The following is a 55253-nucleotide window of genomic DNA, read 5'->3' on the forward strand; positions in this document are numbered from 1 at the left end:
CCTTCGTTCAGGAAGTCTGACGAAGTCAGACCCAAGCCAGGAGCAGGACACCTTGGTTACTTGGGTGTCTTTTCCAAGTAACTCGACGAAGTCGAAACAGATCTGACGTTAGGAAGAGCGCTCTTGATCTTGATCTTGAGACCGATCATTTCTTCTTCTGCGCATCAAACGCCTGACCATTGATCCCCGCGCTGTCGGGCCCCATCAGATACAGATACACCGGCATGATCTCCTCGGGCGTCGGGTTGTTCAGCGGGTTTTCCGCCGGGTACGCCTGGGCGCGCATGTCGGTGCGGGTGGCGCCAGGGTTGATGCTGTTGGCGCGCACCGAGGCCACATCTTCCAGCTCGTCGGCCAACGTCTGCATCAGGCCTTCGGTGGCGAACTTCGAGACCCCGTAGGCACCCCAGTACGCGCGGCCCTTGCGACCCACGCTGCTGGACGTGAACACCACCGATGCATCGGCAGACAATTTCAGCAGCGGCAGCAGCGTGGCGGTGAGCATGAAGGTGGCGTTGACGTTGATGTGCATCACCCGCATGAAATGCTCGCCCGACAATTGTTCCAGCGGCGTGCGCGGGCCGATGATCGAGGCGTTGTGCAGCAAACCGTCGAGCCGCCCGAACTCGGCTTCGATCATCGCGGCCAGCTCATCGTATTGATGGGGCAGGGCGGTTTCCAGGTTGAACGGGATCACCACCGGCTGAGGATGGCCTGCGGCTTCGATCTCGTCATACAGCGCCGCGAGATTGGCCTCGGTCTTTCCCAGCAGCAGCACCGTCGCGCCGTGGGCGGCGTAGGTTCTGGCTGCGGCAGCACCAATCCCGCGACCTGCGCCGGTGACCAGAATGACGCGATCCTTGAGCAGCTCGGGGCGGGCGGAGTAGTTGAGCATGGGCAGATCCTTGCGTGTTTGATTTCTATCAGGCCGAGGCGGTCTTCCGTAGGAGCGAATTCATTCGCGAAAATGGGTCAGGCGACAGAGATGTATTGCCTGGCAAATCGTTCGCGAATGAATTCGCTCCTACAGAGGGATCGCGTTCATCTACACCGATTTCAGCAGCTACACAGCGCGTTATCCAGCACCCGGCGCAGTTCCAGCGGGTGATCCACCACCACGTCCGCGCCCCAGTGATCCGGGTTGTCGTGGGGATGAATATAGCCGTAACGCACGGCCGCGGTTTTGGTGCCGGCGTCGCGGCCGGACTCGATATCGCGCAAGTCATCGCCCACGAACAGCACGCTGGCCGGGTCCAGGTCCAGCAGCTTGCAGGCCAACAGCATCGGCTCGGGGTCGGGCTTGGTGCGGGTCACGTGGTCGGGGCAGATCAGCACCGCCGAACGGGTGTCCAGCCCCAACTGCTCCATGATCGGCTGGGCAAAACGCACCGGCTTGTTGGTCACCACGCCCCAGATCAGCTTGGACTTCTCGATATCGGCCAAAAGCTCTGCCATGCCGTCGAACAGCTTGCTGTGTACGGCGCAGTCTTTCTGGTAACGCTCCAGGAACTCCAGGCGCAGCGCCTCGAATTCCGGCTCGTTTGGCGACATGGCGAACGCCGCCGAGACCATCGCCTTGGCGCCGCCGGAGATTTCATCGCGAATCAGTTTGTCATCGACCTGGGGAAAACCCCGTTCGGCCAGCATCGCCTGACAGATGGCGATGAAGTCCGGCGCGGTGTCCAGCAGCGTGCCGTCCATGTCGAAAAGAACCGCTCTCAAAGGCATGGCTCAGTCCCCCCGCAGCGTCTGGATCATGTAGTTGACGTCGACGTCCGCGGCCAGCTTGTAGTGCTTGGTCAGCGGGTTGTAGGTCAGGCCGATGATGTCTTTCACTTCAAGCCCGGCATTGCGGCTCCAGGCGCCCAGCTCGGATGGGCGGATGAATTTCTTGAAGTCGTGGGTGCCGCGCGGCAGCAGGTTCATGATGTACTCGGCGCCGATGATGGCGAACAGGTACGCCTTCGGGTTGCGGTTGATGGTGGAGAAGAACACCTGACCGCCCGGCTTGACCATCTTGTAGCAGGCGCGAATAACCGAAGACGGATCGGGCACGTGCTCGAGCATCTCAAGGCAAGTGACCACGTCGAACTGCTCGGGCATTTCCTCGGCCAGGGCCTCGGCGGTGATCTGCCGGTACTCGACGTTCACCCCGGATTCGAGCTGATGCAGCTGGGCCACGGCCAGTGGCGCTTCGCCCATGTCGATGCCGGTGACGGTCGCGCCGCGCAGGGCCATGGCTTCGCTCAAGATGCCGCCGCCGCAACCGACGTCCAGCACTTTCTTGCCGGCCAGGCTCACGCGCTCGTCGATCCAGTTCACCCGCAGCGGGTTGATGTCGTGCAGCGGCTTGAATTCGCTGTTGCGGTCCCACCAACGATGGGCCAGGGCTTCGAATTTGGCGATTTCGGCGTGGTCGACGTTGCTCATGTGTATCCCTCTAAGCTTGAATTTCGTAGGCCGATCACGGCGTCTGGCCATGATCGCGCGGCAATGTGACGATGCTGTCGGTTCAGATGCTCTCGATTCAGGAGCGAACGGCGATGCGGTTGCCCCAGGCCCTGGCGGTTCGGGTCAGAGCCTGTTCATCCATTCGCGTCAGACGCTTGTCCTGCACCAGTTGCTTGCCCGCGACCCAGACGTGACTGACACAGTCGCGGCCGCTGGCGTAGATAAGTTGTGACACCGGGTCGTAAATGGGTTGCTGTGCAAGCGACGACAGGTCGAAGGCCACCATGTCGGCCGCCTTGCCGAGCTGCAGTGAACCGGTGATGTCGTCGATGCCCAGCGCGCGGGCGCCGTTCAAGGTGGCCATGCGCAGTGCGCGGTGGGCGTCGAGCGCCGTGGCCGAGCCGGCGACGGCCTTGGCCAGCAGCGCGGCCGTGCGGGTTTCGCCGAGCAGGTCCAGGTCATTGTTGCTGGCGGCGCCGTCGGTGCCCACGGCGACGTTGACCCCGGCCTGCCACAGGCGCTCCACCGGGCAGAAGCCACTGGCCAGCTTGAGATTCGATTCGGGGCAGTGAATCACGCTGGAGTTGCTTTCCACCAGCATCGCCAGGTCGTCATCGCTGATTTGGGTCATGTGCACCGCCTGAAAACGCGGGCCCAGCAGACCCAGGCGTTGCAGGCGGGCGAGCGGGCGCTCCTGGCGCTGCTGCACGGCTTCGTGCACTTCAAAGGCGGTTTCGTGGACATGCATCTGAATCATCGCGTCCAGTTCGTCGGCGATCACCCGGATCTTTTCCAGGTTCTCATCGCTGACGGTGTAAGGCGCGTGCGGGCCCATGGCGATTCGGATGCGGTCGTGATGCGCCAGGTCGCTGAACAACTCGACGCCGATGTGCAGCGATTCGTCGGCGTTGCGCGCGCCGGGGATCGGAAAGTCCAGCACCGGGACGGTGATCTGCGCGCGCATGCCGCTGTTGTGCACGCGCTCGGCGGCGACCTTTGGGAAGAAATACATGTCAGAGAAACAGGTGATGCCGCCCTGGAGCTGTTCGGCGATGGCGATGTCGGTGCCGTCGCGGACGAAATCCTCGTCTACCCATTTGGCTTCGGCCGGCCAGATGTGCTCCTTGAGCCAGGTCATCAAGGGCAGGTCGTCCGCCAGGCCACGGAACAGCGTCATCGCGGCGTGGCCGTGGGCGTTGATCAGGCCGGGGGCGAGCAACATCCCGGGCAATTCGCGGACTTCTATGGCATTTTGCCGCAAGGCTTCGGCTTTCGGGCCGATGTAGGCAATGAGACCGTCACGAATACCGATGCCGTGCTGTTGCAGGACCACGCCAGCGGGTTCGACCGGTACCAGCCAGTCCGGCAGCAACAGCAGGTCGAGCGGTGCAGCGGAGTGGGGCATGGTGCGGCATCCAGTGGGTCATTACGGGGAGGGCGAAGTATACCCGAGCGTCCGGATGGACGGCTCGCTATAATCCGCGGCTTTTTTCAGTTGCTGGCTATTTGATTCCTTGGCTTGTGCTTTTCAAAATCATCATGTGGGGTGTGCAATGCGCGATCGACTACTGGCTGCGGAGAAAGTGAAGGCCATCGATTGGCAGGACGGCACGCTGTATCTGCTGGATCAACGGGCGCTGCCCCATGAGCAGCGCTGGCTGGCCTACGACACCGCCACCGGTGTTGCCGACGCGATCGCCAGCATGGTCGTGCGCGGGGCGCCGGCCATCGGCATCGCGGCCGCCTATGGCCTGGTGCTGGGGGTCATCGAACGCTATGCGGCGGGCAGCGACTGGCAGATGGCCCTTGAAGAAGACTTCGATCTGCTGGTCAACGCCCGGCCCACCGGCGTCAACCTGTTCTGGGCGCTGAACCGCATGCGCGAGCGCCTCTATCGCCTGAAGGATTCCGAGGACCCGCGCGCGGTGATGGAAGCCGAGGCGCTGGCAATTCATGAAAGCGACCGCGAAGCCAACCTGACCATGGCGCAACTGGGCGCCGAGTTGATGCGCAAACACCAGGGCAACCTGCAGACCGTGCTCACCCACTGCAACACCGGCGCGCTGGCCACCGGCGGTTTCGGGACGGCGCTCGGGGTGATTCGCGCTGCTTATATAGAAGGCATGATCGAGCGCGTCTACGCCGGCGAAACCCGGCCCTGGCTGCAGGGTTCGCGGCTGACGGCGTGGGAGCTGGCCAATGAGGACGTGCCGGTCACGGTGACGGCGGATTCTGCGGCGGCACACCTGATGAAAACCAAGGGCATCACCTGGGTCATCGTCGGCGCCGACCGGATCACCGCCAACGGCGACGTCGCCAACAAGATCGGCACCTATCACCTGGCGGTCGCCGCCATGCATCACGGCGTGCGTTTCATGGTGGTGGCGCCCAGTTCGACCATCGACATGAACCTGGCCAGCGGCGAGGACATCCTGCTCGAAGAGCGCGCCGCCAGTGAGTTGCTCGAACTGAACGGGCAGCGGGTCGGCGCCGATGTCGATGCGTTCAACCCGGTGTTCGATGTGACGCCCGCCGACCTGATCGATGCCATCGTGACCGAAAAAGGCATCGTCGAACGCCCCGACACGGCCAAAATGGCCCAGCTGATGTGCCGTAAGCGCCTGCATTGATCCCGTGGCAGGCACTAATACCGCCTGTCCGGGTGAGGTCTGTCGGGCCCTGTAAGCCCTTCTCAGGCCCCTAATGGCCAAATGGCTCACTTTCAAGGCCTTCAAACAGTTCGTGCCTGACGGCGATTGTGGTAATATCCGGCGGTTTCCAGGAGGGCGCAATGCGGCCCTCTTCATTGCGCAAATCCATGGCTTAACTCGCTGATTTGTCGTAAGTCGTCGCCAGGCACAGGCCGGCGGCGGCGAGCTTCGTTCATCCCGGATGGATGTGCGAGGTTTCACCAGAAAAAGGAATCAGGCTTCTCATGGGCGAACTGGCCAAAGAAATCCTCCCGGTCAATATCGAAGACGAGCTGAAACAGTCCTACCTCGACTACGCGATGAGCGTCATCGTCGGACGAGCTCTGCCCGATGCGCGCGATGGCTTGAAGCCCGTGCACCGGCGTGTCCTCTACGCGATGAGCGAACTGGGTAACGACTGGAACAAGCCGTACAAGAAATCCGCCCGTGTGGTCGGTGACGTCATCGGTAAGTACCACCCCCACGGCGACACCGCTGTCTACGACACCATCGTGCGCATGGCGCAACCTTTCTCCCTGCGCTACCTGCTGGTAGACGGCCAGGGCAACTTCGGTTCGGTGGACGGCGACAACGCCGCGGCCATGCGATACACCGAAGTGCGCATGACCAAGCTGGCCCACGAGCTGCTCTCGGACCTGCACAAGGAAACCGTCGACTGGGTGCCCAACTACGACGGCACCGAGCAGATCCCGGCGGTCATGCCGACCCGCATTCCCAACCTGCTGGTCAACGGCTCCAGCGGTATCGCCGTGGGCATGGCGACCAACATTCCGCCGCACAACCTGGGCGAGGTCATCGACGGCTGCCTGGCGCTGATCGACAACAGCGACCTGACCGTCGACGAGCTGATGCAGTACATCCCCGGCCCCGATTTCCCGACAGCGGGCATCATCAACGGCCGTGCCGGTATCGTCGAGGCCTACAAGACCGGTCGCGGTCGCATCTACATGCGTGCCCGCTCCACGGTGGAGGACATCGACAAGGTCGGTGGCCGCCAGCAGATCGTCATCACCGAGCTGCCGTACCAGCTGAACAAGGCGCGTCTGATCGAGAAGATCGCCGAGCTGGTCAAGGAGAAGAAGCTCGAAGGCATCACCGAGCTGCGCGACGAGTCCGACAAGGACGGCATGCGCGTGGTCATCGAGCTGCGCCGCGGCGAAGTGCCAGAAGTCATCCTCAACAACCTCTACGCCCAGACCCAGCTGCAGAGCGTGTTCGGCATCAACATCGTCGCGCTGATCGACGGTCGCCCGCGGATCCTCAACCTCAAGGACCTGCTGGAAGCGTTCATCCGTCACCGCCGCGAAGTGGTCACCCGCCGTACCGTCTTCGAACTTCGCAAGGCCCGCGAGCGTGCGCACATCCTCGAAGGCCAGGCCGTGGCCCTGTCGAACATCGACCCGGTCATCGAGCTGATCAAGGCGTCGCCGACCCCGGCCGAAGCGAAGGAAGGCCTGGTCAACACGCCGTGGGAATCGAGCGCCGTGGTGGAAATGATCGAGCGCGCAGGCGCCGAATCGTCCCGCCCGGAAAACCTCGACCCGCAATACGGCCTGCGTGACGGCAAGTACTTCCTGTCGCCGGAACAGGCTCAGGCCATTCTGGAACTGCGCCTGCACCGCCTGACTGGTCTGGAACACGAAAAACTGCTGACCGAGTATCAGGAAATCCTGACTCAGATCGGCGAGCTGATCCGCATCCTCAACAGCGCCACGCGCCTGATGGAAGTGATCCGCGAAGAGCTGGAACTGATCCGCGCCGAATACGGCGACGTGCGCCGCACCGAGATTCTCGACGCGCGCCTGGATCTGACCCTCGGCGACATGATTCCTGAAGAAGAGCGCGTGGTGACCATCTCCCACGGTGGCTACGCCAAGACCCAGCCGCTGGCCGTGTACCAGGCCCAGCGTCGTGGCGGCAAGGGCAAGTCGGCCACCGGCGTCAAGGATGAGGACTACATCGCTCACCTGCTGGTCGCCAACAGCCACACCACGCTGCTGATGTTCTCCAGCAAAGGCAAGGTGTACTGGCTCAAGACCTACGAGATTCCGGAAGCGTCCCGCGCTGCCCGTGGTCGTCCGCTGGTCAACCTGCTGCCGCTCAGCGAGGGTGAGTACATCACCACCATGCTGCCGGTTGACCTGGAAGCCATGCGCAAGCAGGCCGACGAAGAAGAAGCCGAAGGCGTCGAGACCGATGTCGAAGACATCGAGAACGCCAACGAGAGCGAAGAAGAGCGTCGCGCCCGCATCAAGGCAGCCGACAAGAAGAAGGCGCCGTTCATCTTCATGTCCACCGCCAACGGCACCGTCAAGAAGACCCCGCTGGTGGCGTTCAGCCGTCAGCGCAGCGTCGGCCTGATCGCCCTGGAGCTGGACGAAGGCGACATCCTGATTTCCGCGGCCATCACCGATGGCGAGCAGGAAATCATGCTGTTCTCCGACGGCGGCAAGGTCACCCGCTTCAAGGAATCCGATGTCCGTGCCATGGGTCGTACCGCCCGCGGTGTGCGCGGCATGCGCCTGCAGGAAGGTCAGAAACTGATCTCCATGCTGATTCCGGAAGAGGGCAGCCAGATCCTCACCGCTTCCGAGCGTGGCTACGGCAAGCGTACGGCGATCACCGAGTTCCCTGAGTACAAGCGTGGCGGCCAGGGCGTTATCGCCATGGTCAGCAACGAGCGCAACGGCCGTCTGGTCGGCGCGGTTCAGGTGCAGGATGGCGAAGAGATCATGCTGATCTCCGACCAGGGCACTCTGGTCCGTACCCGTGTCGACGAAGTCTCGAGCCTGGGCCGCAACACTCAGGGCGTGACCCTGATCAAGCTGGCCAAGGACGAGAAACTGGTGGGCCTGGAGCGTGTGCAGGAGCCGTCAGAAGTCGAAGGTGATGAGCTGGAAGGCGAAGCGTTCGACGGCGAGGTGCTGGACGGCGAGGTGGTCAACCTCTCCGAGGCAGACGAGGCAGGCGGTGATCTGCAAGCCGATGGCGCTGGCGACGAAGACGAGTCGCAGGACTGATAGACGTTGTATTTGAGGGCCCATTCGTGGGCCCTCTTGGCTTTGGCCAGAACTGTAGCGGTCGGCCTGCTACGGCGTGTTTGAATTCAACGATTTGATGAGAGTGGATATGAGCAAGCGAGCCTTTAACTTCTGCGCTGGTCCCGCCGCGCTTCCTGACGCAGTACTGCAGCGTGCCCAGGCCGAAATGCTGGACTGGCGCGGCAAGGGCTTGTCGGTGATGGAAATGAGCCATCGCAGCGACGATTACGTGGCCATTGCCGAAAAGGCCGAGCAGGACCTGCGCGACTTGCTGTCCGTCCCCTCCAACTACAAGGTGCTGTTCCTGCAGGGCGGCGCCAGCCAGCAGTTCGCCGAGATCCCGCTGAACCTGCTGCCGGAAAACGGCACGGCGGACTACATCGAGACCGGCATCTGGTCGAAGAAAGCCATCGAAGAAGGCCGTCACTTCGGCAACATCAACGTCGCGGCCAGCGCCAAGCCCTACGACTACCTGGCGATCCCGGGTCAGAACGAATGGAAGCTGAGCAAGAACGCCGCCTACGTGCACTACGCCTCCAACGAAACCATCGGCGGCCTGCAGTTTGACTGGGTCCCGGAAGCCGGTGACGTGCCACTGGTGGTCGACATGTCTTCAGACATTCTGTCGCGCCCGATCGACGTCTCGCAGTACGGCCTGATCTACGCCGGTGCGCAGAAGAACATCGGCCCGAGCGGCCTGGTGGTAGTGATCATTCGCGAAGACCTGCTCGGCCGCGCCCGCAGCAGCTGCCCGACCATGCTCAACTACAAGGTTTCGGCGGACAACGGCTCGATGTACAACACGCCGGCGACCTATTCCTGGTACCTCTCGGGTCTGGTCTTCGAGTGGCTCAAGGAACAGGGTGGCGTCGAGGCCATGGAGCAGCGCAACCGCGCCAAGAAGGACCGTCTGTACAGCTTCATCGACAGCAGCGACTTCTACACCAACCCGATCAGCCACAACGCCCGTTCGTGGATGAACGTGCCGTTCCGTCTGGCGGACGAGCGCCTGGACAAGGCCTTCCTCGCCGGCGCCGACGCACGCAATCTGCTCAACCTCAAGGGCCACCGTTCGGTCGGCGGCATGCGCGCCTCGATCTACAACGCTTTGGGCCTGGAAGCGGTCGACGCCCTGGTCGCCTACATGGCTGAATTCGAGAAGGAACACGGCTAATGTCTGAACAAGAGCTCAAGGCGCTGCGCGTTCGCATCGACAGCCTGGACGAGAAAGTCCTGGAGCTGATCAGCGAGCGGGCGCGCTGTGCGCAGGAAGTGGCGCGGGTCAAGATGGCGGGTCTGGCCGAAGGCGAAGCCCCGGTTTTCTATCGTCCCGAGCGTGAGGCCGCGGTGCTCAAGCGCGTCATGGAGCGTAACCGTGGCCCGCTGAGCAACGAGGAAATGGCGCGTCTGTTTCGCGAAATCATGTCCTCGTGCCTGGCGCTGGAGCAGCCGCTCAAGGTCGCCTATCTGGGCCCTGAAGGCACCTTCACCCAGGCGGCGGCGCTCAAGCATTTCGGCCATGCGGTGATCAGCAAGCCGATGGCGGCCATCGACGAAGTGTTCCGTGAAGTGGCCGCCGGTGCGGTCAACTTCGGCGTGGTGCCGGTGGAAAACTCCACCGAAGGCGCGGTCAACCACACGCTGGACAGCTTCCTCGAACACGACATGGTCATCTGTGGCGAAGTCGAGCTACGCATTCACCACCACCTGTTGGTGGGCGAAAACACCAAGACCGACAGCATCAGCCGCATCTACTCCCACGCCCAGTCGCTGGCCCAGTGCCGCAAATGGCTGGACGCCCATTACCCGAATGTCGAGCGCGTGGCGGTGTCCAGCAACGCCGAGGCGGCCAAGCGGGTCAAGGGCGAGTGGAACTCTGCGGCGATCGCCGGTGATATGTCGGCGAACCTGTACGGTTTGACGCGCATCGCCGAGAAAATCGAAGACCGTCCGGACAACTCGACGCGCTTCTTGATGATCGGCAACCAGGAAGTGCCACCGACGGGCGACGACAAGACGTCGATCATCGTCTCGATGAGCAACAAGCCTGGCGCGCTGCACGAGCTGCTGGTGCCTTTCCACGAGAACGGCATTGACCTGACGCGCATCGAGACCCGGCCTTCGCGCAGCGGTAAATGGACCTACGTGTTCTTCATCGATTTCGTCGGCCACCACCGCGATCCGCTGATCAAGGCCGTGTTGGAGCGGATCAGCCAGGAAGCGGTAGCCCTCAAGGTGCTGGGTTCCTATCCCAAGGCTGTTCTCTGACAAGAGAAGGTCTGGACGGCCACGATCCGTAGCAGCACGGCTTGCCGGCGGGGGCGTCCGTAAGATCGATCCCGCCGGCAAGCCGTGCTGCTACGGCGGGCAATCGGCAATCCTTGATTCATGTTTCACACGAGGTAATGCGGTAAATGAGCGGCGACTTCCTCGCGCTGGCACAGCCCGGCGTGCAAAAACTCTCGCCTTACGTTCCCGGCAAGCCGGTGGACGAATTGGCCCGTGAGCTGGACATCGATCCGGCGCGCATCATCAAGCTGGCCAGCAACGAAAACCCCATGGGCGCCAGTCCCAAGGCGCTGCAGGCCATTGCCCAGGCGCTGGCCGAGCTGACCCGTTATCCGGACGGCAACGGTTTCGACCTCAAGCAGCAGTTATCCGAGCGTTGTGGCGTCACGCCCGCCCAGGTAACGCTGGGCAACGGCTCCAACGACATTCTCGAAATCGTCGCCCGTGCCTATCTGGCGCCGGGCTTGAATGCCGTGTTCAGCGAACATGCATTCGCCATCTACCCGATCGTCACACAGGCCGTGGGCGCCAGTGCGCGCGTCGCCAAGGCTCGCGACTGGGGTCATGATCTGCCGGCGATGCTGGCGGCCATCGACAGCAACACCCGCGTGGTCTTCATCGCCAACCCGAACAACCCCACCGGCACCTGGTTCGGTCCTGCCGCACTGGCGGATTTTCTCGCCAAGGTGCCAAAGGACGTTCTGGTGGTGCTGGACGAGGCCTACATCGAATACGCCGAAGGCGCCGAGCTGCCGGACGGCCTGAATTACCTCGCCGACTACCCGAACCTGCTGGTGTCGCGCACCTTCTCCAAGGCCTACGGCCTGGCGTCGCTGCGGGTAGGTTACGCGCTGTCCTCGCCTGTGGTCGCCGACGTGCTCAACCGCGTGCGTCAGCCATTCAACGTCAACAGCCTCGCGCTGGCCGCAGCCTGCGCCGCGCTGGACGATACCGCCTACGTCGCTGAAAGCCGCCGCTTGAACGAGGCCGGCATGCAGCAGATGGAAGAGGGCCTGCGTCAGCTGGGCCTGAGCTGGATTGCCTCGAAAGCCAACTTCATCGCCGTCGACCTGGGCCGTGAAGCGGCGTCGGTCTACGACGGCTTGCTGCGCGAAGGCGTGATCGTGCGCCCGATTGCCGGGTACGGCATGCCCAATCACCTGCGCGTCAGCATTGGCCTGCCGGGCGAAAACACTCGCTTCCTCGAAGCACTGAGCAAGGTCCTGGCGCGTGGTTGATGTCATTGCAGTGCAATCCGCTGCACCTATGATCGGCCGCCTGGTGGTGGTCGGCCTCGGTCTGATCGGGGGCTCGTTCGCCAAGGGCTTGAAGGAAAGCGGCCTGTGTCGCGAAGTCGTCGGCGTCGATCTGGACCCGCAATCGCGCAAGCTGGCCGTCGAACTGGGTGTCGTCGATCGTTGTGAAGACAATCTTGCTGCAGCCTGCGTCGGTGCCGATGTCATTCAGTTGGCCGTGCCGATCCTGGCCATGGAAAAACTCTTGGGCGTGCTGGCCAGGCTCGACCTGGGCAATGCCGTGCTGACCGACGTGGGCAGCGCCAAGGGCAATGTCGTGCGCGCTGCGCGCGAGGTTTTCGGCACTGTGCCTGCGCGTTTCGTCCCGGGCCATCCGATCGCTGGTTCCGAGCAGAGCGGGGTGGAAGCTTCCAACGCCAAGTTGTTCAACCGCCACAAGGTGATTCTCACGCCGCTGGAGCAGACCGATCCCGACGCGCTGGCGCTGGTCGATCGCATGTGGTCGGCGCTGGGTGCCGATGTCGAGCACATGCAGGTCGAGCGCCACGACGAAGTGCTGGCCGCGACCAGCCATTTGCCGCACCTGCTGGCGTTCGGCCTTGTGGATTCGCTGGCCAAGCGCAACGAGAATCTCGACATCTTCCGTTACGCAGCAGGCGGTTTCCGCGACTTCACCCGCATTGCCGGCAGCGATCCGGTGATGTGGCACGACATCTTCCTGGCCAACCGCGAGGCGGTGCTGCGCACGCTGGACACTTTCCGCAGTGACCTCGACGCCCTGCGCGATGCCGTGGACGCTGGCGACGGCCATCAACTGCTGGGCGTGTTCACCCGCGCCCGGGTGGCCCGCGAGCATTTTGGCAAGATTCTCGCTCGCCGGGCCTACGTCGAGAAAACCTCGGCGCAGGAGCAGGTGTTCGTCGCCCAGCCGGGCGGCAGCGTCAGCGGGCAGGTTCGCGTGCCCGGCGACAAGTCGATCTCCCATCGCTCGATCATGCTCGGCTCGCTGGCCGAAGGCACGACCGAGGTCGAAGGCTTCCTTGAAGGCGAAGATGCGCTGGCGACCCTGCAGGCGTTCCGCGACATGGGCGTGGTCATCGAGGGCCCGCACCACGGGCGCCTGACGATTCATGGTGTCGGGCTAAAAGGCCTGAAACCTGCGCCGGGGCCGATCTATCTGGGTAACTCCGGCACTTCAATGCGGTTGCTGTCCGGCCTGCTGGCCGCGCAGTCGTTCGACAGCGTGCTGACTGGCGATGCCTCTTTGTCCAAGCGTCCGATGGAGCGCGTGGCCGAGCCGCTGCGGCAGATGGGCGCGGTGATCGAGACCTCTGCAGACGGCCGTCCGCCACTGACCATCCGCGGTGGCAAGCCACTCAAGGGCATCAGTTACGTCATGCCGGTGGCCAGCGCCCAGGTCAAATCCTGCCTGCTGCTGGCCGGGCTTTACGCAGAAGGCGCAACCACCATCACCGAGCTTGCGCCGACACGCGACCACACCGAGCGCATGTTGCGCGGCTTTGGTTATCCTGTGGCGGGTAACGGCGCGACCGCTTCGGTGGCAGCGGGTGGCAAGCTTGTGGCGACCCGCATCGAAGTGCCGGCCGACATTTCGTCGGCGGCGTTCTTCCTGGTGGCGGCTTCCATCGCCGAGGGTTCGGATCTCTTGCTGGAGCATGTCGGCGTCAACCCGACCCGTACCGGCGTGATTGATATCCTGCGCCTGATGGGCGCCGATATCGCCGTGCTGAACCTGCGAGAAGTGGGCGGCGAGCCGGTGGCAGACCTGCGGGTTCGTCATGCGAAGCTCAAGGGCATCGAGATCCCCGAGGCCTTGGTGCCGCTGGCGATTGACGAGTTCCCGGTGTTGTTCATTGCCGCAGCCTGCGCGCAAGGGCGTACCGTATTGCGCGGCGCTCAGGAGTTGCGCGTCAAGGAGTCGGACCGGATCCAGGCCATGGCCGACGGTCTGACCGTGCTCGGCATCAAGGTTGAACCCACCGCCGATGGCCTCATTATTGAAGGAGGCCAGATCGGCGGGGGCGAAGTCGACGGTCATGGCGATCATCGCATCGCGATGGCATTCAGTATCGCGTCGTTGCGCGCAGCGGCCCCGATCCGCATTCGGGACTGCGCCAACGTGGCGACTTCATTCCCCAATTTCCTGGCCTTGTGCGGTCAGGTGGGTATTCGTGTAGCGCAAGAGGGGCAATCGTGAAAGTTCAAGCTCCGGTCATTACGATCGACGGACCAAGCGGTTCCGGGAAAGGGACGGTAGCGGGCCTTCTGGCCAAGCGCCTGGGATGGTGCCTGCTGGATTCGGGCGCGCTGTATCGCCTGCTGGCATTCGCTGCCCGCAACCATGGCGTGGACCTGACCAACGAGGAAGCGCTCAAGGTGCTGGCAGCGCATCTGGATGTGCAGTTCGAGGCGGCGACCGACGATCACGGTCAGCGCATCATCTTGGAAGGCGAGGACGTGACCCTAGCGATCCGCAACGAGCAGATCGGCAGCGGCGCGTCGCAGGTGGCATCGTTGCCGGCGGTGCGTGAAGCGCTGCTGCAGCGCCAGCGTGCGTTTCAGGAGTTTCCCGGCCTGATCGCCGATGGCCGCGACATGGGTACGGTGGTATTTCCCGCCGCGCCGTTGAAGATTTTCCTCACCGCCAGCGCCGAGGAACGTGCCCGTCGCCGATATTTGCAGTTGAAGGCCAAGGGCGACGATGTTAGTCTGTCGAGTCTGCTAGATGAGATACGTGTCCGTGACGAACGCGACACCCAGCGAGCGGTAGCCCCGCTCAAGCCGGCGCAAGACGCCATTCAGCTGGATTCCACCGAATTGTCCATCGAGCAGGTGCTGGAACGCATCTTGAGTGAAGTCGCCCTTCGCGATCTCGCTGGATGACCAGGAAGCCATACGGGAAGACCAGTCATAGTCCCGTAGGCTTTCTTTCATATGAACGAAACCCACGTGGTCTGGAACGTGGCAGATGGGCGGTTACTTCGCCCTTATCCAACAGGAATTAAAATGAGCGAAAGCTTTGCAGAACTTTTTGAAGAAAGCCTGAAGACCCTCAACCTTCAGCCGGGTGCAATCATCACCGGTCTGGTTGTCGACATCGACGGCGACTGGGTTACCGTACACGCTGGCCTGAAGTCCGAGGGCGTCATCCCGCTCGAGCAGTTCTACAACGAAGCTGGCGAGCTGACCATCAAGGTCGGTGACGAAGTTCACGTTGCGCTGGACGCAGTGGAAGACGGCTTTGGCGAAACCAAGCTGTCCCGCGAAAAAGCCAAGCGCGCCGAGTGCTGGATCGTTCTGGAAGCGGCTTTCGCAGCTGAAGAAGTGGTCAAGGGCGTTATCAACGGTAAGGTTAAAGGCGGCTTCACCGTCGACGTTAACGGCATCCGTGCGTTCCTGCCAGGTTCTCTGGTTGACGTCCGTCCAGTGCGCGACACCACGCACCTGGAAGGCAAAGAGCTGGAATTCAAGGTCATCAAGCTGGACCAGAAGCGCAACAACGTTGTCGTTTCCCGTCGCAGCGTCCTGGAAGCCGAGAACAGCGCCGAGCGCGAAGCTCTGCTGGAAACCCTGCAGGAAGGCCTGCACATCAAGGGTATCGTCAAGAACCTCACCGACTACGGCGCATTCGTCGATCTGGGTGGCGTCGATGGCCTGCTGCACATCACCGACATGGCGTGGAAGCGCATCAAGCACCCATCGGAAATCGTCAATGTTGGCGATGAGATCGATGTCAAGGTCCTGAAATACGATCGCGAGAAAAACCGCGTATCGCTGGGTCTGAAGCAACTGGGCGAAGACCCATGGGTTGCTATCAAGGCTCGCTACCCGGAAAACACCCGCGTGACCGCGCGTGTGACCAACCTGACCGACTACGGCTGCTTCGCAGAGCTGGAAGAAGGCGTGGAAGGCCTGGTACACGTTTCCGAAATGGACTGGACCAACAAGAACATCCACCCATCGAAAGTCGTTCAGGTTGGCGATGAAGTGGAAGTCATGGTTCTGGACATCGACGAAGAGCGTCGTCGTATCTCCTTGGGCATCAAACAGTGCAAGTCCAACCCATGGGAAGACTTCTCTGGCCAGTTCAACAAGGGCGACAAGATCTCCGGCACCATCAAGTCGATCACCGATTTCGGTATCTTCATTGGTCTGGACGGCGGCATCGACGGTCTGGTTCACCTGTCCGACATCTCCTGGAACGAAGTGGGCGAAGAAGCCGTACGTCGCTTCAAGAAGGGCGACGAGCTCGACACCGTGATCCTGTCTGTTGACCCAGAGCGTGAGCGCATCTCGCTGGGTATCAAGCAGCTGGAAAGCGATCCGTTCTCCGAGTACGTCACTGTCAATGACAAGGGCGCTATCGTTCGCGGTACCGTTAAAGAAGTTGACGCCAAAGGCGCCATCATCACCCTGGCCGACGACATCGAAGCTACTCTGAAAGCCTCCGAAATCAGCCGTGACCGCGTTGAAGACGCGCGTAACGTCCTGAAAGAAGGCGAAGAGATCGAAGCCAAGATCATCAGCGTTGACCGTAAGAGCCGTGTGATTTCTCTGTCCATCAAGTCGAAAGACGTTGAAGACGAGAAAGAAGCGATTCAGAGCCTGCGTAGCAAGCCTGAAACCGCAGAAAACACCGGTCCTACCACTCTGGGTGACCTGCTGCGTGCTCAAATGGAAAAGCAGAACTGAGTTCTGTCTGACCATTGAAAAAGGGCGACTTCGGTCGCCCTTTTTTGTGGGCGATGGTTTTTCCCGGAGCCTGCCAGGTTCACGCGCCTGGATTTAAGTCTGGCAATGGGCTGTTCAAAAGCTTGCGGTCATGCTAAAACCTTTGAAGCGCTTACCTAGCTGCTTGAAAAAGAAGGGAAAAATATGACGAAGTCGGAGTTGATCGAACGAATTGTCACCCATCAAGGACTGCTCTCATCCAAGGATGTGGAGCTGGCCATCAAGACCATGCTTGAACAGATGTCGCAATGCCTCGCTACGGGAGATCGTATTGAAATCCGTGGCTTTGGCAGCTTTTCCCTGCATTACCGCGCGCCTCGGGTGGGCCGCAATCCCAAGACCGGACAATCCGTCAGCCTTGACGGCAAATTCGTCCCGCATTTCAAACCCGGCAAGGAATTGCGTGATCGGGTGAACGAAGAAGAGGAGCACGGGCTCCAATGATCTTCTGAAGGAGCGCTGAATGCGAAATCTGAAACGCCTGGTTTTCTTCGTCGTTGTCGTGCTGATCGTCGCGGCGACGGTGGTGTTCATGCTGGAAAATCAGCAGCCGGTGGCATTGGTGTTCTTTGGCTGGTCGGCGCCCGAGCTGTCAATGGCAGTGCCTGTGATCGTGGCGTTGCTGGTCGGCATGATGATCGGCCCGGTGCTGGCCTGGTTCGCCGGTCTTCGTCGCAAGGGGCGTGCTTCACGGCTGGGTTGATCATCGCCCGACAGGATCGGTCAGCATGGGCGTGGCCATGAAAAGTAGTAATGCCAGGCGTTGCTGAAAAATCTGGAAAACTTGCTGAACTGTACAGCGTGCTCATCGAGGGTATGCTCTGCCTCCTTCGGCGCGGGACTCAGGCCTTTGTCGCCGTGAGTGCGTCCCGTCTGATGCGCGTTTGTGACCCGATGGCCACCTGCGGCATCAAGGTATGCAAGATAATTACAGCCCCATCGATAACTAATCTTCATTTTCAGTGCCTAATCCTCGCCTCGGCATGATGCACGAGGATTGCGTGCAGCCTGCCGGTCAGGCTGCTTCATACTGAACAAAGAAACCTCAGGGTTTTTTGTCGCATAGGTTTTTACCCATGAATTCCGTCTATCCCGCTATTCAGACACGCTGCTTCAAAGCCTACGATATCCGTGGTCAGGTCCCCAATGACCTGGACGCCGACATTGCCTACCGCATTGGTCGTTCGATGGTCGTGGAACTGGGCGCCAAAAATATCGTGGTTGGCAGAGACATGCGTCTCGAAAGCCCGACGCTTGCGCAGGCGCTGACCCAGGGCATTCAGGATGCCGGAGCGGATGTGATCGACATCGGCCTGTGCGGTACCGAAGAAGTGTATTTCGCCACCAGCCACTACGCCGCCGACGGCGGTGTAATGGTCACCGCCAGCCATAACCCCAAGGGTTACAACGGCATGAAGCTGGTGCAGCGCGAGTCGCGGCCGATCAGTGGCGACACGGGGTTGGACGCCATTCGCCAGCGAGTGGATGCCGGTGACTTCGGCCAGGTCGCGGCGCAAAAGGGCAGTGTGCAACCCGCCCCCGACAAGACTGCCTACATTCAGCATCTGCTGGGCTATGTCGAAGGCGCCGAGTTGCGCCCGCTGAAGGTCCTCGCCGATCCGGGCAACGGCGCTGTTGGCCCGGCCCTGTTGGCGATCAAGGACAAGCTGCCCTTCGAGTGGGTGATCATCAACGCCGAGCCTGACGGTAATTTCCCCAATGGCGTGCCCAACCCGCTGTTGCCGGAAAACCGCAGCATCACCCAGAAAGCGCTGCTTGAGCACGGTTGCGACCTGGGCCTGGCCTGGGACGGTGACTTCGATCGGTGCTTCTTCTTCGACGAGAAAGGTCGCTTCGTCGAGGGCTATTACCTGGTCGGCCTGCTGGCCGAAATGCTGCTCAAGCAACAGCCGGGCTCGAAAATCATTCACGACCCGCGCCTGACCTGGAACACCATCGATCAGGTCAACCAGGCCGGCGGCACGCCTGTGCTGTGCAAGACCGGCCATGCGTTCATCAAGGAGCGCATGCGCAAGGAAGATGCGGTGTATGGCGGTGAGATGAGCGCTCACCACTACTTCCGCGATTTCGCCTACTGCGACAGTGGCATGATCCCGTGGCTGCTGGTCACCGCCTTGATGTCGGTCTCCGGTAAGACACTGTCCCAGCTGGTGGATGAGCGCATTGCCGCCTATCCATGCAGCGGCGAGATCAACTATAAGGTCGACGACGTCAAGGCCGAGCTGGCCAAGGTCTACGATCATTTCGCCCCGAGCTGCTCGAACATCGACAAGACCGACGGCATCAGCCTTGAGTTTGCCGAGTGGCGCTTCAACCTGCGCGGTTCCAATACCGAGCCGCTGTTGCGTCTGAACGTGGAAAGCCGCCGGGATCCACAGCTGGTGGCGGCCAAGGTCAAGGAAATCGAGGCGCTGCTGAGCGTTCGCTAAGGCGCCAGCTGTGTGCCAACCCTCGTCCTCGGGCGGGGGTTGTTGTTTTTATGGAATAGGCAAGGGCGTGTATCGCGCCCTTGTCTTACGTTGTACCGATTCGCTTCATTCGCACGGTTAAAGCATGGAAAGAAATGTCCTGGTCACAGGAAGTACCGGTTTTCTGGGAAGGGCGCTGATCGCTCATCTGCGCAGCCATCACCCTGCCCATGTGCTCGCGGCGAGCAGGCGCGTCACTTCGAATCATCCTGCCGATGTCAGGAGCGTTACCGTCGCGGATATCGACAGCAGCACCGACTGGGCCGACGCGCTGAGCGGCTGTGACACCGTCATTCACACCGCCGCCCGTGTCCACGTCATGAATGAAACCGCGGCCGATCCGCTGGCCTTGTTCCGTGAGGTCAACAAGGCCGGCACCTTGAACCTGGCTCGGCAAGCCGCTGCTGCCGGGGTGCGTCGGTTCATCTTCATCAGTTCGATCAAGGTCAACGGCGAATCCACTGCGCCCGGCCACTGTTTTCGCGCGGACGACACGCCTCGTCCTCTGGACCCCTATGGCGTGTCCAAGCATGAAGCGGAGCAGGGGCTGCTGGAGCTGTCTGGCCAGAGTGCCATGGAGGTAGTGATCATCCGCCCGGTGCTGGTCTATGGGCCCGGGGTCAAAGCCAATTTTCTGCAATTGATGCGCGTCTTGAGCCGAGGCATTCCCTTGCCCTTGGGGGCGATCGACAATCGCCGCAGTCTGGTGTCGCTGGGCAATCTGGTGGACTTGATCCGGGTGTGCATCGATCATCCCGCGGCGGCCAATCAGGTGTTTCTGGTCAGCGATGGCGATGATCTGTCGACGTCCGCTCTGGCGCGCAAGTTGACGACACAGTTGCGTGTAGCGAACCGTCTGATCCCTGTGCCGCCATCTGTTCTGTCTTTCGGCGCCAGCCTGCTGGGGCGCAAGGCTGCGGCGCAGCGGCTTCTGGGTTCGTTGTGCGTGGACATCAGCAAGAACCGTGAACGGCTCCAGTGGACGCCGCCAGTGTCTGTTGACGAAGGCCTGCGAGAAACGGTCGAGCACTTTTTAGCAACGGGGCAGAAATGAACTACGGGTGGTTGGCAATCGCGGTGGTCGCCGCTTCATTCGGCTTGACCTATTGGCTGCGGCGTTACGCGCTGCACAAGAGTCTGCTGGATATTCCCAATGGCAGAAGTTCTCACACGGTGCCGACGCCACGGGGCGGCGGGGTGGCGATCGTTGTCAGTTTTCTCGCTGCATTGGTCTGGCTGTTCGGCACAGGCGAACTGGGCGTGTCGATTTTCATGGCGCTGTCGGGGGCAGGGCTGCTGATCGCCGCGCTTGGCTTTCTCGACGATCACGGCCATGTCGCCGCACGTTGGCGCCTGTTGGGGCATTTTGCTGCGTCTGCCTGGGGGCTGTTCTGGCTCGGTGGCTTGCCGACTATCACCCTGTTCAACGTCCCGGTCGATCTGGGCTTGATCGGTGACGTACTGGCGGTGGTTTATCTGGTGTGGTTGCTCAATCTCTACAACTTCATGGATGGCATCGACGGCATCGCCAGCGTGGAGGCGGTGACTGTCTGTTTCGGGGCTGCGCTGATTTATGGTGTGAACGGGCTGTCCTCGCACATCGGCCTGCCAGTGCTGCTTGCCTTGGCAGTGGCGGGGTTTCTGTTCTGGAATTTTCCTCCGGCGCGCATCTTCATGGGCGACGCCGGGAGCGGCTTTCTGGGCATGGTATTGGGCATACTGTCCATTGAAGCTGCGACTATTTCCTCGCAGTTACTCTGGTCATGGCTTATTCTCCTCGGTGTTTTCATCGTTGACGCTACAGTTACCCTCATTCGTCGGCTCGTTCGAGGCGACAAGGTCTATGAGGCTCACCGAAGTCATGCTTATCAGTTCGCCTCGCGGCGGTTCGGCAAGCACCTTCCAGTGACGTCTGCAGTCGGTGTAATCAATCTTTGCTGGCTTCTGCCCATGGCGTTGTGGGTGGGATGTTTCGGTCTGGACGGTGTGACCGGCGTGATCATCGCTTACATTCCGTTGATCGTCCTGGCTATCCGTTTCCGGGCTGGCGAACTTGAGAAGAATTGACAGGGCGCTTGGTCGCCCTGATCGCCCATTCGATTTTCATGCGGCGAAGGGAATCAAAAACCGGCATATCGGTCGATTGGTAGGAGTTTGAACTCGTGTTCGAGGGAATCATGGACAAATTGCGCGTTTCGTTGCTGGCGTTGCCCCGTCGCAAGAAGCGGATCATTCAAGTGGCCACCGACGTCTGTCTCGTCTGGTTCGCGCTCTGGATGGCTTTTGTAGTTCGTCTCGGAATCGATGATCTGATCAACCCCCTGAATATTCACACCTGGCTGTTCATCAGTGCGCCAGTGGTAGCCATCCCGCTGTTCATTCGATTCGGCATGTATCGCGCGGTCATGCGCTATTTCGGCAACGATGCGCTGGTGGCGATCATCAAGGCGGTCAGCCTTTCGGCGCTGATCCTGGGGGTGGTGGTCTACCTCTACAGCAATCATCAGCACGTGGTGCCGCGCTCGGTGATGTTCAACTACTGGTGGCTGAGCCTGGTGATGATCGGTGGCCTGCGGCTGGCCATGCGTCAGTATTTTCTCGGCGACTGGTTTTCCGCTGCACAGCACGTGCCGTTCACCAGCCGCGATGACGGCTTGCCGAAAGTGGCGATCTACGGCGCGGGCGCGGCGGGCAATCAACTGGTCGCTGCGTTGCGGATGGGGCGCTCCATGCGTCCGGTGGCCTTCATCGACGATGACGATTCGATTTCCAACAGGGTGATTTCCGGGTTGCAGGTCTACAAGCCCAAACATATTCAGCAAATGATCGACGGCACGGGGGCGCAGGAAATCCTCCTGGCGATTCCTTCGTCGGCCAGAGCCCGTCGTCGCGAGATCCTGGGCTTTCTGGAAGGCTTCCCGCTGCATGTGCGCAGCGTGCCGAACTTTTCCGACCTGGCGGCTGGACGCGTCAAGGTCGATGACCTGCAGGAAGTGGACATCGCCGACCTGCTCGGTCGTGACGCCGTCCCGGCCCAGGAAGAGTTGCTGGAGCACTGCATCAAGAACCAGTGCGTGCTGGTGACCGGTGCCGGCGGTTCGATCGGCTCGGAGCTGTGCCGGCAGATCGTCATGCTCAAGCCCACCACGCTGTTGCTGCTCGATCACAGCGAGTTCAACCTCTACACCATCCTTTCGGAACTGGAGCGCCGCGTCGAGCGCGAGTCGCTGAAGGTCAAGGTGTTGCCGATTCTGGGCTCGGTGCGCAACCCGGCCAAACTGCTTGATGTGATGAAAACCTGGCGCGTCGACACGGTCTACCATGCCGCGGCGTACAAACATGTGCCGATGGTCGAGCACAACATCGCCGAAGGCGTGATCAACAATGTGCTTGGCACCGTGAACGCCGCGCAGGCCGCACTGCAGGCGGGTGTTGCCAACTTTGTGCTGATTTCCACGGACAAGGCCGTGCGCCCGACCAATATCATGGGCAGCACCAAGCGCCTGGCTGAGCTGACCTTGCAGGCGTTGAGTCGCGAAACCGCGCCGGTGATGTTTGGCGATCGCTCCAACGTTCATCACGTCAACAAGACCCGCTTCATCATGGTCCGCTTCGGTAACGTGCTGGGTTCATCAGGGTCGGTGATTCCGCTGTTTCACCAGCAGATCAAGTCCGGTGGGCCGCTGACGGTCACCCATCCGAAGATCACGCGTTACTTCATGACCATTCCGGAGGCCGCGCAGTTGGTGATTCAGGCCGGTTCCATGGGGCAGGGCGGGGATGTCTTTGTGCTCGACATGGGCGAGCCGGTGCGGATCATCGAGCTGGCAGAAAAGATGATTCACCTCTCAGGCCTGAGCATTTGCTCGGACAAGAACCCCCACGGTGACATCTCCATCGAGTTCACCGGCCTGCGCCCGGGGGAAAAACTCTATGAAGAGCTGTTGATCGGCGACAACGTCGCGGCCACCAGCCACCCGATGATCATGAGTGCTCAGGAAGATCACTTGCCCTGGGACACCTTCAAGCAGAGCCTGTCGCAATTGCTCAAGGCACTGGATCAGGATGACTACGCACGGGTGCGGCAGATTCTGGGAGATACCGTGGCCGGGTATGCGCCGGAAGGCGATATCGTCGACTGGATTCATCAGCAGCGTCGTCACGAGCCGTAACCTTTGCAGCGCTGAAAACTTTGCTTACCGGTCGAATCTGCCGGGCAAACAGCGCAACGCCCCGGTTTCAGCGGGCTGCAGCTCGGTACATATTCGGTCACTCATGCCTGCGTTGACGCTCCGTGAGCAGGGGCTAGGTTTGGAAGGCAGCTCAGGAAAGCTGCTCCCCAACCCACGCTGTCATGGAGTATCGCTCATGCGCATGTCCTATCTTTCCTCCCTCGTCTTCGCCCTGCTGGCCAGCACCTCGCTTGCCGTCAACGCACAAACCGGCGCGGCAACGACTTCCCCTTCGCCTGCCGCTTCGATTTCCGCATCCTCTGAGCAGTCGACCAAGGTCAACATCAACACGGCACCCGCCGAAGTCCTGCAAAAAGAGTTGTCGGGTATTGGCGCTGCAAAGGCGGAGGCGATCGTCGCCTATCGGGCCGAGAACGGAGCGTTTGCGTCGGTGGATGAGTTGATCGAAGTGAAGGGTATCGGCAAATCGCTGGTCGACCGCAATCGCGACAAACTTGCACTCGATTGACCCAAATCGCATCGAAAGACCGATCACTGATCGGTCTTTTTTTGCCCGGTATTTATGCGGAGTCAGCCAGCGCCGCTTGCACTCATCCTTGACACTTCAAATTATGCATAACATATAATTGCCTGAATTACAGTCGTAATATATCTCCATTGCTACGCTCAACGTCCATGGAGACGAGCCCGCCACCCATGGCGGGTACAACCCACTGCTGCTTGATTTGAACAGGTGAATCCATGAGCCAACGTCGCATCGTAGTCACGGGGATGGGGCTGGTCACGCCTCTGGGAACGGGAGTCGAAGCGGTCTGGCGTCGTTTGCTCGAAGGGCGCTCGGGCATCGTGCGCCTGCCCGAGGAAACCGTCGCTGATCTGCCGGCCAAGGTCGGTGGGCCGGTGCCGACCCTGGCTCAAGATCCTGAAGCCGGGTTCGACGCCGACGCGGCGGCGCCGCCCAAGGAGCAGAAGAAGATGGACCGTTTCATCCTGTTCGCCCTCGGTGCTGCCCAGCAGGCCGTGGCGCAGGCGGGGTGGGCGCCGTTCACCGACGAGGAGCGCGAACGCACGGCGACGATCATCGGCTCAGGCGTGGGCGGTTTCGTGTCGATTGCCGATGCCGTGCGTACCACCGACGCCCGTGGGCCACGGCGCTTGTCGCCGTTCACCATTCCATCGTTTCTGGTCAATCTGGCGGCCGGACACGTCTCTATACAGCACGGTTTCAAAGGGCCGCTCGGGGCGCCGGTGACCGCCTGTGCCGCCGGGGTGCAGGCGATTGGCGACGCGGCGCGGATGATTCTGGCCGGCGAAGCCGATGTTGCCATTTGCGGCGGCGCGGAAGCGTGCATCGATCGCGTGTCGCTCGGCGGTTTCGCTGCAGCCAGGGCGCTGTCCAGTGACTTCAATGAAACACCCGAGCGCGCTTCGCGGCCTTTCGATCAGGATCGCGATGGCTTCGTGATGGGTGAGGGCGCGGGCATCGTGGTCATCGAAACCCTGGAGCACGCGCTGGCGCGAGGCGCCACGCCGATCGTCGAGCTGGTGGGCTACGGCACCAGCGCCGACGCCTATCACCTCACGGCAGGTCCGGAGGATGGCAGCGGTGCGCGCCGTGCCATGCAGGCGGCGATTCGCCAGGCGGGGATTCAGCCGTCCGAGATTCAGCACCTGAACGCTCACGCCACGTCCACGCCCGTTGGCGACAAAGGCGAAATGGCGGCGATCAAGGCTGTGTTCGGCGATCAAGGCAGGGTTGCCGTGACCTCGACCAAATCCGCAACCGGCCATCTGCTGGGCGCAGCCGGTGGCATCGAGGCGATTTTCACAGCCTTGGCGATTCGCGATCAGATCGCGCCGATGACCCTCAATCTGGAAAAACCGGATGAGGCGGCGCAGGGTATCGATATCGTCCACGGCCAGGCGCGCCCGATGAGGATCGACTACGCGCTGTCGAACGGTTTCGGGTTTGGCGGCGTCAATGCGAGCGTGCTGTTCAAGCGCTACGAGGCTTGAAGCTGACGCGATGCCCCTGCTGCTGACGGCAGGGGCAGTTCGTATCAGATCAGTTGCTTGAGCTGATCGCGGGTGGTCTCAAGGATGCGCTCGGCCAGTTGCGGATCCTTGGCGCTGCGGGCCAGGGTCAGGGCGCCGACCAGGCTCGACATCATCATCACGCTTTTGCCGCTGTTGTCCTGCCCGGCAGGCATTCCGGCTTCCAGCGCCGCGAGCATGCTGGTGATCAGCTCATCGGTGATTTCGCTGGGCTGGCCGCGCTGGCCCAGCTCCGACGACATGGTCGGCAGCGGGCAGCCCTGGTCAGGGTGCTCGCGATGAACCGGCGCCAGGTACATGTCAATGAACGCTTCTGCCGAGGTGTCGTCGCCCAGCTTCTCGCTGCGTGAGGCCTGCAATTGATCCACTGCGCAACGCAGGGCCTTCTCGACCAGATCATCCTTGGATTTGAAATGGGCGTAAAAGCCGCCGTGGGTCAGCCCCAACGCCTTCATCAGCGGCTGCAAACCGGTCGCGCCGATACCGTCACGACGGAAGCGCGCGGCCGCCTCGTGCAGGATGCGCTGGTGGGTCTGGGCTTTATGATCTTCGGCGTAACGCATTGAGAGGAGCCTCCCGACTCTGGCTCTTGAAATGTTGATCGACATTCTTACATGGATGTGTAGCAGGCGCAGTATCCACGGTTCGGGGAGGGTCGACCATTGGTCAGAAGGTCACAGGGGGAATGCGTCTCGTAGCAGCACGGCTTGCCGGCGGGGCGGTGTGTCTGTGGCGAATGCGTCGCCTGACACACCGCAACCGCCGGCAAGCCGTGCTGCTACGTGAGAATAAGAGTTACTTGGGGCCCATCATCTTCGCCAGCACCTCAGGCCGCGGCGCGCCTTGCTGTTGCTGCAGGTGACCATTGGCGTCCTTGTAGAAGATCGACGGCGTGGCCGACAAGCCCATGTCGTCCATCAGCTTCATGTTGGCGTCGAGCTTGGCCTGGATGTCTGCCGGGATCTTGTCCATGGCCTTGAGCGTGCTGCTTTTGCCCGCTTGCTCGTGCTTTTGCAGGGCGACTTCCGGGTTGGCGTCGGCCAGCAGCGTGGCGGCCTTGGCGGCGCTGTCTTCGCGAATCACGCCGACCATGATGTGGCGCAACTGGACCTTGCCGGCCTTGACCCAGGGCCGTGCCTGCTCCCAGAACATATTGCAATAAGGGCAGTTGGCGTCGCTGAACAAGTAGATGACCTTGGGCGCGGTCTTGGCGCCGTCGGCGATCCAGGTGCTGTTTTCCATCTGGTTCCACAGCTCCTTGGTCATGGGCTCATAGACCAGTTTCTGCAACGGCGCATCGCTCAGGTCTTCACCTTTCTCGTTGAAGAGATTGCCGGCCAGCACATGTTTGCCATCAGGCGTCAGGTACAGGGCCATGCCTTGTTTCTGGTACTCGGCGGCGTAACCCTTGAGCCCGCCCGGTGCATCGAAGCTGCCTTTGATGGTCGCGCCCTTGGCCTCCAATGCCTTGACTGGCGCGGGCAGCTCTTCGGCCTGCACCAGTGCGGCCTGGACGGTAAGCAGGCTGGCGATGGCCAGGGTGGAAAGTCGCATGAAACTCATTGAGTACTCCTTGGTTGGGAGGAAGCCGGTGTCGCCGATTCGCCGAGCTGCTCGAGCGCGTGGGTCAGGCTGGCGGCGGACAGTTCGCCCAGGTGGCTGGCCAGCAGGCGGCCATCCGGACGGTAGAAGAGGGTGGTGGGCAGTGCCGCCGAGCCGACCTGGCGAGCCAGGTCGCCGGTGTCATCAAACAGCAGGTTGTTCAATTGCAGACCCTGGTTCGTCAGAAAAGTCGCGACCTCACGCGGGCTTTCGGCCTGATTGACGAATAGAAAAATCACATCAGGATTCGATTGCTGGGCCGCCTGCAACACCGGCATCTCGCGCCGACAAGGCGGGCACCAGGTGGCCCACAGATTGATCAGCAGTTTCTTGCCCTGCAAATCGCTGATTCGCACGGGCTCTCCCGCAGCGTTGTGCAAGGTGATGTCCGGCAGGCGGGCGTCCTGTTGCGTGACGCCGATGGCCAGGTTCGCCAGCCACCAGAACAACAGGCCACTGATCACGCCCAGGCCCATCGAATTGCGCAGGGGCGGTTTTCGCCAGCCTTGCACAAGCGCGCCGATCACCACTGCAACCACGCCGATCCACGGCAGAAAGCCGCCGTCGCGGATATCAATGATGCGCAGCCAGTCGCCTCGATACTGAGCCCAATACACGCCCACGAAACTCAACCGCGCAAACACCAGGCCCAGCAGGAAGAGGTTGAAGAGCGTGCGCTCAGGATTGATTCCCTGCCTTCGTCCGCTCAGCCAGCCGACGAAGGTCGCAAGGGCCACTGCCAGCAACAACAGCAAATGGCTGAGCGCCAGGGAAAACGGCCCCAGGGAAAAACTCAGCATCAACCCTGCTCCCGGGTGGCTTGCCACTGGGCGAGAAAGCCCTTGTCGTCGACCTCGCCGGTGATGCGGTGCGAGCGCCGCTCGCTGCCGTCAGGGCCCAGCCACAGTAGCGTCGGCGGGCCGGGCACCTTGTAGCGCTTGAGCAGTTCGCGGCTGGCGTCGTTGTCGGCGGTCACGTCCAGGCGCAACAGGCGCACGCCGTTCAGCGCCTCGATGACGTGGCTTTGGGCGAACACGGTCTTTTCCATGATTTTGCAGGACACGCACCAGTCGGCGTAGTAGTCCACCAGCACCCACTGGCCGTTGGCGTTGGCGGTGGCAAGTTCGCGATCAAGCGTCGCCGGGTCCTTGATTGTGGTGAACGCATCGTGATTGCTGACGTTCTCGCCGCTGGCTCTCGAGCCGCTGTAGACCTTCAGCGGCTGCCACGGATCACCCGCACCACCGGCGGCGCCAATCAGCATCATCGCGCCCCACAGCCCGAGAATCAGCCCGCCCGGCGCGCAGATCAGAGCGGCACGTTTGAGTGTGCGGGTCTGAACGATGGCGCTGAAGGCCACGATCAGCAGCAGCGCGCCGAACAGTGCCAGCCACAGCGATTCGGCCAGCAGCGGGCGAATCATCACCAGTGCCGTGCCCAGCAGCAGGAAGCCGAAGATGCCCTTGACCAGATCCATCCAGGCACCGGGCTTGGGCAGGAAGCGGTTGCCGACCGTCACCAGCAGCAACAGCGGCAGGCCGGTACCCAGCCCCAGCACGAACAGCACCAGGCCGCCGTGCACGGCATTGCCGCTTTGCGCGATATAGAGCAGTGCACCGGCCAGCGGCGCGGTCATGCAGGGGCCGACCATCAGCCCGGACAGCGCACCGAGAATCCCCGCGCCGACCAGGCTGCCGCCTTGACGCTGGCGCCCGGCGTTTTCCAGACGGTCACGCAGGAAACCTGGCAACTGCAGTTCGAAGAAGCCGAACATCGGCAGCGACAGCAGCACAAACAGCCCGGCGAAACTGCCCAGCAGCCAGGGCTGTTGCAGCGTGGATTGCAGGTTGCCGCCCAACAGCGCGGCGACCACGCCCAGGCCTGCATAGATCAGCGCCATGCTCAGCACATAGACCCCGGCCAGCGCAAAGCCGCGACGCGGGTGGGCGCCGCTGCCGACCACCACGCCCGCCAGAATCGGCAGCATCGGCAGCGAGCAGGGGGTGAAGGCCAGCAGCAGGCCCAGGCCGAAGAAAATCAGCAGGCTCCAGCCCAGCGAGCGCTCCTGCAGGGTGCTGGCCAGCGCCTGATCCTGGGCCTGGCTGTCGACGACCGTCGCGCCACCCTTGCCCAGATCCACCACTTGAGTCTGCGGCGGATAACACAGCCCGGCGTCGGCGCAGCCTTGCCATCCCACTTTCACCTGGCCGCTGGCCGAGGTGGGGATCGTCAGCTCAAGGCCCTGGCGATAGACCTGCTGCTGGCCGAAATACTCATCGTCATGGTCTTCGCCCGCCGGCAGGGCCGGTTGCTCGGCGGCGCTCAGGCCCTCGAACTTCAGGCGCTTCTGGTACAGGTAATAGCCGTCGGCAATCTGCCAGAACAGGCGAGTCTCGCCGGATTCGAGCTTTTCCGAGCTGAAAATGAACGCCTGTTCGACAGGCAGGAAATCGGGCTTCTTGAACAGGTCGCCACCAGGCAGCGCCTGTGCCAGCAGCGGAAACAACAGAAGCATCAGTATCAACAACTTGCGCATGCGTACACCTTGCCAATCATCACTTGCCCGAGGGTGAGGCGCTCTTGTTAAGGGCCGATTAACAGCCCGTCAAGCCGCGATTCAAGGCCCTGCGGATCCGGCATAATCCACCCTTAATCCGGCGTTGTTTCAATCGCCTTTTCTGTCGAGGCCTTTCATGCACGTACTGCTTTGTGAAGACGACGATCTGATTGCCAGCGGCATCGTCGCCGGCCTGGACGCCCAGGGCCTGACCGTGGACCGGGTGGCCACGGCGTCTGCCGCGCGGGCGATGCTCTCGGCGGCGCATTTCGATGTCATGGTGCTGGACCTTGGCCTGCCCGACGAGGACGGCCTCAAGCTGCTGCGCCATCTGCGTCAGCAAGGCGTGGAAATCCCGGTGCTGATTCTCACCGCCCGCGACACCGTGACCGACCGCGTCGACGGCCTGCAGGCCGGTGCCGATGATTATCTGCTCAAACCCTTCGATCTGCGCGAGCTCAGCGCGCGTCTGCACACGCTGGTACGGCGCATGGCCGGGCGCAGCGTCAACGTGATCGAACATGGCCCCCTGACTTACGACCCCAGCACCCGCGAAACCCGCCTGGGCGGCCAGCCGGTGGACCTTTCGCGGCGCGAGCAGGCATTGCTGCAGGCCTTGCTCAACAATAATGGCCGGGTGCTTTCCAGCGAACAGCTCAAGGATTGCGTCTATGGCTTTGGCGACGAAGTGGAGAGCAATGCCCTGAACGTTCACATCCACCATCTGCGGCGCAAGCTGGGCGGCGGTATCATCGAGACCGTGCGCGGCCTGGGCTATCGCCTGGGGCCGGCCGGCGATCTGGCGGAGCAACAGGGATGATGAGCCTGCGCACGCGCCTGAGCCTGACCCTGGGCTCGGCGTTCATCCTGATCTGGGTGCTGGCGGCCGCATGGATGCTGCGCGATCTGCGCATGCAGATGATGGAGTCCCTCGATCAGCGGCTGGAGGCCTCGGCGCGGATGGTTGCAGGGCTTCTGGAGCAGATCCAGATGCCCGACGACGGCCAGAGCAGCTCGCTGCACACCAATGACCTGCGCATTCCCAACGGCATGGCCTGCCAGCTCAGCAGCGTGCGGGGGCAAGTGTTGGCGCGCACTGAAAGCTCGCCCGCCGAGCCGTTGAAGGCCGATTCCAGCGGCTTCGTCGACCAGATGATCAACGGCGAACACTGGCGGGTGTACACCATGATGCACGGCAACGTGCGGGTGAGTACCGCCGACCGGCAGATCGAGCGCGATGTGCTGGGCCAGTCGGTGCTGCTGGCCGCGTCGGTGCCGGTGCTGGTGGCGCTGTGCGGCAGCCTGTTGCTGGTCTGGTTCGGCATCGGCCGCGGCCTTGCGCCGCTCAATCGCATGCGTGATGCCTTGAACCGGCACAGCGCCGATTCGGTCGAGCCGCTGGATGTGCCGAACCTGCCCAGCGAATTGCAACCGTTGCTCAAGAGCCAGAACCAGCTGTTCCTGCGCATCGCCCAGACCCTGGAGCGCGAGCGTCGGCTGACCGGCGATGCGGCCCATGAGCTGCGCAGCCCGCTGACCGCGATCAAGACCCACCTGCAAGTGGCGCGCATGACCGAAGGCGACAAGCGTGACCGCGCCCTTGGTCATGCCGAGGAAGGCGCCGACCGCATGCACCGCACGCTGGAGCAGTTGCTGTTGCTGGCGCGGGTGGAAGGCAGCCTGTCGTTCGACGATGGTGTGCAGTGCGACGCCGAGAAGGTCGCGCGGCTGGCCATCCATGACGCCAACCATGGCGACGACGAGCGCATCCAGCTGATCTTGCCGGCGCAATTGTCCACCGCTCCGGTGGAAATGCCTGCAGCGCTGGCGGTCGCGGCCTTGCGCAACCTGCTGGACAACGCGTTGCGCCACACTCAGGCGGGTGCGCGGGTGGATCTGAGCATCGAAACCTTTGACGGCCAGGCGCATTTCCGGGTGCGTGATTACGGCCCGGGCATTCCCGAGCCCGATCTGGACAAGATTTCCCAGCGCTTCTGGCGCAACGGCAAGAGCCCGGGCGCCGGATTGGGCCTGGCGATCGTGCAGGCCATCGTCCAGCGCTGCGCGTGTTCACTGCGCTTCGACAGCCGCAGTGACGGGTTGCGGGTGGAGCTGAGCGTGCCGTTGCGGCGTGTCTAATGAGGACCGTAGCAGCACGGCTTGCCGGCGGGGCGGTGTGTCAGGCGACCTATTCGTCACAGATACACCGCCCCGCCGGCAAGCCGGACTGCTACGGTTTTTGGGTTAAACTGCCTGCGTGACATTGTCGCAGTCACCCGTCGGAAAGCTCTGAATCTGTGACCATCCCTCCGACAACCCTTTGATTCTGCTCTCTAATCCCGGACAATCGCGGCCCTTTCCCTGTACAGAACTGGTCAGGGGCGCTGACTGCCGAGTTTTTCGATGCGCTTTTGACCTTGTAGCTATCACCGGCAACGGAGAAATCGACCGGATGAATGATCAGGCCAACAGCGTCGAGCAACCTATCGACGCCGCGCCCGCGAGCGTGACTTCCAGCATCACCACATGGCAACGCCAGGACACCACCTGGATGCTCGGGTTGTTCGGCACCGCCATTGGCGCAGGCACTTTGTTCCTGCCGATCAATGCGGGCATTGGTGGCTTCTGGCCGCTGCTGATTCTGGCCGTACTGGCCTTCCCGATGACGTTCTACGCACACCGCGGCCTGACCCGCTTCGTGCTCTCGGGCCGTGAAGGCGCGGACATCACCGACGTGGTCGAAGAGCATTTCGGCAAGAAGGCCGGTGCTCTGATCACCCTGCTGTATTTCTTCGCCGTGTTCCCGATCCTGCTGATCTACAGCGTGGCGTTGACCAACACCGTCAGCAGCTTCATGGAGCATCAGCTGCACGTTCAGCCGCCTTCGCGCGCGGTGCTGGCCTTTGTGCTGATCATCGGCCTGCTGGCGGTGGTGCGGTGTGGCGAGCAACTGATCGTCAAGGCCATGAGCCTGATGGTGTACCCGTTCATCGTCGCCTTGCTGTTCCTGGCCATTTTCCTGATCCCACACTGGACCGGTGGCATTCTCACCACCGCCAGTGAAGTGCCAGCGCCATCTGCCTTGCTGCACACGCTGTGGCTGGCGATTCCGGTGATGGTGTTCTCGTTCAACCACTCGCCGATCATCTCGGCGTTTGCCGTTGACCAGCGCCGCCAGTACGGCGCCAACGCCGATCAGCGCAGCTCGCAGATCCTCTCCCGCGCCCACTTGCTGATGGTGGTGATGGTGCTGTTCTTCGTCTTCAGCTGCGTGCTGACCCTCTCGCCCGAGCAACTGGCCGAGGCCAAGGCGCAGAACCTGTCGATCCTGTCGTACCTGGCCAACCACTTCAGCAACCCGACCATCGCCTTTGCCGCGCCGCTGATTGCCTTTGTGGCGATCACCAAGTCGTTCCTGGGCCACTACATCGGTGCCAGCGAAGGCCTCAAGGGGCTGGTGATCAAGAGCGGCAGCCGTCCTTCGCCCAAGGTGCTGGACCGCCTGACCGCAGGTTTCATGCTGGTGGTCTGCTGGCTGGTGGCCACGCTCAACCCGAGCATCCTGGGCATGATCGAAACCCTCGGCGGCCCGGTCATCGCGGCGTTGCTGTTCCTGATGCCGATGTACGCCGTGCGCAAGGTCCCGGCCATGCGTCAGTACGCGGGCAAGCTGTCCAACGTGTTTGTGGTGGTGGTTGGCCTGGTGTCGATTTCGGCGCTGGTGTATTCGCTGTTGCCGTGAAGTGATCCCTTGTAGCAGCCGGGCTTGCCCGCGGGGCGGTCTTGAGTCAGATAGTGATCTCAAGTCCGTCCCCGCCGGCAAGCCGTGCTGCTACGGGATCGGATTCAGGCGTGGTATCTGTGATCTTTTCGTCGGAACCACCGGGTCAGCCAATAGAAGCTGAAACTGAACCCCGGAAAGATCACCGTCACCTTGCCGCTCTGGTTCTGATACCAGCTGCGGCAACCTCCCCAGAACCATACGGTTCGCTTCATCTCCCGATGAATCATCCCGGTGTAACGCTCCTCGGCTTCGGGCCGCACTTCGATGCTGCGCTTTCCCTCTTTTCTGACGCTGGCAAGGCTGGCCATGACGTAGTGCATCTGCGCTTCTAGCATGAACAGCGCCGAGGTGTGGCCGGTGCTGGTGTTGGGACCGGTGATCAGGAACAGATTGGGGAAACCCGGCACGCTGGTGCCCAGATAGGCGCGGGGGAAGGGCTGCCAGACCTCGCTCAGCCGTTTGCCGTGCCTGCCCTCGATCGGATAGGGGATGGCGTGATCGGTGGTTTCGAAACCGGTCGCCCAGATAATCAGGTCCAGCTCAAGGTGCTCGCCTGCTACGGTGACGATACCGCTCGGGTCCAGCCGCCGGAGCGCTTCGCTGTGCAAGGTTACGTTGCTCCGCTGCAAGGCCGGGTACAGCTCGCTGGACAGCAGCACCCGCTTGCAACCCAGAGTGAAGTCGGGCGTCAATTTGCGTCGCAGATCAGGATCCCGCACTTGTCGTGCAAGGTGCCTGCGCGCCATCCACTGCACCACGGCAAGACCCGTCTTCAAGTATTTGAAGCCGACGAAGCGGGTTTCCAGCTTCAGATAAATCAGCGCGCGCAGCAGGCGCCAAACCAGAGGGCGGGTGAGCAGCCAACGCTCGAATCGGCTGAATCGGTGATCGGGCCTCGGCAGCACCCAGTGTGCGGTGCGCTGGAACACATGCAGCTCAGACACTTCTGACGCGATTGCCGGAATGATCTGTGCCGCGCTGGCGCCGCTGCCGACAATCGCCACCCGCTTGCCCCGGTGATCGAAGCCGTGGTCCCACTGGTTGCTGTGAAAGCACTTACCCTCAAATGAATGGAAACCCTCGAACGAGGGTGTTTGCGGCTGGCTCAGCGGGCCGCTGGCATTGATGACGAAACGGCTGTGGAAAACACCTTTGTGGGTGTGGACCGCCCAGTGCTGCGCCGTGTCATCCCAGCTCAGCCCGAGGACCTCGGTGCCGGTTTCGATCCGCTTCTGCAGCCAGAAACGCTCGACCACGTGCCGGGTGTAGCGCTGCAATTCTTGTTGGCTGGCGTACATCTGCGTCCAGGGATAGGGCGCGAACGATAGCGAATAGAGCGGCGATGGGATGTCCACCGTGGCGCCGGGGTAGGTGTTCTGGCACCAGGTGCCGCCGAAGAAGTCGCGGCGCTCCAGCAGGCGAAAATTGTCGATGCCCGCTTCCAGCAGCTTGATCGCCGCGCATTGCCCGCCAAAGCCGCTGCCGATGATCACCACCTCGAAGCTTTGCATGACTCGCCTCCCATGCCGTCAATCAGTCAGTTATAGCGCCCAACGCGCCAGTCGTCCGGAAGCCCCCCAACCGAACCGCCAGCGCTATTGCACGACGCCATTAGTGGCAACATGCTGTCGCCACCTTTTTCCTCGGAGCCCTGACCGACCATGAGTGAAGAATCCCTGCCGCCAGGCACCGACAGCGATGTTTACAAGACCCTGCTTGAATCGACCCGGGCCATCCCCTGGCGCATCGACTGGCAAAGCATGACATTCAGCTACATCGGCCCGCAGATCGAAGCATTGCTGGGCTGGGAGCAGGGCAGTTGGGTCGGGATCAACGACTGGGTCGAGCGCATGCACCCGGACGACCGCGATTACGTGGTCAATTTCTGCGTATCGCAATCCAAGGCCGGCGTCGATCACGAAGCCGACTACCGCGCGCTGACCAAAGACGGCGAATACGTCTGGATTCGCGACGTGGTGCACGTGGTGCGCAAGAACGGCGAGGTCGAGGCGCTGGTGGGCTTCATGTTCGACATCAGCGAACGCAAGAAAACCGAAGAGCATCTGGTGCGCCTGCAGAAGCAGCTGGAGGCCTTCTCCTACCAGGACGGCCTGACCGGCATCGCCAACCGGCGCATGTTCGACACCGTGCTTGAGCGCGAGTGGGCCAGCGCTCAGGAAAGCGGCCGGCCGCTGTCGCTGATCATGATGGATATCGATTACTTCAAGCAGTACAACGACCACTACGGCCACATCAAGGGCGACGAAGCCTTGCGCACGGTGGCCAAGACGCTGTCGCTGGCGGCCAACGATACCGGTGATTTCATCGCCCGCATCGGCGGCGAAGAGTTCGTCTGGCTGCTGCCCGATACCTCCCAGGACAAGGCGCGGCGGGTGGCCGAAAAGTGCATGCAGCTGGTTCGCCAGCAACAGATTCCCCACGAGCGCTCGGAAGTTTCGCCGCTGCTGACCTTGAGCCTGGGCGTGGGGACTGTAACTCCCAGAGCAGACGAGAGCGCCTTGGCGTTCATCGAGAAAGTCGACGGCCTGCTGTATCACGTCAAACGCAACGGCCGCATGCGCGCGGAGTACGGCGAATTTTGAAGCTGTTGGCAGTTTATGACCAGCGGGTCGCGAATCGACGAGTGGTTCTCGAAGCTGGTCTATAGTCTCCCGGCGCACTTGCGCACATCTTTGGACAGGGAGGCTCAAACATGACTGACAGATCCGTAGTATCGACGAGCGCAGAAATCCTGGACTCGTCCGTGTCCTTCAAACCGGTCGACTATCCCCGTATCGGGAGAGCCCGCGCGGAGTCAGGCAATTTCGAGCTGAGCGAACTCAAACCATGGTTCACGGCTGTGGACGACGAGGAAGAAGAGGAGGAATAGCCACCTTGAGACCGCCGAGAAAGACCAGGGGTGTCACGCTCGTGCGCCTCTGGTCCCCAGCCTTTGCAGCCCACTCTATGTCCTTCTCTCTCCCGGTTTGACACTGGCAGCGCTCGCCACGCATGATCCTGCTCGTTCATGAGCGATCCAGCGTGATATCGAGGCCTTTATGTCTGCCAATCCCGAAGCCTTTCCCGGCGAGCGTCAGCGTCTGATTACCGAGCGTCTGGCCGTCCATGGCCGGGTGATTGCCGCCGAACTGGCCGCTGAATTCAACGTCTCCGAGCATTCCATTCGCCGTGATCTGGGCACTTTGGCGTCGGCCGGCTTGTGCAAACGGGTGTACGGCGGGGCGATTTCCCTGGCGTCCGACGGGCCGATCACCGCGCGCATCGAGCACGAACCCGGACGCAAACGCTCATTGGGCGTTGCCGCGGCGGGCCTGATCAGCGCCGGGCAGCATGTGTTCATCGATGGCGGGTCGACCAACCTGGCGATCGCTCGCGCGCTGGATCCGCAAATGCCGCTGACAATCACCACCAATTCGCCGGTGATCGCAGTGGAATTGATGAAACTACCGTCCGTGGAAGTGATTCTGCTGGGTGGCCGTCTGAGCCCGGTGGCGGGCAGTACCTACGGTTTCACCACGATCCAGCAACTGGCCCATTTCAACTTCGACCTGTGTTTTCTCGGCGCCTGCGCGCTGGATGCGCTCAAGGGCGTGACCGCGTTCGACATGGACGTGGCCGAGTTCAAGCGCGCGGTGGTGGCGCGCAGTGGTCAGGTGGTGGTAGCGGTGATCAACGAGAAGCTGGCGAGCATCGCCCACTATCACGTCGCGCCCTGCGAAGAGGTGGGCGCGCTGGTGGTCGAGCACAACGCGCCGGCCGACCGCCTGGAGCTGTTTCGCGGCAAGGTGGCGCACATCGTCAAGGCTCAGGCCAGCGAGTGAGCCGTCACGCTGCTGCCCTGCCAGACCTCGGTGCGGTTGCGCCCGTCGTGCTTGGCCACGTACAGCGCGGCGTCGGCCCGCTCGACGAACTCTTCCATGCTCGGGCACTCATGGGCTGCACAGCCATACACGCCCAGGCTGATGCTGACGATGCCGACCGGATTGCCCTGATGCTCCAGGGCGCGGGTCAGCACTGACAGACGAATCTTTTCCGCCAGCAGGAAGGCGCCCTGGGCATCGCTGTAGGGCAGGAACACGGCCATTTCCTCGCCGCCGTAACGCACCGCCAGGTCGCCCGTTCGGTTCAGATTGCTGCGCACGCACTCGGCCACCGCGACGATGCATTTGTCGCCGGCGACGTGGCCGTAGTTGTCGTTGTAGCTCTTGAAAAAATCGATGTCGATCATGATCAGGCTCAGCGGGTGCAGGTTGGCCAGGCCGTTGGCGAACTCCAGCCCGAGGATTTCCTGAAAATGCCGGCGGTTGGCCAGGCCCGTGAGGCTGTCCTGCAACGCGAGTTTTTCCAGCGAGTTACTGGCGATGCGCAGCTGGGATTCGGCGTTCAGGCCAAAGCGGATCTGCTGGAACAGCAGCACGCCGAACAGCAGATTGGCGACCACCACACAGATGATGATCGCCAGCGAACGCCAGGCGTACTGGCGCCACTCGTCGAGCACTTCGTGTTCGGACAGGCCCGCCATCGCCACCAGCGGGTAGCGGTCCAGGCGTTTGTAGCCGTACATGCGGATCTCTTTGTCCAGCACCGAACGCACGGTCGCTGTACCTTCGTAGTTTTCCTTCAGGTATTTGCGAAACAGCTCACCGTCGGCGATGGACGCGCCGCGCACGTTGTCGATGGCCGGGCGTCGGGCCAGCACGGTGCCGTCGGCCAGGGTCAGGGTGATCACGCCTTTCTGGCCGATGTCGAAGCGAGAAAAGAAACGGTCGAAATAGGCCAGCTCAATGGTTGCCAGCACCACCCCGGCAAAGTTGCCGGCCGAGTCGTTGACCCGCCGCGAAATCGGGATGATCCAGTCACCCGTGGTGCGGCTGCGCAGGGCTTGGCCAACGTGGGGCAAGGTGCTGTCGATGGCCTTGTGAAACTGGAAATATTCCCGGTCGGCGTTGTTGGCGTTGTTCGGGATGCGATTCATCGACGTGGCGGCCCAGTTGCCTTCCTTGTCATAGATGAACAGACCCTGGATCTGCTCGACGCTGGCGGCCGTGGCCCGCAGAAAATCATGCATGCGCGAGCTGGTGGCGGCGCCGAAGCCGTCGTAGGACAGGCGCTCGACGATGCCCGCCACGGGAATGTCGGCCTGATCGAAGGTGTCCTGGGCCTGCTGCGCCATGGAACGCGACAGGTTGGCGACGTTGGTGTCGGCCAGTTCCAGCTCGTGGATGCGCGTCTGGCGCAACTGCCACAGCGTGATGCTGGTGATGGAAAAGCACACCAGTACGGTGAAAAAACCTGCGAGCCACAGCACCGGCATGCGCTTGAGGCGCCTGCTCCTTGCGTCGAGGTCCGTCCCTTCTACCTGTCTCAATCTTTCCCTCGCTGACGCCCAAGACTACAGATCAACCCGTGAGGCACGGGTATCGCAACAGCGATCGTTAGAATGACAGCGTAGGACAAGTCCGGGATTTTGAAGGGAAAAGCCTCAAATCTTGATTGTTGAATCAGGCATGGCAGGTTTTTTCAGGAAAACGCCTACACCGGACGAGGTAAAGATGCGGCCTCAGGCACATCAATGTCGTTGCCGATGCGGGCCTTTCGCGGTCATGACCGGTATCATCCGTTCATCTACCCGACCTCGGTGCGACATGAATTCTCCGCAAGCCGACAAACCGCCTTCCCCTGAACGTGACCGTCTATCCGCCTCGCTGCTGGGGCCGGGTTGCGAGCCTGACCCGCGCTTCACCCTGGCCAACGAGCGGACATTCCTGGCGTGGATCCGCACCGCGCTGGCGTTTCTGGCCGGCGGCATCGCGGTGGAGGCCTTCACCGGCGATGTATTCAGCCCGGGGCTGCGTCGCGCGGTGGCGTTGTCGTTGCTGGTGCTGGCGATGCTGGTCAGTGCCAGCGCCTGCCTGCGCTGGCTGAAAGTGGAGCGGGCGATGCGGCTGCGCAAGCCGCTGCCGTTGCCGGTGCTGGTGCCGATCCTGTCACTGGGCGGCGCGCTGGTGGCGGCGGGGCTGATCGTGTTCCTGATCTACGGCGCATCATGAGCCGTCGCAGTCAGGCCATGGGCACCCTGGGGCACGACGACCCCGGCCTGCAGCCCGAGCGAACACTGCTGGCATGGCGGCGCACCTTGATGACGCTGCTGGTGGTGTGCACGATTTTCCTGCGCTGGATTCCGCACTTCGGGTTTATTGCGCTATTGCCGATCATCGTCTCGCTGATGGCGGGGATCGCGATCCAGATCGGCCTCAACGCCCGCTATCGCAAGAGCGCCCGTGGCCTGAAACAGGAGCGCGTTCCGGCGCCGTTGCGTGAGGTCGTGGTGCTGGGAGGTACGGTGATCGTGCTCAGCGTCGTCGGGATTTACGCGGTCATCTTCGGCTAAAAACCGTTTAGCCAGACGCCGATCCTCTGTAGGAGCGAATTCATTCGCGAAAGGTGGTACAGACGACACATCTCTATCGCCTGCACCATTTTTCGCGAATGAATTCGCTCCTACAGGGTAGGGCGCCGTCCATCTTTTCTGTGCCGTGCGCACAATCTGTAGGAGCGAATTTATTCGCGAATGGTCGTGAGGGCGATGCGTTCGTCGTGACAGAGAGTCAGTCGTCCACCTGCACCAACGCAATATTCTGGCTCTCGGCCCCGGCGCTGGCGCGGCTTTCCTTGCGTTCGCTCAGCCAGTCGCTGATCTGCCCGTTGAATTCGGGCGGTGCCTTGCGGCCGGTGCGTCGCGCCAGGTCCAGGATGGTCTGCTGGGCCAGCGCATCTTCCATACGTTTCTGCGCCGTCATCATTGCCGCGTTGATGCCGCACATGCCTTCGGTCGCCCAGTCGGGCGCGCAGCCGTCGAACACCGCACAGCGGCCGCGAATGTCGCGGCAATCGAAGATCAGCTTGCGCCCGTCGATCGCCGTGACGATGTCCAGCAAGGTGATTTCGTCCGATGGCCGCCCCAGCCTGAAGCCGCCGCGCACCCCTTCGGTCGCCGCCACCAGTTTGGCTTTCGCCAGTTTGGTGAAGACCTTGGCCAGGTATTCCTGCGGCACGCCTTGCAGCTCGGCCAGGTCACGCACGCTGGCTTCCCGGCTGTCACCGCGCTCATCCACCAGGTACAGCAGGCAGTGAATGCCGTATTCGACGCCTGCGCTATAGAGAGACATGTCGATCTCCGACTGATTTGATCGCGCAAAAGCTAACAATTTGCGCGATATGTCGCAAGGAATCCTCAGCCCTTGCGATCAGCGGTGGTGCCGTCGGGTGGCGATGATGAATCGATCGACAGCCGGTATTTATGCATAAATTATTGATAATTAAAGATTTAATGTATTGGTTGATCATCTCGCTCAGAAGCAGTACTAAAAAAATGCTTGTCGAAATCAACTACGACCAATAAAGTCGTAGTTGTCTTGAGGCGGTCGCCAACTCCGACCTCACTCATCTTTTGCAGCCCCTTTCTTCCTGGAGCACTCAATGAAAAAGCAGATTCTGATCGTCGGCGCGGGTTTTGGCGGCATGTGGAGCGCCCTGAGTTCCACGCGTTTGCTGGACATGCACAAGCGCGACGACGTCCAAGTCACCGTGCTGGCGCCTGAAGCGGTGCTGGGCGTGCGTCCTCGCTACTACGAGCAGCAGGTTCATCAGATGCAGTCGCCGCTGGGGCCGCTGTTCGATGCCGTGGGTGTGAACTTCATCAAGGGCATGGCCGACACCATCGACGTGGCGGGCAAGAAAGTGGGCTACACCTCGGCAGACGGTGTGAAGATCTCGATCAACTACGACAAACTGGTTCTGGCCACCGGCAGCCGCGTAGTGCGTCCGGCCTCGGTGCCTGGGGTGGAGCACGCCTTCGACGTTGACCACATGACCGAGGCGACCAGCCTTGAGAATCACATCAAGTCTCTGGCTGCGCTGCCTGAGTCGGCGATGCGCAATACCGTGGTGGTCGCCGGCGGCGGTTTCACCGGTATCGAAACCGCCACCGAAATGCCGGCCCGCCTGCGTGAAGTGCTGGGTGCAGACGCCAAGGTGCGGGTGATCATCGTCGATCGCGGCGAGAAGGTCGGTGCGGCACTGGGCGACAACATCAGCCCGGCGATCGTCGAGGCTACTGAAGCGCTGGGCGTGGAATGGGTGGTCAATGCGTCGGTTGCCGCCGTGGACGCCAATGGCGTGACCCTGGCCGACGGTCGTCGCATCGATGCCAAGACTGTCGTGTGGACCGTGGGTGTGCGGGCAAGCTCGCTGACCGAGCAGATTCCGGGCGAACGCGATGCTGCAGGCCGCCTGCACGTGGACCGCAACCTGAAAGTGATCGGCCAGAACGATATCTTCGCCACCGGCGACACGGCTTATGCCGCCACCGACGACGAAGGCAACTTCGCGCTGATGACGTGCCAGCATGCAATCGCGTTGGGGCGTTCGGCGGGTAACAACGTGGCAGCCGATCTGTTGGGCGAGGCGCCGATTCCGTACAGTCAGGTCAAGTACGTCACCTGTCTGGACCTTGGCGCCTGGGGCGCGGTGTACACCGAGGGTTGGGATCGTCAGGTCAAACTGATCAAGGAAGAGGCCAAGCAGCTCAAGCAGCAGATCAACTCGGTGTGGATCTATCCGCCGGTGGCCGAGCGGGAAGCGGCGTTGGCGGCGGCGGATCCGATGATTCCGGTTGTGGCTTAACAGGCGGTCGTTGGGACAGGATCAAGATCAAGATCAAGATCAAGATCTAAAGCGTTCTTCCTAACGTCAGACCTGTTTCGACTTCGTCGAGTTACTTGGAAAAGCCCCAAGTAACCAAGGGCTTTTGCTCCTGGTTTGGCCCTGACTTCGTCAGGGTTCCTTCACTCCGGTCCCGCTCCGTGGGCCCGGCGTGAAAGGGCCATCCATGGCCCACACGCCTCTCGCCGCATCCATGCGGCTCGACCCACTCCACGAGACCTGCGTTCAGCCTGCACCCAAGTCGCGTTTTGTGTCGTCTGGACTGTTGCGCACCAAGATCAAAAGCCAAATCAAAAGCAAACGGCCAACGCCATCCACCGGCTAACGCCGTGCCCGTAGCAGCCGAGCTTGCTCGCGGGTGGCCCTCAAGATCGCCCCGCCGGCAAGCCGTGCTGCTACGGGGAGGTTTGGTGTTTGCCTACGCAAATCTCACAGGCGGCACAAATTGCGACTTTGGGAGGCCGAGTGGAGGCGTTGCGCAGTGGGCCAAGCGGCATGGATGCCGCGAGAGGCGCGGGGCCATGGATGGCCCATTCGCGCCGGGCCCACGGAGCAATGCCGGAAGGAGGGAACCCGGCGAAGCCGGGCCGGACAGTGGAGCGAGAACCCTTGGTTACTTGGGGTCATCAAGTAACTCGACGAAGTCGAAATAGATCTGACGTTAGGAAGAGCGCTCTTGATCCGTTTTAACTGATCGCCCGCGTGCAAGAATTCAATCCCACTCCGGCGCCAAACTCGCCGGGCTGGTCAATCGCTGCCCCCGATCAAGCCCTGCAATCTGCGCCATATCCTGCTCGCTGAGCTTGAGTTTCAAGGCTTCAAGATTGCTCGCCAGATTCTCGCGTTTGGTCGACGACGGAATCACCGCATAACCCAATTGCATCGCCCACGCCAGGGAGACCTGCGCCGGGGTGGCGTTGTGTTGCTGGGCGATTCGCTGGATCTCCGGATCTTTCAATACTTCGCCATAGGCCAGGGTCATGTAGGACGTGATCTGAATGCCCTGAGCCTTGGCGAAATCGGCGACGGTGCGGTTTTGCAGATAAGGGTGCAGCTCGATCTGATTGGTCGCGATATTCTCTGCGCCCACCGCGGCGATGGCTTCTTTCATCAGGGCGACGGTGAAGTTGGAGACGCCGATTTCGCGGGTCAGCCCCTGCTTCTTGGCCTCCAGCAAAGCGCCCATGAATTCGGCGACCGGCACCTGGCCGCCCGGCGATGGCCAGTGGATCAGCGTCAGGTCGACGTAGTCGGTTTTCAGTTTGGCCAGGCTGTCTTTCAGGCTCGGGATGAGCTTGTCGGCGGCGTAGTTTTCGGTCCAGATCTTGGTGGTCAGGTAAAGCTCGCTGCGCGGTACGCCGCTCTGGGCGATGGCCTGGCGGACCTCGGCTTCGTTGCCGTAGATCTGCGCGGTGTCGACGGTGCGGTAGCCCAGCTCCAGGCCGTTGCTGACCGAATCGATGACGACTTGGTCTTTCAGGCGAAAAGTACCCAGGCCAAATGCAGGAACGCTCATTGAAGTTTCTCCAGTGCGAGGTCAATAAATCTGACGCCCAGTATCCTGATTCGATCCCTGCGGAAAAACCGGGGGATGGGAAAGGGACTTTTGACTGGGGGGCACGAATGCGCTGGTGAGACAGGTGGTGTCTGTGCGGACGCTGTCGCGGGCAAGCGCGCTCCTACAGCGCATCGCAATTCCTTGTAGGAGCGCGCTTGCCCGCGACAGGGTTTTCAGCGATTCATATCCAGAATCATGCAAGTGGTCGTGCCGGTCGCAAACAGCCGGCCATCCACGTCATAGAGCTTGCCTTCAGCCAGCGCCGTGGAGCGGCCGAGGTGGACCACGGTGCCTTCGGCGCGGATCGGGCCGCTCTTGTCGGTCAGCGCGCGGATGTAGCTGATGCGCAAGTCGAGGGTGGTGTAGCCCTGGCCCTTGTTCAGGCGGGTGTGGATCGAGCAGCCCATGCAGGAATCCAGCAGGGTCGCGGCGTACCCGCCGTGCACGATGCCCAGCGGGTTGTAGTGTTGCGGGCCGGGAGTGCCCTGAAAGATGAAGCTGCCGGGCGTCCATTCGATCGGCACAAAGTCCATCAGCTCGCCAATCGGCGGGTGAGGGTAGAGGCCGCTGCCGATGCCGTTGAAGAATTCCTCGGGCGTCAGCTGCGCCACGTCCATCAGGTTCATGCTGCCGGCCTTGCCCAGACGGGCACGCATGTCCTTTTCCTGCTGCTGCCACAGGGCCAGGGTTTCTTCGCGAGAGTTGCTTTGCATGGGCGTGCGCTCCGGGCGTCATCCGGCGGGATGCTGGATGAAAAAAATTACGGTCATAATCTCCATGTTCAATGTCGACCGCAATATCAAAAATGTCCAGCAGTGGCAAAAGCGTCCGGGAAATATTTTGATTCGATACGGCGCAGGGCCTGTCGATTTCTCGCCTCGTGGTTCGACTATCGTTCGAAACCCTGGATATCCAGGAATCTTTTGACCCACAGAGGACACCGACCATGCGCTTCATGATGCTGATGATCCCCAAAGGCTACGAAACCGCCGCCCCTGGCACCCTGCCCGAACCCGAGGCGGTGGAGCGGATGATGAAATACAACGAGGCGTTGCAGGAGGCGGGCGTGCTGATCACCCTCGACGGCCTGCACCCGCCGAGCATCGGCGCACGTGTCGTCTTCAACAATGGCCAGGCTCAGGTGATCAACGCGCCATTTCCGGGCGTCAGCGAAGTGCTGGGCGGGTACTGGATGCTGGAACTGCCCTCGCTGGAAAAGGCCATCGAATGGGCCAAGCGCTGCCCGGCCGGCGATAACGAAACCGTCGAAGTGCGCCAGGTCATGTCCTTCGACGATTTCACCCCCGAGATTCAGGAAGCGGCGGCGGGGTTCAATGAGATGCACCACGAAAAACATTGATGCCGCGCATTTTGTAGGAGCCGGCTTGCTGGCGAATGCAATCCGTCTGTCACATTAATGGCGGATGACACACCGCCTTCGCCAGCAAGCCGGCTCCTACAGAATAATTCGTGTCGGTTGCGAACAATGCGTGGTCAATCGTCGGGGTGCAGGGGCTTGGAGCGATGCATGATGTTGGCGTAGTCGTAGACGTATTGCCGTCCGGCGTGGCTGGTCAGGCGCAGGTTGTCGATCAGTTGCCGCTCTTTCTTGTTCAGGTAACGAAACCCGTGGTGCTCACTGGACTTGAGGCGATCACGTTCATGGGCGTCAGGAAAGGTGATGACGTTCGTCATGAAATATCTCCTTGATGGGTCCAAAGCCCGGCTCCCTGTGCCGGGGTCACCGTTTATCGTGCGACGGCCCACCATACTCACAATAGGTCTGCCCCTTCAACCTGCAAATGCCCGATCGGTCAGCTGACCTGGGTGATGTCGAAGGACTGCCGGCTGCCATTGACGGTGATTTCCAGTTCATCGCCGTCGAACTTGCCGAGCAGGTTTTGCCCCAGCGGCGCCCGGGCGGTGATCACCGTCACCAAGGTGGCGTCGACGGTTATTTTCAGGCCCGCCGCATTCGGGCCGAGAAACAGCGTCTGCCGTGCGCCGGTGGCCGATTCCAGGCTGATCAGATCGCCCGACTGAATGCCACGTGCCTCATCGAACGGCTTGAGCGGCAGGTTCCGGTACGCCGCCAGCGCTTGGCGGATTTCCTCGACCCGCCGCGCCTGCCCGGCGGCCAGATACGACGCCTCCAGGCCCAAGGTGTCGTATTTGTTTTCGGCGATGTTTTCTTCGTGGGTCGCGGTTTCGTACGCGGTCTGCGCGGCACGAATGGCGATGTCCAGGTCGACTTCCAGTTTCTCGATGATCCCTTGCAGGACCTGTTGCTTGTTCATATCGCTTGCTTGTCTCAGGGGCGGTCAGCCGCAGTACTGATAAATGGCCGCACGGCTCTTTTCGCTTGGCGCGGTCTGGTTCTGCTGCATCCAGAACTGGCATTTGGCGCCGTTGAAGCTGCGCTGACGTTCGGCCTGTTCGGCTTCCTGCGCCTGACGGGCTTCGCTGTCGCGCAGGATCTGCCGGTACTGGTCGAACATCGGGTTGTCGCTTTGCGGCTGGGGTTTTGCCGCAGGTGGCGCGGTCAATTGCGTGGCAGCGTTGCTCACGGCCTGGGCCTGTTCGGCGGGCAATACTGTGTAGATCAGCCAACCGGTGAGCGCCACGGCCAGAAACCCCAGCCAGATGCCCGCGGCGATGGACAGCACCAGTTTTACAGGGCGCAGCGTGACGGACAATTCGCGATGGTTGACGTACATGGCAGACTCCCTACTTGCGCATATGTGGTCGGCTAGAGGCGCGATTGTCGCACGACCGGGGGTGGAGATTGTGCGCCGGAATGAAGGACAATCGGCATTTTTGAACAATCTCGAGGAGCCGGGATGAAAGCCTCTTGGGATATTTTCTGCACCGTTGTGGATAACTTCGGCGATGTGGGCGTGACCTTTCGCCTGGCGCGGCAACTGGTGGCCGAGCAGGGCATGGGTGTGCGCCTGTGGATCGACGATCTGGCAGCCTTCGCCCGCTTGTGCCCGGGCGCCGACACAGGCGCGGCGCAGCAGTGGCACGATGGCGTCGACATCCGTTTCTGGCCCAAGGACTGGCAACCGGTCGAACCCGCCGATGTCGTGATCGAAGCCTTTGGCTGCCATCTGCCGCCTGCGCAGATCGATGCCATGAAAGCCCGCGAGCCCAAGCCGTTGTGGCTTAACCTCGATTACCTCAGCGCCGAGGAGTGGGTCACCGGATGCCACGGCCTGCCATCATTGCAATCGAGCGGTATCCAGAAGTTCTTTTTCTTTCCCGGATTTCGCCCCACCACCGGTGGCCTGCTGCGCGAAGCGGGCCTGATCGAGCGGCGTCATGCTTTAGAGCAGGACCCGGCGGCGCAACAGGCATTTCTGGCGCAACTGGGTGTGCATCCACAGCCGGGTTCGCAGCTGATTTCGCTGTTTGCCTACGAACACGCGGGGCTGGGATCCTGGCTTGATGGACTCGCTCAAGGGACGCGAAGCACGCATTTACTGGTGCCCGAAGGGCGGATCATCGGCGATGTGCAGCGCTGGCTCGGGGTCGATGGCTTGCAGGCCGGAGCGTTGCACGTGCGCGACAAGCTGACGATTCAGGTATTGCCTTTCGTGCGCCAGGAGCAGTACGACCTGCTGCTCTGGTGCTGCGAGTTCAACGTGGTGCGCGGTGAGGATTCGTTCGTGCGTGCGCAGTGGGCGGGGCGACCGTTCATCTGGCACATCTACGAGCAGGACGACGACGCCCATTGGGCCAAGCTCGACGCCTTCCTGGAGCTGTATCTGGCGGGGTTGTCCGGGGCGGCAGGGCAGGCGCTGACCCAGGTCTGGCGCGACTGGAATGCCGGGCAGGACATGACCCGCAGCTGGCAAAGCCTGCACAACCACCGTGCAGAGCTTGCGGCCCATGCCGAGCGCTGGTGTCTGGAACAGGCCTTGCAGCATGATCTGACGACTGCGCTAGTACAGTTTTACCGAAATTGGCTATGATACGCGGCCTTGTATTAAGCCCTGTACGAAAAGTGGCTTTTCGTACAGGGCTTAGAAAATACTTCCATCCAAATTCGGATATTCGTAATGAAAACTGGTAAAGAGCTTAAACCCGGTACAGTTCTGCGTATCGACAACGACCCTTGGCTGGTTCAGAAAGCTGAATTCACCAAGTCGGGCCGTAACAGCGCGATCATGAAGACCAAGCTGAAGAACCTGCTGACCGGCTACAAGACTGAAACCGTCTACTTCGCCGACGACAAGCTGGACGACGTGATCCTGGACCGTAAAGAAGCCACCCTGTCTTTCATCAGCGGTGACTCCTACACGTTCATGGACACCACCGACTACACCATGTACGAGCTGAACGCCGAAGACATCGAAGCCGTTCTGCCGTTCATCGAAGAAGGCATGCAGGACGTCTGCGAAGCCGTTTTCTTCGAAGGCCGTCTGGTTTCCGTAGAACTGCCGACCACCATCAGCCGTCAAGTGACCTACACCGAGAACTCGGCTCGTGGCGACACTTCCGGTAAAGTCATGAAGCCGGCCAAACTGGCCAACGGCACTGAAATCCAGGTTGCCGACTTCATCGAAATCGACGAGTGGATCGACATCGACACTCGCGACAGCTCCTTCAAGGGCCGCACCAAGAAGTAATTTGCTGACCTGCAAACAAAAAAGCCCGACCATGAGTCGGGCTTTTTTGTGGGCGGGTGTTTCATCTTCAGACCGTGGCAGCACGGCTTGCCGGCGGGAGTGATCTTGAAAACGCCCTCGCCGACAAGCCGTGCTGCTACGGATCTGTGTATTACTTGAGATGAACTTTGAGTTCCTGCGAAGCCTGCAACATCGCAGACCGCACCTCAGGCACTTGGCTGACCACGTTCAGCAGACCGTAGTCGTGAATCATGCCGTTGTAGCGCACCGCTGTGACCGGCACACCGGCCTGGTCGAGCTTGCGGGCGTAGGCTTCGCCTTCGTCACGCAGCACGTCAGCGCTGGCGGTCTGCACCAGGGCAGGTGGCAGGCCCTTCAACTGATCCACCGTGGCGCGCAGCGGCGATGCGTAGATCTCGGCGCGTTGCTTCGGATCGGTGGTGTAGTTGTCCCAGAACCACTTCATCATGTTGCGGGTGAGGAAGTGCCCCTCGGCGAACTGCTCGTAGGAACCGGTATCGAAGTTGGCGTCGGTCACCGGCCACAGCAGCACCTGGTACTTGATCGCTGGGGTGCCCTTGTCTTTGGCCATCAGGCTGACGACTGCCGCCATGTTGCCACCGACACTGTTGCCCGCCACCGCCAGGCGCTTGCCATCGACGTTGATTTCCTTGCCATGCTCGGCCACCCATCTGGTCGCCGCGTAAGCCTGGTTGATCGCGGTCGGGTAGTGCGCTTCCGGCGAAGGGGTGTAGTTGACGAATACCGCCACCGCACCGGATCCCTCGACCAGATCACGCACCAGACGCTCGTGGGTCGGGTAGTCGCCCAGCACCCAGCCGCCGCCGTGGAAGTACATGAACACAGGCAGTGTGCCTTTGACGCCCGCCGGCCGCACGATGGTCAGGCTGATGTCCTGGCCGTCGACCGAGATGGTCTTCTGGCTGACATCGGCCTTGGGCAGGGTCAGCTTGACCCCGGCCTGTGCGCCGGTCAGTACGGCACGGGCGTCCTTGGGCGACAGCTGCTCGATCGGCTTGCCGGTGCCCGAGTTCAGGGCATCGAGAAACGCTTGCGTGTTGTGCTCGACCCCGGTGTCGGTGGCCGCGAAGGCATTGCCGATGGACAGGGCGAGGAGCGAGCCAGCCAGAATCTTGCCGAATGTGTTCATGTTCATCTCCTACGGGGTGGCGGGTGGGTTAGACGGTCACGTGCAGGCGAACGTCAACGTTGCCGCGGGTGGCGTTGGAGTAAGGGCAGACCTTGTGGGCGGCGTCGACCAGTTCTTGGGCGACGGCTTGGTCCAGGCCTGGCAGGTTGATGTTCAGGTCGATGTCCAGACCGAAGCCGCCAGGGATTTGGCCGATGCCGACGTGGGCAGTGATCGAGGCATCAGCCGGGATGCTGCGTTTGCTCTGGCCGGCGACGAATTTCAGTGCGCCGATGAAGCAGGCCGAGTAACCGGCGGCGAACAGTTGCTCAGGGTTGGTGGCTTCACCACCGGCACCGCCCAGTTCTTTGGGGGTGGACAGTTTGACGTCGAGAATCTTGTCGCTGGAAACAGCACGACCATCACGGCCACCGGTTGCGGTTGCGACTGCGGTATAGAGAGCTTGCATGGTATTTCCTCACTGAGCATGGATTTGGGTGGTTGTGCTTTGCGCTAAAGTTTTGTGCGCTAAGCAAGTGAGATGAAATGTACTGCGCAAATAGTTTGTGCGCAATATTAATTTTCAGGATTTTTCTTTGAAATGCTGGTTTTGTTGTTAACTAATTGATTCTTAAGTGAAATTATTTTTCTGGATTCGCTTTGAATCGCTTGGCAGAGTGGGGGACGGGCCAGAAAGGGATGGAGGCTGATCGATTGCGGGGTTCTGCCTAACGGCAGAAGCGTGTCGGCTTCGCCGAGTTACTTGGAAAAGACCCCCAAGCAACCAAGGGGTCCTGCTCCTGGTTGGGCCCCTCCTGCGTCGGGGTACCCTCACTCCGGTCCCGCTCCGTGGGCCCGGCGTGAAAGGGCCATCCATGGCCCACACGCCTCTCGCCGCATCCATGCGGCTCGACCCACTCCGCGAGACCTGCGTTCAGCCTGCACCCAAGTCGCGTTTTGTGGTGTTTGTGAGATTTGCGCAAGAAGATCAACGGCAACGGCATGGTGTTATGCGATCTGCTTTTGATTCTGCCCGGAGGGCGTAGCAAGCTTGCTCGCGATCTGGCGCGTAGCGGCAGCAAAACCATTCACCCTGGCCGTGTCAGGCACACCGCATGCACCGGTTTTGCTGCTGGTTCCCGGCAGATCGCGAGCAAGCTTGCTACGCCTTCGGCAGAATCAAAAGCAGATTGCGCCGTTGCCGTTGCCGTTGCCGTTGCCGTTGCTTTTGATCTTAGTGCGCGATAGCCCAGACACCGCCAAACGCGACTTGGGTGTAGGCCGAACGGAGGTCTCGCGGAGTGGGTCGAGCCGCATGGATGCGGCGAGAGGCGTGTGGGCCATGGATGGCCCTTTCACGCCGGGCCCACGGAGCGGGACCGGAGAGAGGGGACCCGACGAAGTCGGGCCAAACCAGGAGCAAGACCCCTTGGTTACTTGGGGGGCTTTTCCAAGTAACTCGACGAAGTCGAAACAGGTCTGGCGTTAGCCAGAATAAAACAGCGTCACTGCCGAAAACGGAACTGACACAAATCCAGATACCGCCTCGGCAGCCCCAGCGCTCCTCACAAACTATCCTGCAAATTCCCCCGCACATGCACCAGATCCTTCTGCAGCGCCTGAAGCTGCTCAAGGGAAATCCCGCTGGACGACAGAATGCACGGAGGAATGCTCTGCGCTTTCTTGTACAGCGCCTTGCCCTGTTCAGTCAGATACAGCTGCACCACGCGCTCGTCTTCCTTGCTACGGGTCCGGCTGATCAGGCCTTCGGCTTCCAGGCGCTTGAGCAGGGGCGTCAGCGAGCCCGGATCGGTCAACAAGCGCGCGCTGATCTCTCCTACGGTGATGCCCTCACGTTCCCACAGCACCAGCATCGCCAGATACTGCGGATACGTCAGGTTCAGCTCCTGAAGCAGCGGCTTGTAGACCTTGGTCATCATCAACGACGTGGAATACAGGGCAAAGCACAGCTGGCTGTCCAACAGCAATTCGTTGCAGCTGCCAGCGCCAGCGGCGGTCAGGCTTTCGTCGGCGGTCATGGGGTGTACCTCGGTGAATCGGTCATGGGCGCTAATTTAGTGTGGTGATGTTTAATGCACCAGATAATTTAGGTAATGGGCGGCGTGGCCTTTCTCTATCGATGGGACAAGCGTGCGCGAAAAAAGGCACAAAACACGATTCGTGAATCGACTCATCACGGATCGTTGATGCTATCGGGCCACTGCGGATTTCCTCGACAGGCCCGACTGCGTAGCATGCGCGCAGAATTGATACAGAGGACCGGTTGTGATCGTCGATGTTGTGATGTACCTGCTGTTGGGCGCGGCCATGGGCACCCTGGGTGGCCTGTTCGGGATTGGTGGCGGCCTGGTGGCGATTCCGGCGCTGGGCGTGTTGTTCGGGCTCGATCAACAGCTGGCCCAGGGCACCGCGCTGCTGATGGTGCTGCCCAATGTGCTGCTGGCGTTGTGGCGCTACAACCAGCGTAACCGGATTTCTGTGCGCAACGCGATGATGCTGATCGTGCCCAGTTTCACCGTGTCCTGGCTGACCTCGCTGTGGGCGGTGCGCATCGATGCGCAGAGCATGCGCATCGGCTTCGTGGCGTTTCTGGTGGTGCTGACCCTGTTCAACCTGATCCAGATGTACTGGCGCAAAGGCAATGCCGACACCGAACTGCGCCACGGCAAGTGGCTATGGCTGCTGGGCCTGGGTTCGGGGGTGACCGCAGGCCTGTTCGGCGTGGGGGGCGGGGTGATTGCAACGCCGATTCTCACCGGCGTTTTCGGCGCCACTCAGGTCGCCGCCCAAGGCCTGGCGCTGGCTCTGGCGGCGCCGAGCACGACGATCACCATGACCACTTATGCGCTGCACGGCCACGTCGACTGGCTGATGGGCATTCCGCTGGCCATTGGCGGTCTCGCCAGCATCAGTTGGGGCGTCGCCCTGGCCCACAGCCTGCCCGAGCGCCTGCTGCGTTCGCTGTTCTGCGTGTTTTTGGTGATCTGCGCGATCATGCTCTGCTTCAGAGTGTGACCCCGCGCATCAGAGCTTGAAGCCCTCGGCAATGTGATCGGCCAGGCATTCGGTGATCGGTGACGAGTGACTGGTATTGCGCAGCAGCACGATGCTGGCCGAGGGCAGCTGCGGCAAGCCTTCGGCCTCACCCAGCACACGCAGGTCTGACGTGATCAGGCTCTGCAACTGAGCGGTCACCGCCAGCCCGGCGCTGACCACCGCCATGATCGCCGACAGGCTGGCGCTGGTGTAGGCCACGCGGTATTCACGGCCTGCGGCGTCCAGCGCATTGCTCGCCCACAGTCGGCAGAAGCAGTCACTGTTGAACATCGCCAGCGGAATCGGCGTCTGCTCGTGTGGGCAAAATCCTGCGGCCTCGGCCCAGACGAACCGTTCCTGACGCAGGATCTGCCCGATCTCCTTGCCCGGCTCGCGGGTGACGATGCTCAGGTCCAGGTCTTGACGTTGCAGCAGTTGCGCCGACGACTCGCAATGCACCTCGACCTGGATCAGCGGATAGGCCTGGGCGAAGCGCGACAGAATGCCGGGCAGAAAGCGCATCACGTAGTCATCCGGCGTGCCGATTTTCACCGTGCCGACCATGTGCGGCTCACGCAGCGTGTTGAACACTTCGCTGTGCAACTTGAGGATGCGCCGGGCATAGCCCAACAGCACCTGGCCCTCTGCGGTGAGGTTGAGCGAGCGCCCGTCCTTCTGGAACAGCGGGCGCTGCACCACGTCATCCTCCAGCCGCTTCATCTGCATGCTCACCGCCGACTGCGTGCGATTGACCACTTCCCCGGCCTTGGTGAAGCCGCCCTGATCGGCAATGGCGACGAAGGTGCGCAGCAGTTCGCTGTCGATGCTTGGGTAAGTGGCCATTACATCAATCTCCCAGATGCAGTGCATAAGAAACATTCGTTGGTTTGATCTTATTCCCGGGCGGACAATCTAGCCATCCCCACTTGGAGGGCAAGACGATGAAAGGTCAAAAAGGTTATGTACTGGTACTGAAAACCCTGTCAGGCGAATTGGCGCTGGAGCGCTGGATCAAATCCGGTGTGGCGCAGATCGCCCGCTGGCGCAAGTTGCACCGCGAGCGTATCCAGCTGGCCAGCTTGAGCGACGATGCGTTGAAAGACATGGGCCTGAGCCGGGCCGATGTCATCGAGGAAACCGAGCGGCCGTTCTGGGATGATCCGCTCAAGCACTGACAGACGGCGTAGAGATCAGGTAGTTTTGCGGATCGACCAGGAGGTTCTGAATGTCCGCAGATCTGTCGGCTCAACAGCTTTCCGTCAAACAGGCGCGTCGGGTGGCGCTGGTGGCTCAGGGATTCAACGGCCGCCAGCCGCCCGCGACGATTACCGCGCGCCATGTCACGCAAGTGATCGAGCGTCTGGGCGTGGTGCAGATCGACTCGGTCAACGCGCTGGTGCGCTCGCACTACCTGCCGCTTTTTTCACGTTTGGGCAACTACCCACAGAAGCTGCTGGACCAGGCCGCCTGGAGCCAGGGCCGACAGCGCAAACTCTTCGAATACTGGGGCCATGAGGCCTCGTTGCTGCCCATCGAGCTGTACCCGCTGATGCGCTGGCGCATGCAGCGTGCGGCTCAGGGCGAAGGCATTTATCAACAACTGGCCAAGTTCGGGCGCGAGCAGACGTCGACCATCGCTCGGGTGCTGCAGGCCGTGCGCGATCAGGGCGCGCTGGGTGCGGGCAGCATCAGTACCCGCGAAGACCGCGCCGGGCAGTGGTGGGACTGGAGCGAGGAAAAGCTTGCGCTGGAATGGCTGTTCGCCGCAGGCGAGGTCACGGTCGCCGGACGTCGCGGCTTTGAACGGCTGTACGATCTGCCCGAGCGCGTGCTGCCTGCGCAGATCATCGATCACCCAGAGTTGACCGAAGCCGACGCCCAGCGCGGGCTTTTGCTGCATGCGGTCACGGCGCTGGGGATCGGCATCGAGAAGGACATCCGCGATTATTTTCGTCAGGACCCGGCCCCCGCCAAGGCCGGGCTCGCCGAGCTGGTGGAAGACGGCGCCATCGAGGCGGTTCAGGTCAAAGGCTGGAAGCAACCTGCCTATATGCTGCCGGGCAGCAAAATCCCGCGCAAAGTCACTGCCAGTGCGCTGCTTTCGCCGTTCGATTCACTGGTGTGGGAGCGGGCGCGTACCGAGCGTCTGTTCGATTTTCATTACCGGCTGGAGATTTACACCCCGGCGCACAAGCGGGTGTACGGCTATTACGTGCTGCCGTTTTTGCACAACGAACGCATCGCCGCGCGCATCGACCTGCGCGCCGAACGGGCGGCAGGAAGGTTGGCGGTGCATGCCGTGCACGAGGAACAGCCGGGGCTGGACGAGGAGGGGATGCAGGCGCTGGCCGTGAACCTGCGGCAACTGGCGAACTGGCTGGGATTGCCCGAGGTGCTGATCAATTGTCAGCGGGCGAGTGCGGCGCGGTTGCGGGTGGCGTTTGTATCTGTTCGATGACGCCAGTGTCGTAGCAGCACGGCTTGCCGGCGGGGCGGTCTTGAGGGCGACCCGCGGGCAAGCCCGGCTGCTACGGGCGACGATCTAGCGTCTGACCTGCTTCAAAGTCTCGGCAATCAGAAACGCCAGCTCCAGCGACTGATCGGCATTCATCCGTGGGTCGCAATGGGTGTGGTAGCGATCCGACAGGCCATCTTCGGTGATCGGCCGGGCGCCGCCGATGCATTCGGTGACGTTCTGCCCGGTCATTTCGATATGGATGCCGCCCGCATAAGTGCCTTCGGCCTGGTGCACCTGGAAGAACTGCTTCACCTCGCCCAGGATCTGTGCGAAATCACGGGTCTTGTAACCGCTGCTGGCCTTGATGGTGTTGCCGTGCATCGGGTCGGAGCTCCACAGCACCTTCTTGCCTTCGCGCTCCACCGCACGAATCAGCCCCGGCAGATGGTCGCCGACCTTGTTGGCACCCATGCG

The 55253-nt window shown here is 61.6% G+C and carries 54 protein-coding genes (1 of these 54 running past the window's edge); 33 read left to right on the top strand and 21 right to left on the bottom strand.

What is annotated here, in order from left to right:
- Positions 1-145: 145 nt before the first annotated feature.
- The 4 genes from AC1MEK_RS23595 to AC1MEK_RS23610 all read right to left on the bottom strand — a co-directional run bounded on the left by AC1MEK_RS23595 (position 146) and on the right by AC1MEK_RS23610 (position 3856).
- Entirely contained in the window at positions 146-895 is a 750-nt protein-coding gene (locus tag AC1MEK_RS23595; RefSeq protein ID WP_480398694.1) for a YciK family oxidoreductase, read from the bottom strand.
- A 161-nt stretch (positions 896-1056) separates the two neighbouring features.
- Positions 1057-1728: an N-acetylmuramic acid 6-phosphate phosphatase MupP gene (mupP, locus tag AC1MEK_RS23600; RefSeq protein WP_480398695.1), complete on the bottom strand. Its 672-nt coding sequence runs from the start codon at positions 1726-1728 to the stop codon at positions 1057-1059.
- Positions 1729-1731: 3 nt separating this feature from the next.
- Complete coding sequence (gene ubiG, locus AC1MEK_RS23605; RefSeq protein WP_480398696.1) at positions 1732-2430, bottom strand: bifunctional 2-polyprenyl-6-hydroxyphenol methylase/3-demethylubiquinol 3-O-methyltransferase UbiG; 699 nt, start codon at positions 2428-2430, stop codon at positions 1732-1734.
- Positions 2431-2527: 97 nt separating this feature from the next.
- On the bottom strand, positions 2528-3856 hold the full coding sequence (locus tag AC1MEK_RS23610; RefSeq protein ID WP_480398697.1) for a TRZ/ATZ family hydrolase: 1329 nt from the start codon (positions 3854-3856) through the stop codon (positions 2528-2530).
- Positions 3857-4004: 148 nt separating this feature from the next.
- Here AC1MEK_RS23610 and mtnA point away from each other — a divergent pair, with 148 nt between their 5' ends.
- From mtnA to fabF, 16 genes are all read left to right on the top strand, one after another.
- On the top strand, positions 4005-5081 hold the full coding sequence (gene mtnA, locus AC1MEK_RS23615) for an S-methyl-5-thioribose-1-phosphate isomerase (protein ID WP_480398698.1): 1077 nt from the start codon (positions 4005-4007) through the stop codon (positions 5079-5081).
- Between the two features lie 305 nt (positions 5082-5386).
- Positions 5387-8182, top strand: coding sequence for a DNA gyrase subunit A (gene gyrA, locus AC1MEK_RS23620; RefSeq protein WP_480398699.1), 2796 nt, complete (start codon positions 5387-5389; stop codon positions 8180-8182).
- Positions 8183-8291: 109 nt separating this feature from the next.
- Entirely contained in the window at positions 8292-9377 is a 1086-nt protein-coding gene (gene serC, locus AC1MEK_RS23625; RefSeq protein ID WP_480398700.1) for a 3-phosphoserine/phosphohydroxythreonine transaminase, read from the top strand.
- Positions 9377-10471, top strand: a complete 1095-nt coding sequence (pheA, locus tag AC1MEK_RS23630; RefSeq protein WP_480398701.1) for a prephenate dehydratase — start codon at positions 9377-9379, stop codon at positions 10469-10471. The genes serC and pheA overlap by 1 nt, the downstream gene beginning before the upstream one ends.
- A gap of 146 nt (positions 10472-10617) precedes the next feature.
- Complete coding sequence (hisC, locus tag AC1MEK_RS23635; protein WP_480398702.1) at positions 10618-11730, top strand: histidinol-phosphate transaminase; 1113 nt, start codon at positions 10618-10620, stop codon at positions 11728-11730.
- Positions 11731-11758: 28 nt separating this feature from the next.
- On the top strand, positions 11759-13966 hold the full coding sequence (locus AC1MEK_RS23640; RefSeq protein ID WP_480398810.1) for a bifunctional prephenate dehydrogenase/3-phosphoshikimate 1-carboxyvinyltransferase: 2208 nt from the start codon (positions 11759-11761) through the stop codon (positions 13964-13966).
- Entirely contained in the window at positions 13963-14652 is a 690-nt protein-coding gene (gene cmk / locus AC1MEK_RS23645) for a (d)CMP kinase (RefSeq protein WP_480398703.1), read from the top strand. The genes AC1MEK_RS23640 and cmk overlap by 4 nt, the downstream gene beginning before the upstream one ends.
- 123 nt (positions 14653-14775) lie before the next feature.
- The gene (gene rpsA / locus AC1MEK_RS23650; RefSeq protein ID WP_480398704.1) at positions 14776-16461 is read left to right on the top strand and encodes a 30S ribosomal protein S1; all 1686 of its coding nucleotides are present in this window, start codon (positions 14776-14778) and stop codon (positions 16459-16461) included.
- A 183-nt stretch (positions 16462-16644) separates the two neighbouring features.
- Positions 16645-16944, top strand: a complete 300-nt coding sequence (ihfB, locus tag AC1MEK_RS23655; RefSeq protein WP_108237235.1) for an integration host factor subunit beta — start codon at positions 16645-16647, stop codon at positions 16942-16944.
- A gap of 19 nt (positions 16945-16963) precedes the next feature.
- Positions 16964-17203: a lipopolysaccharide assembly protein LapA domain-containing protein gene (locus tag AC1MEK_RS23660; RefSeq protein WP_480398705.1), complete on the top strand. Its 240-nt coding sequence runs from the start codon at positions 16964-16966 to the stop codon at positions 17201-17203.
- Positions 17204-17576: 373 nt separating this feature from the next.
- Complete coding sequence (locus AC1MEK_RS23665) at positions 17577-18950, top strand: phosphohexomutase domain-containing protein (protein ID WP_480398706.1); 1374 nt, start codon at positions 17577-17579, stop codon at positions 18948-18950.
- A 124-nt stretch (positions 18951-19074) separates the two neighbouring features.
- Positions 19075-20043, top strand: a complete 969-nt coding sequence (locus AC1MEK_RS23670; RefSeq protein WP_480398707.1) for a UDP-glucose 4-epimerase family protein — start codon at positions 19075-19077, stop codon at positions 20041-20043.
- Positions 20040-21056 carry an MraY family glycosyltransferase gene (locus tag AC1MEK_RS23675; RefSeq protein ID WP_480398708.1) on the top strand — a complete coding sequence of 339 codons (1017 nt, stop codon included), beginning with the start codon at positions 20040-20042 and terminating at the stop codon, positions 21054-21056. The genes AC1MEK_RS23670 and AC1MEK_RS23675 overlap by 4 nt, the downstream gene beginning before the upstream one ends.
- Before the next feature lie 107 nt (positions 21057-21163).
- A complete protein-coding gene (locus AC1MEK_RS23680) occupies positions 21164-23161 on the top strand; it encodes a polysaccharide biosynthesis protein (RefSeq protein ID WP_480398811.1) in 1998 nt (665 codons plus the stop codon).
- A 196-nt stretch (positions 23162-23357) separates the two neighbouring features.
- A complete protein-coding gene (locus AC1MEK_RS23685) occupies positions 23358-23690 on the top strand; it encodes a ComEA family DNA-binding protein (protein ID WP_480398709.1) in 333 nt (110 codons plus the stop codon).
- Between the two features lie 233 nt (positions 23691-23923).
- The gene (gene fabF, locus AC1MEK_RS23690; protein ID WP_480398710.1) at positions 23924-25198 is read left to right on the top strand and encodes a beta-ketoacyl-ACP synthase II; all 1275 of its coding nucleotides are present in this window, start codon (positions 23924-23926) and stop codon (positions 25196-25198) included.
- A 44-nt stretch (positions 25199-25242) separates the two neighbouring features.
- Here the strand turns inward: fabF and AC1MEK_RS23695 are convergent, their stop codons facing one another.
- The 4 genes from AC1MEK_RS23695 to dsbD all read right to left on the bottom strand — a co-directional run bounded on the left by AC1MEK_RS23695 (position 25243) and on the right by dsbD (position 29375).
- Positions 25243-25800 (bottom strand): TetR/AcrR family transcriptional regulator, encoded by a 558-nt coding sequence (locus AC1MEK_RS23695; RefSeq protein WP_480398711.1) that lies wholly within the window; start codon positions 25798-25800, stop codon positions 25243-25245.
- A gap of 232 nt (positions 25801-26032) precedes the next feature.
- Complete coding sequence (gene dsbG, locus AC1MEK_RS23700) at positions 26033-26800, bottom strand: thiol:disulfide interchange protein DsbG (protein ID WP_480398712.1); 768 nt, start codon at positions 26798-26800, stop codon at positions 26033-26035.
- A complete protein-coding gene (locus AC1MEK_RS23705; protein ID WP_480398713.1) occupies positions 26797-27639 on the bottom strand; it encodes a TlpA family protein disulfide reductase in 843 nt (280 codons plus the stop codon). Before AC1MEK_RS23705 ends, dsbG begins: the two co-directional genes overlap by 4 nt.
- Entirely contained in the window at positions 27639-29375 is a 1737-nt protein-coding gene (gene dsbD / locus AC1MEK_RS23710; RefSeq protein WP_480398714.1) for a protein-disulfide reductase DsbD, read from the bottom strand. The genes AC1MEK_RS23705 and dsbD overlap by 1 nt, the downstream gene beginning before the upstream one ends.
- Before the next feature lie 157 nt (positions 29376-29532).
- Between dsbD and AC1MEK_RS23715 the strand changes: the two genes are divergently transcribed.
- The 3 genes from AC1MEK_RS23715 to AC1MEK_RS23725 all read left to right on the top strand — a co-directional run bounded on the left by AC1MEK_RS23715 (position 29533) and on the right by AC1MEK_RS23725 (position 33138).
- Positions 29533-30216 (top strand): response regulator, encoded by a 684-nt coding sequence (locus tag AC1MEK_RS23715; protein WP_480398715.1) that lies wholly within the window; start codon positions 29533-29535, stop codon positions 30214-30216.
- Entirely contained in the window at positions 30213-31535 is a 1323-nt protein-coding gene (locus AC1MEK_RS23720) for an ATP-binding protein (protein ID WP_480398716.1), read from the top strand. Before AC1MEK_RS23715 ends, AC1MEK_RS23720 begins: the two co-directional genes overlap by 4 nt.
- Positions 31536-31848: 313 nt before the next feature.
- Entirely contained in the window at positions 31849-33138 is a 1290-nt protein-coding gene (locus AC1MEK_RS23725; RefSeq protein ID WP_480398717.1) for a serine/threonine transporter, read from the top strand.
- Positions 33139-33242: 104 nt separating this feature from the next.
- Here AC1MEK_RS23725 and AC1MEK_RS23730 read toward each other — a convergent pair whose 3' ends face one another.
- Entirely contained in the window at positions 33243-34691 is a 1449-nt protein-coding gene (locus tag AC1MEK_RS23730; RefSeq protein ID WP_480398718.1) for a flavin-containing monooxygenase, read from the bottom strand.
- Between the two features lie 150 nt (positions 34692-34841).
- Here AC1MEK_RS23730 and AC1MEK_RS23735 point away from each other — a divergent pair, with 150 nt between their 5' ends.
- From AC1MEK_RS23735 to AC1MEK_RS23745, 3 genes are all read left to right on the top strand, one after another.
- The gene (locus AC1MEK_RS23735; RefSeq protein ID WP_480398719.1) at positions 34842-35783 is read left to right on the top strand and encodes a GGDEF domain-containing protein; all 942 of its coding nucleotides are present in this window, start codon (positions 34842-34844) and stop codon (positions 35781-35783) included.
- A 110-nt stretch (positions 35784-35893) separates the two neighbouring features.
- The gene (locus tag AC1MEK_RS23740; RefSeq protein WP_480398720.1) at positions 35894-36070 is read left to right on the top strand and encodes a hypothetical protein; all 177 of its coding nucleotides are present in this window, start codon (positions 35894-35896) and stop codon (positions 36068-36070) included.
- A gap of 169 nt (positions 36071-36239) precedes the next feature.
- Positions 36240-37022, top strand: coding sequence for a DeoR/GlpR family DNA-binding transcription regulator (locus AC1MEK_RS23745; RefSeq protein ID WP_480398721.1), 783 nt, complete (start codon positions 36240-36242; stop codon positions 37020-37022).
- On the opposite strand, the gene AC1MEK_RS23750 is transcribed toward AC1MEK_RS23745, so the two are convergent.
- Entirely contained in the window at positions 37007-38515 is a 1509-nt protein-coding gene (locus AC1MEK_RS23750) for a sensor domain-containing diguanylate cyclase (protein ID WP_480398722.1), read from the bottom strand. The genes AC1MEK_RS23745 and AC1MEK_RS23750 overlap by 16 nt on opposite strands.
- Positions 38516-38846: 331 nt before the next feature.
- On the opposite strand from AC1MEK_RS23750, the gene AC1MEK_RS23755 reads away from it, so the two are divergent.
- Positions 38847-39251 carry a YidH family protein gene (locus AC1MEK_RS23755; RefSeq protein WP_480398723.1) on the top strand — a complete coding sequence of 135 codons (405 nt, stop codon included), beginning with the start codon at positions 38847-38849 and terminating at the stop codon, positions 39249-39251.
- On the top strand, positions 39248-39592 hold the full coding sequence (locus tag AC1MEK_RS23760; protein ID WP_480398724.1) for a DUF202 domain-containing protein: 345 nt from the start codon (positions 39248-39250) through the stop codon (positions 39590-39592). The genes AC1MEK_RS23755 and AC1MEK_RS23760 overlap by 4 nt, the downstream gene beginning before the upstream one ends.
- A 217-nt stretch (positions 39593-39809) precedes the next feature.
- On the opposite strand, the gene AC1MEK_RS23765 is transcribed toward AC1MEK_RS23760, so the two are convergent.
- Entirely contained in the window at positions 39810-40370 is a 561-nt protein-coding gene (locus AC1MEK_RS23765) for an RrF2 family transcriptional regulator (RefSeq protein ID WP_480398725.1), read from the bottom strand.
- A 310-nt stretch (positions 40371-40680) separates the two neighbouring features.
- Here AC1MEK_RS23765 and AC1MEK_RS23770 point away from each other — a divergent pair, with 310 nt between their 5' ends.
- Positions 40681-41886, top strand: a complete 1206-nt coding sequence (locus AC1MEK_RS23770; RefSeq protein ID WP_480398726.1) for an NAD(P)/FAD-dependent oxidoreductase — start codon at positions 40681-40683, stop codon at positions 41884-41886.
- A gap of 751 nt (positions 41887-42637) precedes the next feature.
- Here AC1MEK_RS23770 and dkgB read toward each other — a convergent pair.
- Complete coding sequence (gene dkgB / locus AC1MEK_RS23775) at positions 42638-43441, bottom strand: 2,5-didehydrogluconate reductase DkgB (protein WP_480398727.1); 804 nt, start codon at positions 43439-43441, stop codon at positions 42638-42640.
- 215 nt (positions 43442-43656) lie between these two features.
- Complete coding sequence (locus tag AC1MEK_RS23780) at positions 43657-44196, bottom strand: PaaI family thioesterase (protein WP_480398728.1); 540 nt, start codon at positions 44194-44196, stop codon at positions 43657-43659.
- On the opposite strand from AC1MEK_RS23780, the gene AC1MEK_RS23785 reads away from it, so the two are divergent.
- A complete protein-coding gene (locus tag AC1MEK_RS23785) occupies positions 44195-44410 on the top strand; it encodes a hypothetical protein (RefSeq protein ID WP_480398729.1) in 216 nt (71 codons plus the stop codon). The two genes, AC1MEK_RS23780 and AC1MEK_RS23785, sit on opposite strands and share 2 nt — an antisense overlap.
- Positions 44411-44429: 19 nt before the next feature.
- Positions 44430-44843 carry a YciI family protein gene (locus tag AC1MEK_RS23790; RefSeq protein ID WP_480398730.1) on the top strand — a complete coding sequence of 138 codons (414 nt, stop codon included), beginning with the start codon at positions 44430-44432 and terminating at the stop codon, positions 44841-44843.
- A 134-nt stretch (positions 44844-44977) separates the two neighbouring features.
- On the opposite strand, the gene AC1MEK_RS23795 is transcribed toward AC1MEK_RS23790, so the two are convergent.
- The 3 genes from AC1MEK_RS23795 to AC1MEK_RS23805 all read right to left on the bottom strand — a co-directional run bounded on the left by AC1MEK_RS23795 (position 44978) and on the right by AC1MEK_RS23805 (position 46200).
- Positions 44978-45178, bottom strand: a complete 201-nt coding sequence (locus tag AC1MEK_RS23795; RefSeq protein ID WP_480398731.1) for a hypothetical protein — start codon at positions 45176-45178, stop codon at positions 44978-44980.
- A gap of 119 nt (positions 45179-45297) precedes the next feature.
- The gene (locus AC1MEK_RS23800; RefSeq protein WP_480398732.1) at positions 45298-45780 is read right to left on the bottom strand and encodes a GreA/GreB family elongation factor; all 483 of its coding nucleotides are present in this window, start codon (positions 45778-45780) and stop codon (positions 45298-45300) included.
- A 24-nt stretch (positions 45781-45804) separates the two neighbouring features.
- Complete coding sequence (locus AC1MEK_RS23805; RefSeq protein ID WP_480398733.1) at positions 45805-46200, bottom strand: hypothetical protein; 396 nt, start codon at positions 46198-46200, stop codon at positions 45805-45807.
- Between the two features lie 123 nt (positions 46201-46323).
- Here AC1MEK_RS23805 and earP point away from each other — a divergent pair, with 123 nt between their 5' ends.
- Entirely contained in the window at positions 46324-47457 is a 1134-nt protein-coding gene (earP, locus tag AC1MEK_RS23810; protein WP_480398734.1) for an elongation factor P maturation arginine rhamnosyltransferase EarP, read from the top strand.
- Positions 47458-47544: 87 nt separating this feature from the next.
- The gene (gene efp, locus AC1MEK_RS23815; protein ID WP_108237187.1) at positions 47545-48114 is read left to right on the top strand and encodes an elongation factor P; all 570 of its coding nucleotides are present in this window, start codon (positions 47545-47547) and stop codon (positions 48112-48114) included.
- 151 nt (positions 48115-48265) lie between these two features.
- Here efp and AC1MEK_RS23820 read toward each other — a convergent pair whose 3' ends face one another.
- Positions 48266-49285: an alpha/beta hydrolase gene (locus AC1MEK_RS23820; RefSeq protein ID WP_480398735.1), complete on the bottom strand. Its 1020-nt coding sequence runs from the start codon at positions 49283-49285 to the stop codon at positions 48266-48268.
- A 28-nt stretch (positions 49286-49313) separates the two neighbouring features.
- Positions 49314-49733 (bottom strand): organic hydroperoxide resistance protein, encoded by a 420-nt coding sequence (locus tag AC1MEK_RS23825; RefSeq protein ID WP_480398736.1) that lies wholly within the window; start codon positions 49731-49733, stop codon positions 49314-49316.
- Positions 49734-50239: 506 nt separating this feature from the next.
- On the opposite strand from AC1MEK_RS23825, the gene AC1MEK_RS23830 reads away from it, so the two are divergent.
- Complete coding sequence (locus AC1MEK_RS23830; RefSeq protein ID WP_480398737.1) at positions 50240-50512, top strand: hypothetical protein; 273 nt, start codon at positions 50240-50242, stop codon at positions 50510-50512.
- Between the two features lie 317 nt (positions 50513-50829).
- Here AC1MEK_RS23830 and AC1MEK_RS23835 read toward each other — a convergent pair whose 3' ends face one another.
- Positions 50830-51303, bottom strand: coding sequence for a MarR family winged helix-turn-helix transcriptional regulator (locus AC1MEK_RS23835; protein ID WP_480398738.1), 474 nt, complete (start codon positions 51301-51303; stop codon positions 50830-50832).
- Between the two features lie 265 nt (positions 51304-51568).
- Here AC1MEK_RS23835 and AC1MEK_RS23840 point away from each other — a divergent pair, with 265 nt between their 5' ends.
- Entirely contained in the window at positions 51569-52300 is a 732-nt protein-coding gene (locus tag AC1MEK_RS23840) for a sulfite exporter TauE/SafE family protein (RefSeq protein ID WP_480398812.1), read from the top strand.
- Between the two features lie 9 nt (positions 52301-52309).
- On the opposite strand, the gene AC1MEK_RS23845 is transcribed toward AC1MEK_RS23840, so the two are convergent.
- Entirely contained in the window at positions 52310-53164 is an 855-nt protein-coding gene (locus AC1MEK_RS23845; protein WP_480398739.1) for a LysR substrate-binding domain-containing protein, read from the bottom strand.
- A 98-nt stretch (positions 53165-53262) separates the two neighbouring features.
- On the opposite strand from AC1MEK_RS23845, the gene AC1MEK_RS23850 reads away from it, so the two are divergent.
- Both AC1MEK_RS23850 and AC1MEK_RS23855 read left to right on the top strand, forming a co-directional pair.
- Entirely contained in the window at positions 53263-53496 is a 234-nt protein-coding gene (locus tag AC1MEK_RS23850; protein ID WP_480398740.1) for a DUF1127 domain-containing protein, read from the top strand.
- A gap of 50 nt (positions 53497-53546) precedes the next feature.
- On the top strand, positions 53547-54779 hold the full coding sequence (locus tag AC1MEK_RS23855) for a winged helix-turn-helix domain-containing protein (RefSeq protein ID WP_480398741.1): 1233 nt from the start codon (positions 53547-53549) through the stop codon (positions 54777-54779).
- Between the two features lie 84 nt (positions 54780-54863).
- On the opposite strand, the gene AC1MEK_RS23860 is transcribed toward AC1MEK_RS23855, so the two are convergent.
- Positions 54864-55253: the end of a class II 3-deoxy-7-phosphoheptulonate synthase gene (locus AC1MEK_RS23860; protein WP_480398742.1), read on the bottom strand. 957 nt of this gene lie beyond the right edge of the window; only the last 390 of its 1347 coding nucleotides appear in the window; the start codon falls outside the window, past its right edge; the stop codon is at positions 54864-54866.

It is taken from the genome of Pseudomonas sp. 2 (genome assembly GCF_056627435.1).

What these genes read in the sequence shown, in the direction of transcription:
- AC1MEK_RS23610 (WP_480398697.1), bottom strand. Translation starts at nt 3,856, where the DNA reads ATGCCCCACTCCGCTGCACCGCTCGACCTGCTGTTGCTGCCGGACTGG.
- AC1MEK_RS23790 (WP_480398730.1), top strand. Translation starts at nt 44,430, where the DNA reads ATGCGCTTCATGATGCTGATGATCCCCAAAGGCTACGAAACCGCCGCC.
- AC1MEK_RS23675 (WP_480398708.1), top strand. Translation starts at nt 20,040, where the DNA reads ATGAACTACGGGTGGTTGGCAATCGCGGTGGTCGCCGCTTCATTCGGC.
- AC1MEK_RS23735 (WP_480398719.1), top strand. Translation starts at nt 34,842, where the DNA reads ATGAGTGAAGAATCCCTGCCGCCAGGCACCGACAGCGATGTTTACAAG.
- AC1MEK_RS23785 (WP_480398729.1), top strand. Translation starts at nt 44,195, where the DNA reads ATGGGCGTGCGCTCCGGGCGTCATCCGGCGGGATGCTGGATGAAAAAA.
- serC (WP_480398700.1), top strand. Translation starts at nt 8,292, where the DNA reads ATGAGCAAGCGAGCCTTTAACTTCTGCGCTGGTCCCGCCGCGCTTCCT.
- AC1MEK_RS23755 (WP_480398723.1), top strand. Translation starts at nt 38,847, where the DNA reads ATGAATTCTCCGCAAGCCGACAAACCGCCTTCCCCTGAACGTGACCGT.
- AC1MEK_RS23770 (WP_480398726.1), top strand. Translation starts at nt 40,681, where the DNA reads ATGAAAAAGCAGATTCTGATCGTCGGCGCGGGTTTTGGCGGCATGTGG.
- AC1MEK_RS23705 (WP_480398713.1), bottom strand. Translation starts at nt 27,639, where the DNA reads ATGCTGAGTTTTTCCCTGGGGCCGTTTTCCCTGGCGCTCAGCCATTTG.
- AC1MEK_RS23765 (WP_480398725.1), bottom strand. Translation starts at nt 40,370, where the DNA reads ATGTCTCTCTATAGCGCAGGCGTCGAATACGGCATTCACTGCCTGCTG.
- AC1MEK_RS23850 (WP_480398740.1), top strand. Translation starts at nt 53,263, where the DNA reads ATGAAAGGTCAAAAAGGTTATGTACTGGTACTGAAAACCCTGTCAGGC.
- AC1MEK_RS23805 (WP_480398733.1), bottom strand. Translation starts at nt 46,200, where the DNA reads ATGTACGTCAACCATCGCGAATTGTCCGTCACGCTGCGCCCTGTAAAA.
- AC1MEK_RS23855 (WP_480398741.1), top strand. Translation starts at nt 53,547, where the DNA reads ATGTCCGCAGATCTGTCGGCTCAACAGCTTTCCGTCAAACAGGCGCGT.
- gyrA (WP_480398699.1), top strand. Translation starts at nt 5,387, where the DNA reads ATGGGCGAACTGGCCAAAGAAATCCTCCCGGTCAATATCGAAGACGAG.
- AC1MEK_RS23665 (WP_480398706.1), top strand. Translation starts at nt 17,577, where the DNA reads ATGAATTCCGTCTATCCCGCTATTCAGACACGCTGCTTCAAAGCCTAC.
- AC1MEK_RS23640 (WP_480398810.1), top strand. Translation starts at nt 11,759, where the DNA reads ATGATCGGCCGCCTGGTGGTGGTCGGCCTCGGTCTGATCGGGGGCTCG.
- efp (WP_108237187.1), top strand. Translation starts at nt 47,545, where the DNA reads ATGAAAACTGGTAAAGAGCTTAAACCCGGTACAGTTCTGCGTATCGAC.
- mupP (WP_480398695.1), bottom strand. Translation starts at nt 1,728, where the DNA reads ATGCCTTTGAGAGCGGTTCTTTTCGACATGGACGGCACGCTGCTGGAC.
- AC1MEK_RS23720 (WP_480398716.1), top strand. Translation starts at nt 30,213, where the DNA reads ATGATGAGCCTGCGCACGCGCCTGAGCCTGACCCTGGGCTCGGCGTTC.
- dsbD (WP_480398714.1), bottom strand. Translation starts at nt 29,375, where the DNA reads ATGCGCAAGTTGTTGATACTGATGCTTCTGTTGTTTCCGCTGCTGGCA.
- hisC (WP_480398702.1), top strand. Translation starts at nt 10,618, where the DNA reads ATGAGCGGCGACTTCCTCGCGCTGGCACAGCCCGGCGTGCAAAAACTC.
- AC1MEK_RS23750 (WP_480398722.1), bottom strand. Translation starts at nt 38,515, where the DNA reads ATGCCGGTGCTGTGGCTCGCAGGTTTTTTCACCGTACTGGTGTGCTTT.
- ubiG (WP_480398696.1), bottom strand. Translation starts at nt 2,430, where the DNA reads ATGAGCAACGTCGACCACGCCGAAATCGCCAAATTCGAAGCCCTGGCC.
- AC1MEK_RS23835 (WP_480398738.1), bottom strand. Translation starts at nt 51,303, where the DNA reads ATGACCGCCGACGAAAGCCTGACCGCCGCTGGCGCTGGCAGCTGCAAC.
- AC1MEK_RS23845 (WP_480398739.1), bottom strand. Translation starts at nt 53,164, where the DNA reads ATGGCCACTTACCCAAGCATCGACAGCGAACTGCTGCGCACCTTCGTC.
- AC1MEK_RS23660 (WP_480398705.1), top strand. Translation starts at nt 16,964, where the DNA reads ATGCGAAATCTGAAACGCCTGGTTTTCTTCGTCGTTGTCGTGCTGATC.
- mtnA (WP_480398698.1), top strand. Translation starts at nt 4,005, where the DNA reads ATGCGCGATCGACTACTGGCTGCGGAGAAAGTGAAGGCCATCGATTGG.
- AC1MEK_RS23745 (WP_480398721.1), top strand. Translation starts at nt 36,240, where the DNA reads ATGTCTGCCAATCCCGAAGCCTTTCCCGGCGAGCGTCAGCGTCTGATT.
- AC1MEK_RS23695 (WP_480398711.1), bottom strand. Translation starts at nt 25,800, where the DNA reads ATGCGTTACGCCGAAGATCATAAAGCCCAGACCCACCAGCGCATCCTG.
- AC1MEK_RS23840 (WP_480398812.1), top strand. Translation starts at nt 51,569, where the DNA reads ATGTACCTGCTGTTGGGCGCGGCCATGGGCACCCTGGGTGGCCTGTTC.
- earP (WP_480398734.1), top strand. Translation starts at nt 46,324, where the DNA reads ATGAAAGCCTCTTGGGATATTTTCTGCACCGTTGTGGATAACTTCGGC.
- AC1MEK_RS23715 (WP_480398715.1), top strand. Translation starts at nt 29,533, where the DNA reads ATGCACGTACTGCTTTGTGAAGACGACGATCTGATTGCCAGCGGCATC.
- dsbG (WP_480398712.1), bottom strand. Translation starts at nt 26,800, where the DNA reads ATGAGTTTCATGCGACTTTCCACCCTGGCCATCGCCAGCCTGCTTACC.
- dkgB (WP_480398727.1), bottom strand. Translation starts at nt 43,441, where the DNA reads ATGAGCGTTCCTGCATTTGGCCTGGGTACTTTTCGCCTGAAAGACCAA.
- AC1MEK_RS23740 (WP_480398720.1), top strand. Translation starts at nt 35,894, where the DNA reads ATGACTGACAGATCCGTAGTATCGACGAGCGCAGAAATCCTGGACTCG.
- AC1MEK_RS23685 (WP_480398709.1), top strand. Translation starts at nt 23,358, where the DNA reads ATGCGCATGTCCTATCTTTCCTCCCTCGTCTTCGCCCTGCTGGCCAGC.
- AC1MEK_RS23820 (WP_480398735.1), bottom strand. Translation starts at nt 49,285, where the DNA reads ATGAACACATTCGGCAAGATTCTGGCTGGCTCGCTCCTCGCCCTGTCC.
- AC1MEK_RS23670 (WP_480398707.1), top strand. Translation starts at nt 19,075, where the DNA reads ATGGAAAGAAATGTCCTGGTCACAGGAAGTACCGGTTTTCTGGGAAGG.
- AC1MEK_RS23795 (WP_480398731.1), bottom strand. Translation starts at nt 45,178, where the DNA reads ATGACGAACGTCATCACCTTTCCTGACGCCCATGAACGTGATCGCCTC.
- fabF (WP_480398710.1), top strand. Translation starts at nt 23,924, where the DNA reads ATGAGCCAACGTCGCATCGTAGTCACGGGGATGGGGCTGGTCACGCCT.
- ihfB (WP_108237235.1), top strand. Translation starts at nt 16,645, where the DNA reads ATGACGAAGTCGGAGTTGATCGAACGAATTGTCACCCATCAAGGACTG.
- AC1MEK_RS23780 (WP_480398728.1), bottom strand. Translation starts at nt 44,196, where the DNA reads ATGCAAAGCAACTCTCGCGAAGAAACCCTGGCCCTGTGGCAGCAGCAG.
- AC1MEK_RS23730 (WP_480398718.1), bottom strand. Translation starts at nt 34,691, where the DNA reads ATGCAAAGCTTCGAGGTGGTGATCATCGGCAGCGGCTTTGGCGGGCAA.
- AC1MEK_RS23825 (WP_480398736.1), bottom strand. Translation starts at nt 49,733, where the DNA reads ATGCAAGCTCTCTATACCGCAGTCGCAACCGCAACCGGTGGCCGTGAT.
- AC1MEK_RS23800 (WP_480398732.1), bottom strand. Translation starts at nt 45,780, where the DNA reads ATGAACAAGCAACAGGTCCTGCAAGGGATCATCGAGAAACTGGAAGTC.
- pheA (WP_480398701.1), top strand. Translation starts at nt 9,377, where the DNA reads ATGTCTGAACAAGAGCTCAAGGCGCTGCGCGTTCGCATCGACAGCCTG.
- AC1MEK_RS23725 (WP_480398717.1), top strand. Translation starts at nt 31,849, where the DNA reads ATGAATGATCAGGCCAACAGCGTCGAGCAACCTATCGACGCCGCGCCC.
- AC1MEK_RS23595 (WP_480398694.1), bottom strand. Translation starts at nt 895, where the DNA reads ATGCTCAACTACTCCGCCCGCCCCGAGCTGCTCAAGGATCGCGTCATT.
- AC1MEK_RS23760 (WP_480398724.1), top strand. Translation starts at nt 39,248, where the DNA reads ATGAGCCGTCGCAGTCAGGCCATGGGCACCCTGGGGCACGACGACCCC.
- rpsA (WP_480398704.1), top strand. Translation starts at nt 14,776, where the DNA reads ATGAGCGAAAGCTTTGCAGAACTTTTTGAAGAAAGCCTGAAGACCCTC.